The following is a 57671-nucleotide window of genomic DNA, read 5'->3' on the forward strand; positions in this document are numbered from 1 at the left end:
AATCAATAGAATGCAAATGTCAGATTGCGATGCGCCTGTTAGGGCGCGGCTGGTAAGAGAGCCTTATAGGCGCAGATGAAAAACCCCCGGCTATGCCGGGGGATACTTATTATTTAGTATTCTGATTTTAATATAAAGTGCTAGCACGGCATGGCAATTTGTGTATTTGCACTATTTTTAAAAAGTTAGGTTCAAGCAAAGAGGAAAGTCATCCCACAATATACGTCAGTATTAGCTGTTGTGGAGTTATAGGCTGCCGAGGCATGAGAACAAAATTTCCATTAAATTCTGAGCCAGCTTGATACTCATTAGATAATGTTTGCAGTAGCTTTATGTTAATAGTGTGATCATTACAATCAATAGACGTAATTTCAGCCGCATGAAAATCAAAAAAACGTTTTACATGGGGATAAAGCGCTTTAAACAAACTCTCTTTAATGGAAAACGCAAGGGTGAATGCCTGTTCAAATGGCAATGGGCATTCTGTCAGTAATGCTACTTCATTGGCATTGATGATGCTGGATGAAACACTTTCGACAGTCTCTGATTTAATCTCCTGTTCGATATCGATACCGATCATTTGGTACTTATCACAAGAAGCTGCGAATGCAATGGCGCAGTTGGTGGAATGAGAAATGGAGCCACAAATATTGTCAGGCCAGATTGGGGAACGATCTTGTGCATTGGTTACCTGAAAGCCGGAATAACCCAAATTGTTTAAAACTTGTTGAGTGCAGTAACGGGCAGCCAGATATTCCGCTCGCCGTTTATTGACAGCATTTTGTAACTTGGGTGGATAGATAATGCCGCATTCGCCGAATAATGTATAGCGATAGTAAGTTTGATCAAAAGAAGTCTTCATGACTTGAAGATCGGGATGTCCGGATAGTATGCCTGTTTGTATTTCGTTGAAAAATCTATCATTTATGGTAGTGATTTGGGTGGAGATAAAAGTAATTTTTTTCATCATCGGATTTTATTATTGGTTGCGATTATTGAATAGTGAATTATTCGAAAATAGTTATTGCCTGATTTTGCCATCTTATCCTCCGAAAGTTTAGTTCACTAATGTGGTGACTCTTTTTATACTCTTGCGTGTTATCAGTTAAAAAAAGAGGTTAATGTGGAAATATTAGTGACAGGTGGAATGGGTTATATCGGTAGCCATACGTGTGTCCAAATGCTTGCAGCAGGGATGACGCCGATCATCATCGATAATCTGTGCAATGCCAATCATGAAGTCTTGGCGCGCATTGAGGCATTGACTGGTGTACAGCCTCTGTTTTATGAAGGGGATATTCGTGATGAGTCATTCCTTGATGCCATTTTTGCCCGTCATCAAATTCAATCGGTGATTCACTTTGCCGGATTGAAAGCGGTTGGGGAATCTGTCGCTAAACCTATCGAATATTATGACAACAATGTCAATGGAACGCTGGTGCTGGTGCGCAGTATGCATAAAGCGGGTGTAAAAAGCATTATCTTTAGTTCATCCGCGACGGTATATGGTGATCCTGATGTCGTGCCGATTACCGAACAATCCACGGTAGGCAATACCACTAATCCTTATGGCACCAGTAAGTATATGGTCGAACGCTGCCTGTCTGATCTTCATCACGCAGAAAATGATTGGTCTGTGGTGTTGTTGCGTTATTTCAATCCAGTGGGTGCTCATCCTTCCGGCACGATGGGGGAAGATCCTCAGGGAATTCCTAATAATTTGATGCCTTATATTGCTCAGGTAGCGGTGGGTCGTCGGGAAAAGCTGTCTGTGTATGGCAATGATTATCCGACATCTGATGGCACCGGAGTGCGTGATTATATCCATGTTATGGATTTGGCTGATGGGCATATTGCGGCATTAAATGCCGTTGGCAAGAAATCTGGGCTGCATATTTACAATTTGGGCACCGGAAAAGGCACCAGCGTGCTGGAAATGGTGGCAGCGTTCAGTCATGCTTGTGGCAAGCCTGTTCCTTATGAGATTTGTCCACGTCGTCCGGGAGACATTGCGGAATGTTGGTCAAGCCCAGAGAAAGCTGAGCGAGAGCTGGGTTGGAAGGCAAGCCGTACTATTGTGGAAATGACCGCAGATGCTTGGCGTTGGCAGTCTCAAAATCCCAATGGCTATCAAGCGAAATAAGAAGCAAAAACAAGTGAAATATCTAACCCTAACAATGAAAGGAGTATAATCGTGAGTTCCAACCTGCAACAAGCATTACTCCAGCAACAGTGGACAGAAGTTGACGACTATCTAAAACAAGCACTATTACCCAAATCCCCGCATCTTGAACAATCACTTGAATACAATGCCGCTCAAGGATTGCCTGCTATTAATGTTTCTGCGCTTCAAGGGCAGTTTTTGATGATGATGGTACAAATTAGTGGCGCAAAACGTATTCTCGAAATTGGCACATTGGGGGGATATAGCACTCAATATATGGCAAATGGATTGCCTGATGATGGGCTGCTGTTCACATTAGAAAAAGATCCCAGTATAGCCAAAGTGGCTCAGTACAATATTGAAAAGGCACAGCTTGCCCACAAAATCAAAATTATCGAGGGAGATGCTGTCGAGACCTTGCCGACACTGAGTACTGAAGCTCCTTTTGATCTGATTTTTATTGATGCTGATAAACAAAATAGTACATTGTATCTGGATTGGGCTATCAAGCTGGGACATCCGGGAAGCGTTATCATCATGGATAATATGGTTCGTGAAGGTGCGATTTTACATGAGCAGCGGAACGAATCTGTTGAAGGTGTCCGTCAGGTACTTGATAAGATGCTCAACCGTTCAGAACTTACCGTCACTGCTTTACAAACTGTGGGGGAAAAAGGTTGGGATGGTTTTGCATTATTACGGATAAATACAGATAAAAAATTTATCCAATAATTTTTAATGGCAGGAAATAATAGGTTACAAAAAGGATGGTTTATTTTTGGTAAACCATCCTGAGATCAGTTAACTGTATTCAACACCGCTACCCAATATTATTACCTAATATTATGATGTTGGGGTTGCGGTCTTATTTTCAGAAGCAGGTTTCCGTGCTGACTGACATGCTTTTCGCTCACTGGGTTCGCGCTCTTTAATGATTTTTGCTGTTTCATCTACAGTGGGAAGAGGAAAGCCCATATCGTCATAGGCACCAAAACCAATCAAACGATAACCGCTTAGCGGAGAATTTACGGGGACACGAAATTCTTTCTTTTCCCCTGGCGCTAATGCTTCAAATGAGTGTACTGCCAATGTGCCTGGCTCACACTTATCATTAAGGGGTAAAACAGCCAGATAACCTCCCGCTACAGGTTGGTCACCTTTATTTTGCAGTGTGCCGCCCACAAAGAATTTGCCGTTGGCTCCCAACCCCATATGGAATAATAAATGCGCTTCCCCTTTTGCCCATAATGCTGGGGAAAACAGGCTGCTTGCTATTAATATTGCACTGTATGTATAACCACGCCATTTCATTTTCATGCTCCTGTTTACTGAGTTCCTAAATGAAATAGGTATTGCAGTAGTTGGGAAAAAAATCAAGTTAAGTAAGATAACTTGAGCAATGACTATTAACCCATCAATGACTTTTAATTCATCAGCGACTATTAATTCAACAATTCTTATAGATTGATACAAGAATCAATATCACCATATTTTGTCATTCTTTTGAACACATCCAAATCTAATCTGGCAATGTAGTTAATTAAATAGTGGCTACATAACGGCCCATCTGAAATATCTAGCTTGGTTTGAGGTTTAAACTCATTGATATAGTCCAACGAGGAGTATCCTAAAATCTCAGGAGGTAGATGAGGTATGACGTCATCTATATAGTTGAACACTGCGAAATTACTAAATTTTTGGGTGATGTGTTTGGAGAATTCCCTATTTCCAGGTCTTGGGCAGGCAAATAAACAGGCTGAGTGATTGGGCGCTATTGGGCCAATTTCATACATAAGATAGGACGCAATGGCTGATCCAAGGCTGTGACCGACTACAGTGAATTGACAATTTACCCCTATAAGTTGAGTAATCGCTTCAGCCAATTTGAGGTTGCTATAATCACGGTATGATTCAGGTTCAATGACAATCAGTTTCATTGAGTCATAGACACTAAAAAAACCCCGGCTTACTTCTATTTTGGGAAAACGAGTCCATGGTGAGGTGAAATCAATAAGGCCATCGTGGAGATCTTCTAAAAAAATTGAGGGATCTGTTCCGCGTATAGCAACAACATATTCCCCTGGGGAGTTGCTTTTTTCTGCCACATACCCATAACAGACATGATCGGGCCATACGATTTTTCGGGGGGTTACTGAGAAAGACAGATCATTTGCAAAGATATAGGCAATAACTTTCCATCCATCCTCTTCAATTCGCGGATCGACTGGGGGCGTTGGAATATTGTAATACTGTTCGTTCATTTTCGCTGCATATAACACGAATGCTGCAAAATTGGCGGCTTCTTTGTATGTATACATAGTTACCCCTTTTGTTTGTTCTTTGTTGGTGGGATGCTTGTTTTATGCAACTTAATTGTATGTCATTTTGTCGGATTTGCTGGCTTAAGAGGGAATATACAGGTTGAATGATTCTCTGCTTAGATATTAATGGCATTATTATTATAGGGAACTGAACTTCATATAATCCATGCTATTAGAATTTACTTGTTATTAAATGATGAGAGGTAATGACTTGAAGCCATATTGTATTTATCAATATCGAATTAGCTAATTCCCTTTTGTTATATATAGTTTTTATTTGTTCTTTCAAATTGATTGCTATACAGCGTTATTCTTTCCCAATCTGAAGGTTTTATTTGCAATTGAAGGTTTTATTTGCAAATTTTAACAGTTATCAAGAGGCAAATATGGCAGCACCACGTTCGGTTCTTGAACTTATAGGGAATACGCCGCTACTGGAGCTTACGCATCTGGATACAGGCCTATGCCAGCTGTTTATTAAGTTAGAGAATCAAAATCCGGGTGGTTCAATTAAAGATCGTGTTGCACTTTCAATGATTGAGCAGGCGGAAAAACAGGGGTTGTTGAAACCAAGGGGCACTATCATTGAAGCTACGGCAGGTAATACGGGCATAGGACTGGCATTGGTTGCCGCCATGAAAGGCTATAAATTGATTTTAGTTGTGCCTGATAAAATGAGCAGAGAGAAAATTTATCATCTGCGGGCGCTGGGGACAGATGTACGCCTGACACGCTCTGATGTTGGAAAAGGGCATCCTGAATATTATCAGGACTATGCTCTGCGTCTGTCGAAAGAAATCAACGGTGCTTATTATATTGATCAATTCAATAATCTTGCGAATTCAGCCGCCCATATTGCTAGCACGGGTCCGGAGATTTGGCAGCAGATGGAACAGGATGTTGATGCAGTGGTGGTTGGTGTCGGCTCTGGCGGGACGCTTGGTGGTCTGAGCCAGTATTTTAAGGATGTTTCCCCTCATACGGAATTTGTCCTCGCGGATCCTAAAGGTTCTATTCTGGCCGATTATGTTGAGCATGGTCACTATGACGAAGCTGGCAGTTGGTTTGTGGAGGGGATTGGAGAAGATTTTGTCCCGCCTCTTGGTGATTTTTCTCAGGTTCACCATGCTTATCGCATTACTGATGCAGAAGCGTTTGCCAGCGCCCGCAATTTGCTGCTGACAGAAGGCATCTTGGCTGGCTCTTCTTCGGGAACATTGCTGGCGGCGGCGCTACGCTATTGCCGTGCACAAAAAACACCGAAACGTGTGGTTACGTTAGCTTGTGACAGTGGCAACAAATATCTGTCGAAGATGTTTAATGATTACTGGTTATTGGAACAAGGGTTGCGTGCACAGTCGCACGAAAATGATTTGAGCGATTACATTACTTATCGCTATCGGGATGGCGCGACGGTTTCAGTTTCCCCACAAGATACCTTGCAGATAGCTTATGGTCGTATGCGTCTGTATGACATTTCACAGTTACCTGTGATCGAGAACGACCAAGTCGTAGGTATCATTGATGAGTGGGATCTTATGCATACTATCAAGGCTAACTCACGCAATTTCTCTTTACCTGTTACTGAAGCGATGACCAGTCAGGTTGATACACTTAATAAAAAAGCGCCATTGGAGCAGTTAACTGCCACTTTTGATGCTGGTCATGTGGCTCTGATTGTTGATGATGACAATCACTTCCTGGGCCTTGTTACTCGCACCGATGTGCTGAACGCATGGCGTCAACAACTCAATTGATCTCTTTCAGGAATAAATTAATGACTAATTTTGATAAGACTGGTTTTGATAAGACTGAGTTTGATAATACTAAGTTTGATAATACTAAGTTTAATAAGATTAAATTTGATACACAAAGCGTTCACGCAGGCTACGTACCTGATCATACTGGTGCAGTAATGCCCGCAATTTATGCCACATCAACTTACGCTCAACCTGCACCTGGTCAGCATACCGGATATGAGTATTCTCGTAGCGGCAACCCGACGCGTGATGCGTTGGAGCGTGCGATTGCTGAATTGGAAAACGGTACTCGTGGTTATGCTTTTGGTTCTGGTCTGGCTGCCAGTTCGACTATTCTGGAGCTACTTGATAAAGACAGTCATATTATTGCGGTAGATGATCTTTATGGCGGTACTTACCGCTTGCTGGAGAAAGTGCGCCGTCGGACTGCTGGTTTGACAGTCACTTATGTTGAGGCAGGGGACACAGTGGCATTGGAAGCGGCAATTCAACCCGACACTAAAATGATTTGGGTGGAGACTCCTACTAATCCATTGCTGAAATTGGCTGATTTAGCGGCGATTGCGCAGATTGCCAAGCGCCACAATATCATCAGTGTTGCAGATAACACTTTTGCTTCTCCTTATATTCAGCGCCCACTTGATTTGGGTTTTGATATTGTTGTGCACTCTGCAACTAAATATCTGAATGGTCATTCTGATGTTGTTGCTGGCCTTGCTGTGGTGGGAAATAATGCAGAGTTGGCGGAACAAGTGGCCTTCCTGCAAAATTCTATTGGTGGCATTCTTGACCCGTTCAGCAGTTTCCTTGTCCTGCGTGGTATTCGGACATTGGCACTACGCATGGAGCGCCATATTCACAATGCAGAGAAGATTGCGCATTGGCTCGAACAGCAGCCACAAATTGAGAAAGTGTATTATCCCGGCCTTGTTTCTCATCCTCAGCATGAGCTGGCAAAACGTCAGATGCGAGGTTTTGGTGGCATGATCTCCATCGTACTGAAAGGAGATGAAGATTATACGCATCGAGTCATTAAAGAACTGAAATTGTTTACACTGGCGGAAAGTTTAGGGGGTGTGGAGAGCTTGATTGGTCAGCCATTTACCATGACCCATGCTTCCATTCCACTGGAAAAACGTCTTGCGGCTGGGATTACCCCACAGTTGATCCGCATTTCCGTTGGTATTGAAAATGCAGATGATCTCATAGCTGACTTGTCTCAGTCATTTGAAAATGCAAGTTTTTAACAAAAAATAAGGCAAAAAAAAATAAAGTAACAAAAAATAAAGTAATAAAAACTGAGATAAACAAAAAGTTATGCCAAATGAAGAATATCGTTTGGCATTTTTTATAATCTCATTAATTTATATTGATTTATTTTTAATGTTTATTTTTATTGAATTTTTTATTTTTTCATCTGAAAATAAATATATTAAAAATGTAGGCTGCTTGGTTTTAAGGAAAATGAATGGAAGATTTAATTGATAGGTTTTTATTTTTAAATTAAGTTGTATCAATAATTGCTGATATCTCATTAAGAATGAGATATATTTTATCAAGAATGTATATACTCAATAAATTTCAAGTCGAGGTATATACCCAATGGATTTCAAGATGCATCGCAGCCAACAAAGAGGCAGCTTGAAAGACGAAGAGTATAGTTAACAAAGGATGATGTATTATGGCAATTCTAGATATACTCACAATTCCAGATGAAAGACTAAGACAAAAATGTGTTGATATCACTGATTTTGATAAAGTTCAAACGTTGATTGATGACATGCTGGAGACAATGTACAGCACTGATAATGGTATTGGTTTGGCTGCTCCACAGGTCGGGCGGAAAGAAGCGGTTTTACTCATTGATCTTTCTCCAAATCGTGATCAGCCAATGGTTTTGGTCAATCCTAAGATTGTTGAAAAAGAGCGTCGAGTAGTGAATCAGGAGGGCTGTCTATCGATTCCTGGGTATTACGCAGATGTTGAACGGTTTGAAAAAGTGAAGGTAGAAGCCTTTGATCGGTCCGGTAAATCCATTACGGTAGAAAGCGAGGATTTCCTGTCAATTGTTATGCAGCATGAAATTGATCATTTGCATGGCATTATTTTTATTGATTATCTATCCCCACTAAAAAGGCAAATGGCACTGAAAAAAGTGAAAAAGTATCTAAGTAATAGGAAAAAATAACGTATCAGGATAATAAGAATAAAATAAACTATTACTGGTGATATTATATCATTTTGCAATATTGTGGTTTTATATATTGCTATTATTTAATTTATTAATGATAAACATGTATAAAAAAGCTTAAAATCATGGCTCACAAGGCAGTTAACATATACCCAATGGATTTCAAGAGATTTGATGGTAATGATATAAGCAGAGGAACTATTGTGATTGGAAGAAGTGATATTGCGTATTATCAACAGCCTAATTTTTCCATTGATCTGAACCTGATAGATACAACTGATGCCAAGGTGGGTACTTACTTAATGATATTGGATGCAGAGGGAATTAGAGATGCTCAAGTTCTCTCAGTGAAAGGTGGCAGTAAAATGGAATATGTTAATATTCCTTCTACTGGCAGTAGTAACATGCTTGCATGTGCTATTTATATCAGAAACCGGATCAATAGCAGCTACCCGCTGGTTGGCACTATCTACCTTGGCTACAATCCGTCATCCGGTTGTGTTGATATTACTACAGTGAAAATATCCCCTGATTCTCAATTAGATCTAGATGTCGATAGGGTGGGCAACACTAAGTTTGATTTTAAATTGAAAGTAAAATAGAGCATTCAGGGTTTCTGCATCAGACTTTCGCATCAAAGTTTGTATAAAAATGAGTAAGGTGGTCATTTGGTGGGTCACCCACAAGCTATAAAAAGAAATGGCGGGCCAATAGCGGTGCTGTAAAGTTTTTCTTCAAATAAAAACCTCTGGGCAAAGTCATGATTGGCTGACCGTATTCACCTATGGCTTCTGTCATTGCTCGGCTATTGGCGGCTTTAGGACGCAACTGTAGCACTTCACCATGACGGGCTGTGATGCTCTTGACTTTTCCCAGTACAATAAGATCCATAAGTTCTTCCCAATCGTGTCGCAATAATTCTTCCTCAATGGCATTTGGACTCCAAAGTAACGGAGAGCCTACACGACGTTCGGAAAGTGGGATATTTCTTTCTCCCTCAACGGGTATCCACAGGACACGGGATAATTTACGCCTGACGTGACAATTTTCCCATGTAATGCCGCTGTTACCTGTTAAAGGCGCAACACAGACAAAGGTTGTTTCTAACGGGAAGCCTTTGCTATCCACAGGGATTGTTTTCAGCTCAATACCGATATGTTCAAAGTCTTGTTCGGGTTTACTGCCCGCACTCGCACCTAAATAATATTCAAGCAACATACCGACCCAACCTTTATCACGTTTTAAATTGGGGGGAATAGGGAGCTTGGCTAGCGCGGCAAGTTCCCCCATCGATAAGCCCGCCAGAGAATAGGCGCGATCGAATAGTTGTTGTTCATTTTCAGGTGGTGCCGGAGGTGTAAAGTACATGTTATAGAGTCTTTTTTGGTCAAAAAACGTCCGCGTGAATTATTGGAAATCATTATTAATTTATCATTAGCATGATTATTTTTATAATAGCATGATATAGAAGATTTTTTTATTTGTGTTCTCTGCATTAAAAATAAACTTATTATGATTGTTCACCTATTCCCAGTGATAATAAACAGGATCTTACACCATGTTATCCACAGAATTATGGGATAAGTGATAAAAAGTGAGATCACTGGTTTGATTTACAGCCCTAATGAATGAGGTTTTCTACAAAAATAGACGTTTTTTGTTTAACTAAAAGGCATATCCTGTGGATAAATTCATCAATGGTTGATATTTACCCAAAGTAAGAAGGAGCGTAAATTTTCATGTGTGAGATGCATTGTTAAAAGAGGAATAAAATGTATTAACACATTGAAAAATAATGGTTATTTATTTACGCCTATAGCGAGTGTAAAAATATGTAATAAAAGTATACCCGTCTTACCCCTCGCTTTTTCACATACATATCCACAGAAAAGGTGAATAAAATGGTTTGAGCCAGACAATAAATGTTTATAACTTTAGCTTTTTCTGTGAATTATCCTTCTGAAGGCGTAAACCATGCAGATTTAAAATCAAACCATCCAAAGGTATTCATTTTTTACGCCTCTCATACTGCGTTTGCCCTGTAGTTCGAGCCAGTGATGAAATAATGGATGTAGCCAGTGTTGATTAATAATGTTTTCACACCATTTTTCAACAGATAAATGGTTTTTTCTCCAGAAAGATACCTCTTTTGCTAAGTTATTGCCTAAACATTTTTTTAACAATGGCATTTCGTAGAGGCTAGCATGTTGTTCAGCAAAGAACGGACATGACGACGTGAACAATGCAGAATATCTGCTAATGACTGCAAGGTGGTTTCAGTCTTTTTGCCAGCCAGTAAGTTATCTTACCGGCTTTTTTAGTTGGCTTTTAGTTGGCAATGTAATGCAATGTAACGAGGGAAGGAATTGTCTGTGTTAGCGAAGAAATTCAGGCTGGTTCGCTATTATTCCCAGCCTCTTAAATTTCTTCGGTGATATAACGTGCAACGATATCGCCCATCTCATCGGTGCTGACGGCTTTACCATTACCTGCGAGATCAGCGGTGCGATAACCTTGCTCCAAAGCTCGATTAACCGCTTGTTCAATGGCATCTGCGGCATCAAGGTGCCCAAGGCTATAACGCAGCAACAATGCTGTGGATAATATTTGGGCAATTGGATTGGCGATGTTTTTGCCTGCAATGTCAGGAGCTGAACCGCCCGCAGGTTCATATAAGCCAAAGCCTTTTTCATTCAGGCTGGCAGAAGGCAGCATTCCCATTGAACCGGTGATCATGGCGCATTCATCGGATAAAATATCTCCAAAAATATTGGAGCATAATATAACGTCAAATTGCGCCGGATTTTTGATCAGCTGCATGGTGGCGTTATCGATATACATGTGCTCGATTTCAATATCCGGATAATTTTTTGCGATTTCACTGACAACTTCACGCCATAACACGGAGCTTTGCAAAACATTCGCTTTATCAATCGAAGTGACTTTATGGCGACGCTTGCGTGCGGACTGAAATGCAATATGGGCGATCCGTTCTATTTCGAAGCGGTGATAAATCTCAGTATCGAAAGCACGTTCATATTTCCCTTCACCTTCACGCCCTTTGGGTTGCCCAAAATAAATTCCGCCAGTCAGTTCACGGACGCATAGAATATCAAAGCCTTTGGCGGCAATATCATGGCGAAGTGGACAAAAAGATTCTAAGCCTGCATACAAGCGTGCCGGACGTAAGTTGCTGAATAATTTGAAATGCTTACGCAATGGCAATAATGCTCCTCGTTCTGGCTGTTTTGCAGGAGGAAGGTGTTCCCATTTTGGGCCACCTACGGAGCCAAATAGGATCGCGTCAGCTTTTTCGCAGCCAATAATAGTTTCTTGCGGCAAGGGCGTATCGTGACGATCAATAGCTATCCCTCCTGTATCATATTCGCTGGTTGTGATGCGGATATTGAAACGATGACGGATGGCATCCAACACTTTGTAGGCTTGCTTCATAACTTCAGGGCCAATGCCATCACCGGGCAAAACAGCAATATGATAGTGATTGGCTTCTTGCTTGCTTGGCGTTCCGTAATTTGAAATAGATTGATTTGAAATAGATTGGCTCGAAGGCATAATTATACAATTTCCTTTGTGTTGTGTTGGTTGTCGTCTTGGATACTGCTTTGGGAAATGCGTTGCTTTTCTTTTTCTACTTGTTCTGCCTGCCAGATGCTATTCAGGACGTGGATCATTGCTTTGGCAGAAGATTCAATGATGTCAGTTTCCAAACCCATCCCATGGAAACGGCGGCCAAAACACTCCACGATAATATCAACTTGCCCGAGGGCATCTTTGCCATGTCCTTTGCCGGATAATTGATAAGAAATTAATTCCAGTGGGTAGCCTGTGATGCGGTTAATGGCCTGATAGGTAGCATCAACTGTACCATTACCTGTAGAGGCTTCAGACTTGAGTTCATCTCCGCAAGCCAGACGAACGGTCGCTGTGGAGACTAAGTTAGTGCCTGACTGGATGCTGAAATAGTCCAGACGGTAATGTTCATGATCTTGCTGTTGTTGATTGATGAAAACCAAGGCTTCCAGATCGTAATCAAACACTTGTCCTTTTTTATCTGCCAATTTCAAGAATGCCTGATACAACGCATCCAGATCGTAGCCATTCTCTTGATAGCCCATTTCTGTCATGCGATGTTTCACGGCGGCACGTCCAGAACGCGAAGTCAGATTCAACTGAGTATCTTTCAGGCCGATAGATTCTGGTGTCATAATCTCGTAAGTTTCACGATTTTTCAGGACTCCATCCTGATGAATACCAGATGAGTGGGCAAACGCGTTGCTACCTACAACGGCTTTGTGGGCGGGAATCGGAGTATTGCAAATTTGACTCACCAACTGACTGGTACGGTAAATTTCTTTATGGTTGATATTGGTATGCACTCCCAGCATTTGCTGGCGTGTTTTGATCGTCATGATCACTTCTTCCAGCGAGCAATTGCCTGCACGTTCTCCCAACCCATTTATAGTGCCTTCTATCTGACGAGCACCTGCTTGAACTGCGGTGATGGAGTTAGCTACGGACATGCCTAAATCGTCGTGGCAGTGGACTGAAATAATGGCTTTATCAATATTGGGTACGCGATCAAACAATGTGCGTATAATGCCGCCAAATTGATAAGGTGTGGTGTAGCCAACCGTGTCTGGAATGTTGACTGTAGTTGCGCCAGCTTTGATGGCTTGCTCAACAATTTTGCACAGATTATCGATATTTGTACGACCTGCATCTTCACAGGAAAATTCGACATCATCGGTGTAGTTACGTGCTCGTTTGATGGAGCGAACTGCCATTTCAACAACATCATCAAAGGTTCTTTTTAATTTATGTTCGACGTGCAGATTTGAGGTAGCCAATACCATATGCAGGCGGAAGGCTTCAGCAACTTTCAGGGCTTCAGCGGCGACATCAATATCATTGTCAACGCAGCGGGATAAGGCACAAATACGACTATTCTTGATTTCACGGGCGATAGTTTGAACTGATTCAAAATCCCCCGGAGAAGAAACTGGAAAACCTGCTTCAATGATATCAACTCCCAGCCTTTCCAGTGCATAAGCAATTTGCAGTTTCTCTTTCACACTCAGGCTGGCTTGTAATGCCTGCTCTCCATCACGTAATGTGGTATCGAAGATAATAACTTGCTGGCTCATGTTGTGCTCCTGTCAGATAGACTAGTTAGGTGATCATGTTTTATTTTTGAGCGCCGAGCAGGTAAAAAAAACCCGCGCGGTGCGCGGGTTTTCATTTCTGATGAAGGTCAACTTAACTCTGTTTTTCATCCACCAGCATACCGCGCACATTAAAGGCGATAAGTAGTAGGCTTAGTAGAAGAATAGAGTGAGTCATGTGAGCTAACCTTTATAAATTTGTTAACTTAGTTTTAAGTTTCAATGTATTTATAGATACTTTATCTAAAAAACAATGTCAAGCAGTATAAGTATAAATTCAGAGTGAATCATGCTCGTTGTTGGTTGCTTATTGAGCGGTCATTGGACTTGGTGACTATTTTTTACATTTTTAGCGATGTTTTTATCTATTTTTCATATCTATATATGGAGTAAAATCCGGCTCTGATGGATGATAAACATGATATCTGTTATTTTATACAGTTAATTATATGTGATGTTTTATTAGACTGTTTTAATACGGATACATACTGACTGGTTCTAAGGAACAAGGAATGATAGATGTTAACCACAGTATTTTTTAGGTTAAGCAATCATAACCATATAGAATATTAATAAATTGTGTCTCGATATATTGGAAGAACTAATTTCTATTAAATACATCCGATCATTTTCTTGATAGAGAATATTAATAGAGATTTTTTATAAGTAGTTAGAATGCAGTAATTTTATTATGAGTTGTTTCTACTCTTCATTTTGTCATTATTGGCTGATCGTTTGTGATGTAAGTCGTTAGTGTAAGTTGAGTTATTCCTATTCATATATAACGCATTAATATTCATGCTTATAAAATATTACGGTTGCATAGATAAGAATGCATTGGTTATGCATATTTGATTTTTTACAAGGAAGATTCTCAATTTATTTTCCAACAAATTGGGGTAATTGATCTTATTAATTGGTAAGGCTGTTTATGATGTCTAAATGTTGCATTTAAAAACAGCCAATATTCCATTATTTAGTGAGATCACTGCTATAAGTTTAGTGGAGTGAAATAATGACTGAATACAACTCAGTAACTACAGGAAAAAAAGAGCCATGCGATGTTCAATTGCGTAGTGTAGATCTTAATTTGCTTACTGTTTTTGATGCTGTAATGCAAATGCAGAATATTACACGCGCAGCTCGGGCATTAGGCATGTCACAGCCGGCTGTCAGTAATGCGGTAGCGCGTTTGAAGACGATGTTTGATGACGAATTATTTGTTCGTTATGGTCGGGGTATTCAGCCAACGGCAAGGGCAAAACAGCTTTTTGGGCCTCTCAGACAGGCTCTTCAAATTGTCCATAATGAATTGCCCGGAGTGGGATTTGATCCCAATAATAGTACAAGAGTATTTAATCTCTCTATTTGTAGCCCTCTTGATATTCGTTTAGCTGCTCAGATTGTTGGGCAAATAAAAAAACATGCTTCTAATATCGAAGTTGTCATTAAAACACAAATCAGTAATGATATTGAGAAGCAATTAAAATATCAGGAAATAGAATTTGTTATCAGTTATACCCAATTAGAACGCCCTGATTTTCATAATTATCCTCTGTTTAATGATGAATTAGTGCTGGCCGTTTCTAAACATCATCCTAGAATTGACAAGCGAATTACTCAGCAACAATTGCAGGAAGAAAGACATGCTATTGTTGCGTTGGATAATACAGATTCATTCAGTAAGCCTTACTATGAAAGCAATGAATTATTGCGCTCTATTTCTTATCAGGGAACGGATTTAAATAGTGTTCTTAATATTGTCTCTCAGACTTATTTAGTTGCCATTGTGCCAAAATGGATGGTTGAACACTATTCTGAACAGTTAAATATTTGTTCAGTATCTTTGCCTAATGGTCGGATTTCTCGTCCTTGCTATTTAATATGGCATAGCTCAACCGATCGGGATAAAGGCCACCAGTGGATGAAATCACTGTTAAGTCACCTTGGTGAACAAGAATAAATCACATTAAAGCAGAACATATGAAATGAGAGCCTATCCCTTTAACAGAGTATCAGATAGTTGTCTATCGGATAGCTGCACACCGGGATAGGACTCTTGATTCGTAGGACTCTTGATTCTCGATAAATCCTGCAAACATTTTCCCATTCAAAGAAAGAAGATAACAAAAATACACTTCCCCCTTTTACTAGGAATAGGTAGACTGCGCGAAAATAGCTAACATCTGTAAGCTGAAAAGTAGGCAATACACTTACTGAAGACGCTGAATAAAAGACTTATACAGGAATAGATTGTGATAACAGATTCTCTGCATTCCTATCACTTGGTTAACCGATTGCAGCAGCAAGCCAATGAATATCCGGAAAAAATTGCATTTCGGCAATGGTCACCATCAGAACAGCTTGAAATGAATTGGCGGCAGGTTGAATGCACAACAAAATCCGTGGCAAGAGCACTACTGTCATTGGGAATAGAAGTGCAGGAGAAAGTTGGTATTTTTGCACAGAATTGTATTGCATGGTCATTGGCTGATTTAGCTATTCTTCAACTTCGGGCTGTAACAGTGCCGCTGTATGCGACGAGCACTTGTGATCAGGCTGCATTTATGCTCAATGATGCAGGAGCACAGGTGTTATTTGTTGGTGGACAGGAGCAATATGACATTGCGATGGCACTGATTGAACTGTGCCCCAAACTCGCTCATCTTATTGTTATGGATGAATCTGTGGATTTGCAAGGATGTCCGCAGGCATTGTATTTATCCGCTTTTATTGATAATGACTATTCACAATATCAGGCTGAACTTGATGGCCGTATTGCTGACCGGGATTTAAATGATCTCTTCACGTTAATCTACACCTCTGGTACAACGGGAGAGCCAAAGGGAGTGATGTTGGATTACCGTAATATCGCGTCACAGCTTTATCTGCATGACCAGAGATTAACATTGACTAACCAGGATGTATCGCTCTGCTTCCTTCCCCTATCCCATATCTTTGAACGGGCATGGAGTTATTATGTCATGCACACCGCTGCCCTGAATGTCTATTTAACTGATACAAATTTTGTGCGTGAAGCAATGTCTGATGTTTGCCCGACAGTCATGTGTTCTGTTCCCCGATTTTATGAAAAAATTCATAGCGCGATCTTGGACAAAGTTTCCCGTGCACCTTTTTGGCGCAGGATGATTTTTAATTGGGCATTGAAGCGGGGAGAAAGCCGTTGGATGCATCAGCAGAAGAATAAAAAAGGTTGTCCATTCACACGCTGTAGTTATCAATTGGCTGACAAATTGGTGTTGAACAAGCTCCGTAATCTTTTGGGGGGGCGGGTACGTTTCTTGCCAGTGGCGGGAGCACGCCTTGACGATAACATTACCCGTTTTTTCCTGTCCATCGGTCTGAATATCAAATATGGATACGGCATGACAGAAACCTGTGCCACGGTATCTTGCTGGGAAGAAAAAAATTATCTGTTGGGTTCAATTGGCACGCCATTGCCCGGTGTTGATGTCCGTATCAGCACGGAAGGGGAGATTCAAGTGCGTGGCCCTATTGTTATGAAAGGTTACTTCAACCGCCCAGAGGAAACTGTCCACGCCTTTACTGAGGATGGCTGGTTGCGGACAGGTGATGCAGGGGGACTGGACGATGACGGTAATTTGTTTATTACCGAACGCCTGAAAGATTTGATGAAAACGTCAACAGGCAAATACATTGCCCCACAAATGATTGAAGGGATGTTAGGACAGGATCGTTTCATTGAACATATTGCAGTCATTGCCGATGCCCGCCAATTCGTTTCTGCATTGATTGTTCCCAGCTATGAAGCGCTGGAGGAGTATGCAAAATCAATCAATCTCCATTATCGTGATCGTCTTGAGTTGTTGCGCGACCATCAGGTTGTAGAGCTGTTTGAACGGCGTTTGAAGGAAATGCAGAAAAATATTGTTAAATTCCATCAGGTCAAACGATTTATTCTTTTGCCGGAAGCCTTCTCGATGGAAAAGGGAGAATTAACGCCCACATTAAAATTGCGTCGCAAGATTATCTCTCAGCGTTATCAGAGCGAAATTGAATCCATGTATCGGGATTGAAAATAGGCAAAAATACGGCTATCCACCGGACAAATGTTTGCAGTATGTGAATTGATGTTTGCTAACGTTTATATCTAACGTTATTTTAGTTAAATTGGTGTTATTGAAGCTGGTGTTATTAAAACTGGCGTTAGCGAAGCTGATGTTATCGAATTTAGCGTTATCGAAATAGCATTAAACTCAATTCACTTATATAAATAAGAAATGGAATAAATAAGGTAATTTTTTCGTTACCTTATGAAATTCTGACGATTAACTTGCAAACATAGCTTGGAGGCAAACTCGATGGAGATGCTGTCAGGAGCCGAAATGGTTGTCAGATCGCTAATCGATCAGGGCGTTGAACACGTGTTCGGCTATCCGGGTGGGGCTGTACTGGATATCTATGATGCTCTGCATACGGTTGGAGGTATCGAGCATATTTTGGTTCGCCATGAACAGGGAGCTGTTCATATGGCGGATGGATATGCACGTTGTACGGGAAAAGTCGGGGTTGTTTTGGTGACATCCGGGCCAGGGGCAACGAATGCCATTACGGGAATAGCAACCGCATACATGGATTCAATTCCCATGGTGGTGTTATCTGGTCAGGTTGCCAGTTCCCTGATAGGTAATGATGCTTTTCAGGAGTGCGATATGGTGGGAATTTCCCGTCCCATCGTGAAGCATAGTTTCTTGGTGAAAAAAGCAGAAGACATCCCAAATACAATTAAAAAAGCTTTTTACTTAGCCGCAAGTGGCCGGCCAGGGCCTATTGTTATCGATTTTCCCAAAGATACTGTCAATCCTGCATTGAAATTCCCGTATGTGTACCCTGAAAAAATCAACATGCGTTCTTACAACCCTACTGTTCAGGGACATAAGAGACAAATTAAGCGGGCATTGAATACCCTGATGGAGGCAAAAAAGCCTGTGCTTTATGTCGGGGGTGGTGCCATAAATTCAGGATGTACGTCAGAATTGGCGAAACTGGTTGAGCGTTTTCACATTCCGGTCGTTAGTTCGTTGATGGGATTGGGGGCATTTCCTGCAACTCATCGTCAAAGTTTGGGAATGCTGGGGATGCACGGTACTTTCGAAGCTAACAAAGCGATGCATAATTCCGATGTGATTTTTGCTGTGGGTGTGCGTTTTGACGATCGAACAACCAATAATCTGGAAAAATATTGTCCGGAAGCGACTGTACTGCATATTGATATCGATCCAACCTCGATTTCGAAAACGGTGGCGGCAGATATCCCTATTGTCGGAGATGCTAAACAGGTGCTTGGTCAGATGCTGGAATTATTGGATTCCACGGAAGATACCCAAGATCCTGATGCTCTGAAAGATTGGTGGCTTTCCATTGAACAGTGGCGCAGCCGCAAGTGTCTGGATTACGATCAGACTACAGCGAAGATCAAGCCACAAGCCGTAATTAAAACCCTTTATCGTCTGACTAAAGGGGAAGCATATCTTGCGTCAGATGTTGGTCAGCATCAGATGTTTGCCGCTCTGCATTATCCATTTGATAAACCAAGACATTGGATTAATTCCGGTGGATTAGGAACTATGGGTTTTGGTTTGCCTGCCGCGCTTGGTGTGAAACTGGCAAAACCTGATGCCACAGTGGTATGCGTGACAGGAGATGGCAGTATCCAGATGAATATTCAAGAGCTGTCTACTGCCTTGCAATATGGCTTACCTGTTTTGGTGCTGAATTTAAACAACCGTTTCTTGGGCATGGTGAAACAATGGCAGGACATGATATATGCAGGTCGCCATTCTCAATCCTATATGGAATCCCTGCCTGATTTCGTCAAATTGGCGGAATCTTATGGTCATATTGGCATCGCCATCCAGACTTACGATGAGTTGGAGACAAAACTGGCTCAAGCCTTGTATGAAGTCACTGAAAATCAACGTCTGGTTTTCGTGGATGTTACCGTTGATGAAACAGAGCATGTTTATCCAATGCAGATCCGTGGAGGAGCAATGGATGAAATGTGGTTAAGCAAAACAGAGAGGACCTGATCATGCGCCGGATTTTGTCTGTATTACTTGAAAACGAATCGGGAGCGTTATCCCGCGTGGTTGGTTTGTTTTCTCAGCGGGGTTATAACATCGAAAGCTTGACGGTTGCTCCTACTGAAGATCCAACATTGTCACGCATGACTATTCAGACCAAAGGTGATGCCAAGGTATTGGAGCAAATTGAAAAGCAATTGCATAAGTTAGTAGATGTGCTGCGGGTCAACGAATTAACGGCCGGGCCTCATGTTGAGCGTGAGATCATATTGGTTAAATTACAAGCCAGTGGGTATGGCCGGGAGGAGATTAAACGCAGCACGGATATTTTTCGCGGACAGATTGTTGATGTGACTTCAACTCTCTATACCGTCCAATTAGTGGGGACGAGCGAAAAACTGGATGCTTTTCTTGATTCAGTCAGAGAGGTAGCGGAGATTGTGGAAGTGGTGCGTTCGGGTATCGTTGGTGTCTCTCGCGGAGAGAAAATTATGCGATGAAAAATCGCAATCTGCGGGTTAAAATACAGATATTCATGGGGCCCTACTGTAAAGTAGGGCTTTTCATAATATTACTGAGGGGTTAATGTGAAACTGGATGAGATCGCCCGCTTAGCAGGTGTTTCACGTACTACGGCCAGTTATGTCATCAATGGTAAAGCCAAACAGTATCGGGTCAGCGATAAAACAGTAGAAAAAGTGATGGCAGTGGTCAAGGAGCATAATTATCATCCCAATGCTGTTGCTGCTGGTCTTCGGGCGGGGCGTACCCGTTCAATTGGTTTAGTCATACCCGATTTGGAAAATACGAGCTACACGCGCATTGCCAATTATCTTGAACGTCAGGCACGGCAACGTGGCTATCAGTTATTGATCGCGTGTTCTGAAGATCAGACTGATAATGAAATACGCTGTGTTGAACATCTTTTGCAGCGTCAGGTTGATGCGATCATTGTTTCCACGGCCTTGCCGCCTGAGCATCCTTTCTACCAGCGTTGGGCAAATCGCTCATTACCAATCATTGCTCTTGACCGTGCTTTGGACAGTGAGCACTTTATCAGTGTGGTTGGGGATGATCTCGAAGATGCGAAGATGCTGGCACAGGAGTTGCAGCAATTTCCTGCTGAGTCAGTCCTCTATTTGGGAGCATTGCCTGAATTATCGGTCAGTTTCTTGCGTGAACAAGGTTTCCGCAAAGCATGGGAGCATGATCCACGGGAAGTAAACTATCTTTATGCCAATAGCTATGAGCGTGAAGCTGCGGCTGAAGTATTTGCATCATGGTTGGAAACGAATCCTGTTCCTCAGGCATTGTATACCACTTCATTTGCGTTGCTTCAGGGAGTCATGGATGCGCTTCTCAAGCGTAGTGGTCGCTTACCTAGTCAATTGGTTATCGCCACATTTGGCGATCATGAGTTGCTTGATTTCCTTGAATGTCCGGTATTGTCTGTGGCACAACGCCATCGTGATGTCGCTGAGCGTGCTCTTGAGCTGGTACTAGCCAGCTTGGATGAAAAACAACGTCCAACCCCCGGAATAACCAGAATGCGTCGTCATTTATGTCGTCGTGGTAAGCTGAGTCGGAAGGCCTAATTGAGTGCCCTCATTAAAGATGAGGGTGCTATTTACTTGCTGAAAATTCTCAAAATACACTTTTTTGGCTAATTTTGAGACTATTCTGACTAAAATTCTTCTAAACATCCTTTTATAACCTTTAAAATTGATAACGTATTATTCAAATCAATAAGATCAATAATTTCATATTGAAACATTATTATTTGTGAATATTACTTATTATTTATAAATGTCACTTATTATTGGGAGGTTGGCCTCTTATTTGTTTGATATATAATCATTTTACATTTTTAGATAAATACTGAATTTCAATATGTTATTATTTTTTTATACTATTGTAACTCAAATATATTGTTATTATTGATAGATTGTATGTGATTAACAATTGGACAACAATGAGATATGAGTTACATAAATTAATTTAAGTGGTAATTTTTTGCACTAAACGATATTTCTAATAAGGCTCTCAGTAGTTCTATTAAATTATTCAAAATTATCATAGTGTTATCTATTAATGTTATAGCTAAAAATTAAGAATCCTTCTTTTTCTGTTCCCAATCTTTCTGTAAATCTAGCTAAAGCGCACCGGCTCTGGCTTGACAAGGTTTTCATACCATCCGTAAACTCTTAATTGTGGTGATTTGTGGGATAATGTGGAGATTTGGGCCATCAAGGGGTAACCTGAGCATGTTTCGTGGAGCAACGCTGGTTAATCTCGATAATAAAGGGCGGCTCACTGTACCAGCCCGATATAGAGAAATGCTGAATGAGGAATCAACAGGTCAAATGGTTTGTACTATTGATCTCCATCAGCCGTGCTTGTTGCTTTATACATTACCCGAATGGGAAATCATCGAAGAAAAATTATCTCGCTTATCCAGCATGAACCCAGCTGAGCGTCGTGTTCAGCGTTTGTTATTGGGGCACGCCAGTGAATGTCAGATGGACAATGCAGGGCGTCTTTTATTAGCTAATACGTTGCGTCAGCACGCAGGGCTAATAAAAGAGGTCATGCTGGTTGGGCAATTTAATAAATTTGAATTGTGGGATGAGCAAGTTTGGTATCAACAGGTACAGAATGATATTGCGGCTGAACAATCCACACAAGAACCTCTATCAGCAAGGCTACAGGACTTATCACTATAAACATGGCAAATAGTCATTTTGAGCATACCAGTGTACTACTGGATGAAGCTGTCAATGGACTGAATATTCAAGAAGATGGAATTTATATAGATGGAACATTTGGGCGAGGGGGGCACTCTCGCCTGATTTTGTCGAAATTAGGGACTAATGGACGTTTAATTGCGATCGATCGTGACCCACAAGCCATTGAAGCGTCAAAGGCCATTGCTGACAAGCGTTTTTCTATCACACATGGGCCATTTTCTGAGTTGGCAACTTATATAGAAGATGCGGGTCTGGTTGGAAAAATTAATGGTGTATTGCTGGACTTAGGGGTTTCCTCCCCACAATTGGATGATCCTGAGCGTGGTTTTTCATTTATGCGTGATGGGCCATTGGATATGCGTATGGATCCCACCCGTGGGCTGTCCGCCGCAGAGTGGTTGATGAAGGCCGAAGCCGATGACATCGCATGGGTGTTGAAAACGTTTGGTGAAGAACGTTTTGCCAAGCGCATTGCAAGAGCCATTGTGGCACGCAATCAGGAACAACCAATTACGCGTACCCGCGAGCTGGCAGAGTTAATTGCTCAAGCAAGCCCAATTAAGGAAAAGCATAAGCATCCGGCAACACGCAGCTTTCAGGCTATCAGGATTTACATTAACAGTGAATTGGAAGAGATCGAACGTGCATTAGATGGTGCATTGCGCGTTCTGGCACCACAGGGGCGATTATCTGTCATCAGTTTCCATTCGTTGGAAGACCGCATAGTGAAACGTTTTATCCGACAAAACAGCCAAGGGCCACAGGTTCCAGTCGGTTTGCCTCTTACGGAAGCGCAGTTAAAAACGCTGGGGGGAAGAAGTCTGAAATCTATTGGCAAAATGAAACCCTCTGAGGGTGAAGTAGCCACAAATCCAAGAGCGCGAAGCTCTGTTTTGCGGTTTGCTGAGAAGACGGGGGAATAATGGCTAGTGAACGTCACGGGTTAGTCGGAGTTATTGGCAGGGATTTAATTTGCAATGCCAAGCTACCACTGATTTTGCTGGTGGCAGTTGTTGTTTCAGCCATCAGTGTTGTGACGGTCGTACATAAAACCCGCTTATTGACTGCGGAAAAAGAGCGTCAAGTGATCCAATTTTATGCTCTGGATAATGAGTGGCGTAATTTGCTCCTTGAAGAGAACGTTCTGGGTGAGCACCGTCGGGTTGAACAGAATGCGATTAAACAATTGCAGATGCAACACGTTGATCCAACCAAAGAAAATATAGTGATAACTGAATGACTCCAGTTGACAACCAAAAGGTAGGCGATGAAAGCTGTACGCTCTTTAAAGTCGAAAAAGCGAGAAGATAAAGCAAGTTTTGTAAGCTGGCGTTTTGCCTTGCTGTGCGGAGGCATTGGGTTTGCTTTAATCGGGCTTTTGATTCGTGCTGCCTATTTGCAGATCCTCAATCCTACGCGTTTGGTAAAGGAAGGTGATTCGCGTTCCCTACGCGTCGAATTTGTCCCGACTGCCCGTGGTATGATCAATGATCGCAATGGGAGTCCACTGGCTGTTAGTATTCCTGTTAATGCTATTTGGGCAGATCCCCAACAAGTACTTGAAAAAGGTGGCGTTACAGATGATATCCGCTGGCAGGCTTTGGCTAGTGAGCTTCACATCTCCCTTGAACAATTAAAAAGTAAAATTAATGGGTTTCCCAGAGGGCGCTTTGTTTACCTGGCCCGCCAAGTGACTACCTCTATCGGCAATTATATCGAGGAATTGAAGCTGCCCGGTATCTATTTGCGTCAAGAAAACCGCCGCTATTATCCGGCAGGATCAATGACTGCACATATCATTGGAGTGACTAACATTGATAGTGTAGGAATTGAAGGGATTGAAAAGAGCTTTAATAGCTGGCTGACAGGCATGCCGGGAAGCCGAACTGTTCGTAAAGACCGGATGGGGCGTGTTATTGAGGATATTTCATCTACGGATAGCAAGGCTGGTCACGATTTAACACTTAGCATAGATAGACGCCTTCAGACTCTGGTGTATCAAGAACTGACGAAAGCGGTTGAGTTGAACAAAGCAGAATCCGGTACAGCCGTATTGGTTGATGTCAATACAGGTGAAGTTCTGGCAATGGCAAATAGCCCATCTTATAACCCGAATAATTTTGTCGGGGCGTCGAAAGATGCGATGCGTAACCGCGCTATCACCGATACTTTTGAGCCTGGTTCCACGGTGAAACCGCTGGTGGTAATGAGTGCGCTGAATAATGGCATTGTCAAAGAAAATACAGTGTTAGATACCAGGCCATACCGATTAACGTATGGTTCGCGGGGGCATGAAATCAAAGACGTTGCTCCACGCCCTGAGTTAACTATCACCGGAATTTTACAAAAGTCGAGTAACGTTGGTGTTTCTAAACTGGCGTTAGCGATGCCTGCCTCAGAGGTGGTAGATGTTTATTCACGCTTTGGGATGGGAAAACCGACCAATTTGGGATTGGTCGGAGAAAGTAGTGGCTCATTCCCAATAAATAAACAACGGTGGTCAGATCTTGATAGGGCCACCTTTTCTTTCGGCTACGGGCTGACGGTAACACCATTACAGTTAGCGCGGGTCTATGCAACGATAGGAAGCTTGGGCATTTATCGCCCATTGTCAATTACCAAAGTTGATCCTCCCGTACAGGGCACCCGGGTATTTCCTGAAGATATTATGCGGACAGTGGTGCACATGATGGAGAGTGTGGCATTACCGGGAGGTGGTGGTGTACGGGCAGCGATAAAAGGCTATCGCATTGCCGTTAAAACTGGTACGGCAAGAAAAGTCGGGTCGGATGGCAAGTATCTCAATGATAAGCATATTTCTTATACCGCCGGGGTTGCACCTGCGAGTAATCCACGGTTTGCACTGGTTGTGATCATCAATGATCCACAAGCAGGTAAATATTACGGCGGTGCGGTTGCCGCACCTGTCTTCGGCGCGATCATGAGTGGTGTTCTGCATAAGATGAATGTTGAGCCAGATGCATTGCCTGTAGGTGATAAAAACGAATTTATGATTAATAAATAAAGAGGATAAAAGTGGCAGATCGTAATTTACGCGATTTATTGGCTCCATGGGGTGTTGATGCACCAGAGCTTCCGCTGCGCGAAATGACATTGGATAGCCGTAAGGCGGCTGCCGGAGATCTGTTTGTTGCCGTTCAAGGGCATCAGGCAGATGGTCGACAATATATTCCTCAAGCCATCGCTCAAGGTGTCTCTGCGGTAATTGCAGAAGCGAAGGGAAAAGCGGATAGCGGCACGATGCAGAAAATGCATGGTGTACCTGTTATCTATCTGGACGATTTAAATAATAAATTATCAAAATTGGCAGGTGAGTTTTACCAACATCCTGGCAATAAGCTGAAATTGGTCGGAGTGACTGGAACCAACGGAAAAACGACAACAACACAATTGTTGGCTCAATGGACTCAAGGGCTTGGAGAAACCAGCGCCGTGATGGGAACGGTGGGAAATGGTTTGTTGGGCATGATAGTACCCAGCGAAAATACGACAGGCTCTGCGGTTGATATCCAGCTTGATTTACAACAAATTGTTAATCAAAACGCCACTTTTGCTGCGATGGAAGTCTCTTCGCATGGTCTGATTCAGGGAAGAGTGGCTGCATTGCCATTTCAAGCCGCTGTTTTTACTAATTTAAGCCGAGATCACCTTGATTATCATGGTGATATGGAAAATTACGAAGATGCTAAATGGCTATTGTTCAGCAGCCATAATGTGAAGCAGAAAATCATCAATGCTGATGATGCGGTTGGGCAGAAGTGGTTGTCCCGTTTGCCGGATGCAGTGGCTGTTTCGATGGAAAATAACTTGCCGGAAAATTGGCAGGGGCGTTGGTTATCGGCCAGTGAAGTTCATTATCATGATAAAGGCGCCTCCATTGCATTTACTTCCAGTTGGGGGAACGGAACACTCAATAGTCCCCTGATGGGCTCGTTCAATGTCAGCAATTTACTGTTGGTGCTTGCTACTTTGTTGTCCCTGGAATATCCCCTGGAGAAATTGTTGTCGACGGCTTCGTGTCTGGAACCTGTTTGTGGGCGCATGGAAGTCTTTTCTGCTGCTGGTCGTCCGACGGTTGTCGTTGATTATGCCCATACTCCTGATGCTTTGGAAAAAGCATTGTCTGCGACACGTCTGCACTGCAAAGGGCAACTCTGGTGCGTATTTGGTTGTGGTGGTGATCGTGATAAAGGTAAGCGCCCATTAATGGGGGGCGTTGCAGAACAAGGCGCTGATCGTGTGATTGTCACTGATGACAATCCTCGCAGTGAAGAACCTCAGGCAATTGTGGCTGATATTCTGAAAGGATTCATCGATCCGGGACAGGCAATGGAAATTCATGGGCGTGTTGAGGCTGTCACCAGTGCCATTATGCAGGCCACTGAAGAAGATGTTGTTCTTGTGGCAGGTAAAGGCCATGAAGATTACCAACTGGTCGGCAATCGTCGTCTGGATTATTCAGATCGCCTGACCGTTGCGCGTTTGCTGGGGGTAATTGCATGATTCCCCTGACACTACAGAAATTGGTTCAGTTGACGGATGGCGAGTTATATCGCGTCACTGATCAGCAAGCTGAAACTCTGCAAATTAATACCGTGGAAACTGACAGCCGTCAGATCATGCATGGCAGTTTATTCATTGCCTTACAAGGGGAAAAATTTGACGCCCATGATTTCGCCGCTGAGGTAGTACAGCAAGGAGCCAGCGCGTTATTGGTCAGTCGTCGCCTTGATATTGACTGTCCTCAGGTCGTCGTCGAAGACACTCGTCTGGCGATGGGAAAACTGGCGGGTTGGGTTCGTCAGCAAAGTAAAGCAAGGATTGTGGCCTTGACCGGCTCATCGGGCAAAACATCTGTAAAAGAGATGACTGCGGCGATTTTGCGTCAGTGTGGAAACACCCTTTATACCGCAGGTAACTTCAACAATGACATTGGCGTGCCATTAACCCTGTTCAGGCTTACTGATGAACACCAGTTTGCTGTTATTGAACTGGGAGCCAACCATATCGGTGAAATTGCCTATGCCACTGAAATGACTCGTCCTGAAAGTGCATTAGTCAATAACCTCTTTTCTGCCCATCTGGAAGGATTTGGCTCTTTGGCTGGAGTTGCAAAGGCAAAAGGCGAGATCTTTGAAGGCCTTGCTCCGGCTGGAACTGCCATTATCAATCTGGATAGCAATGATTGGAACCATTGGCAGCACAGTATTAGTGATCAGCAAACGGTATGGCGTTTTTCTGTCTCATTAACGGCAGAGGCTGATTTTTACGCAACGAATATTTCAGAACAACTAGTGGCAACACATTTTTGTCTCCATAGCCCGATCGGGAGTGTTGAACTGACATTACCGTTACCGGGGAAACACAATATTGCCAATGCGTTGGCTGCCAGTGCGCTCGCAATTTCTGTTGGCGCATCGTTGGATGATATCCGCATTGGGTTATCGGAATTGAAAGCGGTTGCCGGACGTTTATTCCCTATCCTTCTGACTGAAGGAAAAGTGATATTGGATGACACTTATAACGCGAATCCCGGCTCTATGATTGCTGCGGCGAATGTTTTATCGCAGATGCCCGGTTATCGGGTCATGGTGGTTGGTGATATGGGCGAGTTGGGCGATCAGGCGATAGAGTGCCATCATGAGGTGGGCGAAGCAGTAGCATCCACAACTATAGACAAGGTACTCAGTGTCGGGAATCTCAGTGCCCATATTAGTAGCGCGAGTGGTCGGGGTAAGCATTTCATAAACAAGGCTGAATTAGTTGCAACGCTGCTTCCCTTATTGGAACAACATGAAATGATTTCCATATTAATTAAAGGTTCACGTAGTGCCGCAATGGAAGAGGTAGTGAACGTATTGAAGGAGAACTTCCAATGTTAGTTTGGCTAGCCGAATATTTGACCAATCATTATTACTCGGGTTTTCGCGTCTTCTCTTATCTTACGTTCAGAGCCATTGTCGGTTTGCTTACTGCATTACTCATATCACTATGGATGGGGCCAACTTTGATTGCTTATTTGCAAAAATTGCAAATAGGTCAAGTTGTACGTGATAACGGTCCAGAATCTCATTTTAGCAAGCGTGGGACACCAACGATGGGAGGATTACTGATTTTATTTTCCATCACGATCTCTGTGTTGCTATGGGCGAATCTGAATAATCCCTATGTCTGGTGTGTCTTGGTTGTTTTAGTGGGTTATGGTGTTGTGGGATTTGTGGATGACTATCGCAAAGTGGTTCGCAAAGATACCAAGGGGCTAATTGCTCGATGGAAATATTTCTGGCAGTCCGTTATTGCCTTGGGTGTAGCGTTTGCTATGTATAGCATCGGTAAAGATACACCTGCAACACAATTAGTGGTGCCGTTCTTCAAAGATGTCATGCCACAGCTGGGCTTGCTTTATATTTTGCTGACTTATTTCGTGATTGTAGGAACCAGTAATGCAGTGAACTTGACTGATGGACTGGATGGTCTTGCTATCATGCCAACAGTATTGGTCGCGGCGGGTTTAGGCCTGGTAGCTTGGGCGACTGGTAACACTAATTATTCTACTTACTTGAATATTCCTTATCTGATTAATGCATCTGATCTGGTGATTGTCTGTACTGCGATAGTTGGCGCAGGACTGGGTTTCTTGTGGTTCAACACTTATCCGGCGCAAGTATTTATGGGGGATGTTGGTTCATTGGCCTTGGGTGGAGCATTGGGAACTATTGCAGTATTACTGCGCCAAGAATTCTTGCTGGTGATCATGGGTGGAGTTTTCGTGGTGGAAACACTATCTGTCATTTTGCAGGTTGGCTCATTCAAACTGCGTGGACAACGTATTTTCCGCATGGCGCCGATTCACCATCACTATGAATTGAAAGGTTGGCCAGAACCACGCGTTATTGTGCGCTTTTGGATTATCTCCCTGATACTGGTGTTGATTGGTTTGGCAACCCTGAAGGTACGTTAATCATGACTGAATATGAGGGTAAAAAAGTCGTTATTGTTGGGTTAGGACTGACAGGTCTGTCCTGCATTGACTTTTTTATTACACGTGGTGTGACTCCGCGTGTGATGGATACTCGTATAATACCACCGGGCAGCGATAAGCTGCCTGATGAAGTTGAGTGTCACACAGGCAGCTTGAATAAACAGTGGCTGATGGATGCCGATTTAATCGTTGCCAGTCCGGGTATAGCACTGGCAACGCCCGAATTGCAGGCGGCGGCAGATGCTGGTGTTGAAATTATCGGAGATATTGAGCTGTTTTGCCGTGAAGCGACTGCGCCGATTGTTGCTATTACGGGTTCAAATGGTAAAAGCACCGTGACCACCTTGGTTGGAGTAATGGCAAAAGAAGCGGGATGGCTGGTTGGTGTAGGTGGCAACATTGGTGTCCCTGCTCTGGAATTGCTGAAACAGCCTTGCCAGCTTTATGTACTGGAGCTGTCCAGTTTCCAACTTGAAACGACTTATAGCTTAAAAGCAACGGCAGCGACCGTACTGAATGTTACAGAAGACCACATGGTTCGTTATCCGCAAGGATTGTCACAGTATCGTGCGGCGAAGTTGCGGATTTATAATCAGGCAAAAATTTGCGTAGTCAATGAACAAGATGCTCTAACACTACCAGAAACAGGCAAAGATAGCCGTTGTATCAGTTTTGGTGTGGATAGCGGTGATTATCAGCTTGATAATGAACATCAACAACTGCTGGTCAATCAACACCCAGTGTTGGCAATGCGTGAAATGCAATTGGCCGGGCAACATAACTACACTAATGGATTGGCTGCGTTAGCATTGGCGGATGCTGTAGGTATCCCTCGCGCAGCCAGCCTTCAGGCTCTACGTACGTATGCCGGGCTGGAGCACCGTTTTCAGGTGATTCATATGAGAAATGGTGTTCGTTGGGTGAATGATTCCAAGGCAACCAATGTTGGCAGCACCCAAGCGGCACTCAATGGATTGGAGCTGGCAGGCACACTCTATCTTTTAGTGGGGGGAGATGGAAAAGCGGCGGATTTTACCCCACTGAAACCCTATATATCGGGGAATAACATTCGTCTTTACTGTTTCGGTCGTGATGGAGGGCAGTTGGCACAATTGCGTCCTGAAATTTCAACACTGACAGAAACAATGGAACAGGCGATAAAAGAAATTGCATGCAAGTTGGTTTCTGGCGACATGGTATTACTGTCACCAGCTTGCGCGAGCTTCGATCAGTTCAACGGTTTTGAACATCGTGGTCATGAATTTGCTCGCTTGGCTGAGGAGTTAGGCTGATGACCATTCCAGGCCTTGGGAAATTTAAAACTTGGTTGACGGGAAATGTGGAGGCAGATGCCACAAATACCGTTATGTATGATCGTACTCTGGTCTGGATGGTATTAGGGTTGGCTATGATTGGTTTTATCATGGTAACGTCGGCATCAATGCCCGCTGGCCAGCGTCTTGCCGAAGATCCCCTTATTTTTGCACGACGGGATGGAATTTACTTGTCACTATGTTTTTTTCTGTCCCTTATTACGCTGCGCATTCCGATGGACTTCTGGCTACGTTATAGCAACGTCATGTTATTAGGCACGATCATAATGCTGCTTATGGTCTTGTTTGTGGGAAATTCAATCAATGGTGCATCACGCTGGGTAGCAATAGGCCCATTGCGTATTCAACCAGCAGAACTGTCAAAACTATCACTCTTTTGTTATCTCTCCAGCTATTTGGTTAGGAAAGTTGAGGAAGTAAGAAACAATTTTTGGGGATTTTGCAAGCCGATGGGTGTCATGATTGCATTGGCAATTTTGTTATTGGCACAGCCTGATTTGGGAACAGTGATTGTGTTATTTGTGACAACACTGGCACTGTTGTTTCTGGCGGGGGCTAAATTGTGGCAATTTCTTGCCATTATTGGCTGCGGAATATTTGCTGTGTGCGTATTGATTATTACTGAGCCTTATCGTATGCGCAGGGTAACCTCTTTCTTGAATCCGTGGGAAGATCCCTTTGGCAGCAGTTATCAGTTAGTCCAATCGTTAATGGCATTTGGCCGTGGAACTTTTTTTGGGCAAGGACTGGGAAATTCAATCCTGAAACTTGAATATCTGCCGGAATCCCATACTGACTTTATTGTCTCCGTTATAGCCGAAGAATTAGGCTATTTCGGGGTTGCTTTAGTGTTGGCAATGATATTTTTCGTCGCTTTTCGCGCAATGATGATCGGTCGCAGGGCGTTGCAGCTTAATCAGCGGTTCTCTGGTTTTCTGGCTTGCGCTATCGGCATATGGTTCAGTTTTCAGACATTCATCAACGTTGGCGTGGCGGCAGGTCTGCTGCCGACGAAGGGATTGACATTACCTTTAATCAGTTACGGTGGCTCCAGTTTGATAGTGATGTCAACAGCCACTGTTTTGTTATTGCGCATTGATTATGAAATACGTCTGGCAAAAGCGCAGGCGTTCGTAAGGAGTCCTAAATGAGTGGCAAAAACCAGCGTTTAATGGTGATGGCAGGTGGTACGGGAGGTCATGTATTCCCGGGGCTGGCAGTTGCTCACTATTTAAAAGAGCAAGGTTGGGATATTCGCTGGTTGGGAACTGCGGATCGCATGGAAGCCGATTTAGTTCCGAAACATGGCATTGATATCGAATTTATTCAGATTTCAGGCTTGCGGGGTAAGGGAATAAAAGCATTGCTTGCTGCCCCCATTCGAATTTTTAAGGCTATTCGACAGGCAAAAGCCATTATCCGCCGTTATCAGCCAGATGTCGTGCTGGGAATGGGAGGATATGTCTCAGGACCTGGTGGAATAGCGGCATGGTTATGCGGCATACCGGTTGTACTGCATGAGCAGAATGGTATAGCGGGATTAACTAATCGTTGGTTGGCCAAAATTGCCAAAACGGTTTTACAGGCATTCCCGGGGGCATTCCCTAAAGCGCCGGTTGTTGGTAATCCCGTGAGGGAAGATGTACTCGCATTGCCAGTACCTGCGCAGCGTTTGACCGGGCGTGAGGGGACTGTTCGGGTGCTTGTCGTTGGCGGTAGCCAGGGAGCAAGGATCTTGAACCAAACTATGCCAGAAGTAGCCGCTCGTTTGGGCGATAAAATCAGCCTATGGCATCAGGCCGGAAAAGGTGCTCAGGAAGAAACACAGAAAAAATATGAGAATTCAGTCAAATCTGAATTCAAAGTGACTGAATTTATTGACGATATGGCACAGGCTTATGCATGGGCCGATATTGTCGTATGCCGTTCTGGCGCACTTACGGTCAGTGAGGTTTCCGCCGCAGGCTTACCTGCGATTTTTGTTCCTTTCCAGCATAAAGATCGTCAGCAATATTGGAATGCTTTGCCTTTAGAAAAAGCGGGAGCAGCAAAGATACTTGAACAGCCCGAATTCACGGCTGATGCTGTCGTAGAGTTACTGACTCAGTGGCAACGCCCACAATTGCTGGAAATGGCAGAAAAAGCACGCTCAGTCGCTATCATCGATGCAACCGAACGTGTAGCAGCAGCGTTGATCGATGCTGTAAAGAATTATTCAGGCCGTTCCAAGTAGAACGGTGACGTAAACATAATGAGTGAAGATTAAAACGTGAATACACAACAGTTGGCGAAATTAAGAACTTCAGTGCCTGAAATGAGAAAAGTCAGGCATATCCACTTTGTTGGCATCGGTGGTGCTGGCATGGGTGGCATCGCCGAGGTGTTGGCTAATGAAGGTTATCAGATAAGTGGTTCTGATCTGGCACCCAATCCTGTCACACAACAACTGATTGCACTGGGTGCAACTATTTATTTTAATCACCGTCCGGAAAATGTGCGGGATGCCAGTGTAGTGGTGGCATCCACGGCTATATCAGCAGACAACCCGGAAATTGTGGCTGCTCGTGAAAGTCGAATTCCGGTAATCCGTCGTGCGGAAATGCTGGCAGAGCTTATGCGTTATCGCCACGGTATTGCTATTGCAGGAACGCATGGAAAAACCACGACGACGGCAATGATTGCTGGCATTTATGCGCAGGCGGGTCTTGATCCTACGTTTGTTAATGGCGGGTTGGTGAAAGCAGCAGGAACACATGCTCGTTTAGGTAGCAGCCGTTATCTGATCGCGGAAGCAGATGAAAGTGATGCATCATTCTTGCATTTGCAGCCTATGGTGGCGGTTGTCACTAATATTGAAGCCGACCACATGGATACCTATCAAGGGGATTTCGAAAACCTGAAACAAACATTCGTTAACTTCTTGCATAACCTGCCATTTTATGGCCGTGCTGTTATGTGTGTTGATGATCCTGTTGTGAAGGAATTGATTCCCCAGATTGGGCGTTATATCACGACCTACGGTTTCAGTGAGGAAGCGGACGTTCGTATTACCCATTATGAGCAGAAAGGTGCTCAGGGATTTTTCACCATCAGCCGATATGATTTGCCAGATCTGCATGTGGTGTTAAATGCCCCGGGACGCCACAATGCGCTGAATGCAACCGCTGCCGTCGCAGTGGCGACAGAAGAGGGTATTGATGATACCGCTATTCTTGCATCTCTGGCTGAGTTTCAGGGAACCGGACGCCGCTTTGATTTTCTGGGCGAGTTTTCTCTCAAGCATATCAATGGCAAAGAAGGTAGCGTGATGTTGGTCGATGACTATGGTCATCATCCGACAGAAGTTGACGCAACGATTAAAGCTGCACGAGCGGGTTGGGTGGATAAACGTATTGTGATGGTATTCCAGCCACATCGTTATACGCGAACCCGTGATTTATATGATGATTTTGCCAATGTTTTGAGTCAGGTAGACGTTCTATTGATGCTGGATGTGTATGCCGCAGGTGAAATACCAATCCCAGGAGCGGATAGCCGTTCTTTATGCCGTACTATCCGCAGTCGTGGCAAGTTGGAGCCAATTTTTGTATCAGAATCTGAACAAATTTCAACTATCCTGTCACAGGTTATAGAAAACAATGACTTAGTCTTGGTACAAGGTGCCGGTAATATCGGTAAAATAGCGCGCAATTTGGCTGAAACAAAATTGCAGTCATCTTTTAATGAGGGAGAGCATCATGGTTGATAAAGTCGCTGTTCTGTTAGGTGGAACTTCTGCTGAACGCGAAGTTTCATTGCAATCAGGGCATGCTGTTGTGGCAGGGCTGAAGGAAGCGGGTATTAATGCTTATTCAGTTGATACAAAAGACTTTGATGTGACTAAACTCAAAGAGGAAGGGTTCAGTAAAGTCTTTATCGCCCTGCATGGTCGTGGTGGTGAGGATGGTACGTTGCAAGGTTTACTGGAATTTTTGCAACTTCCTTATACCGGCAGCGGAGTGATGGCATCAGCATTGTCAATGGACAAATTGCGTACAAAACAACTATGGCAGGGAGCAAAACTACCTGTTCCCCCTTATGTCGTAATTAATTCTCAAAAATTTGAACAAGTTAATGATTTTCAACTCAAAGAGTATGTTCAAGAGCTAGGTCTACCATTAATGGTTAAACCGAATCTGGAAGGTTCCAGTGTAGGGATGACCAAGGTGAATGATTATTCCGAATTGCGTGGCGCATTGGCGCTGGCATTTAAATACGATACTGATGTGCTGGTTGAAAAATGGCTGTTTGGCCCTGAATACACTGTAGGGTTCTTGGGAGATGAAGCACTTCCTTCCATCCGTATTCAGGCTCCGGAAGTATTTTACGATTACAATGCAAAATATATTTCCAACCAAACGCAATATTTTTGTCCAAGCGGCTTGAGTGTGGAAAAAGAGCAAGAGTTGTCAGATATCGCATCAAAGGCGTATAAAGCGCTGGGATGTCGTGGTTGGGGGCGAGTTGATATCATGGATGACGGTAATGGGAACTTCTATTTGTTGGAGGTTAACACCTCCCCTGGCATGACGAGCCATAGTCTTGTACCAATTGCTGCGCGTCAGGCGGGACTCAATTTCTCTCAACTCGTAGCGAGAATTTTGGAGTTGGTTGATTAAAATGTCGCAGGCAGCCCGGAATATCCGGGAACGGGAGAACGAAGCTCAGGGAGCTCGTCCGAGTAACGGTTATTATCTGGTAGGAATTATCTTCTTCTTGATGGTGGTTGGCACCATCATATGGGGAGGTTGGATGACACTGGACTGGATGAAAGACGCTAGCCGATTACCGCTCTCGAAGCTGGTATTGACTGGTGAACGCCATTACACCACGAATGATGATGTAAGGCAGGCTATTTTGTCCCTGGGATCTCCCGGAACATTTATGACTCAGGATGTTAACGTCATTCAGGAAAATATTAAACACCTGCCATGGATTCGGCAGGTCACTGTGCGTAAACAATGGCCTGATGAACTTAAAATACATCTGGTAGAATATGTGCCTTATGCGCGCTGGAACGATACCAAACTGTTGGATGCTGAAGGTCGGGTATTCAGTTTGCCCATGGAACGCAATGCAAATAGGCAATATCCGATGTTGTATGGGCCTGAAGGCAAACAACAAGAAGTGTTGGATGGATATCATACAATGGCAAAGTTTCTTAAAGAACACCAGATAAAACTGAAAACAGTGATAATGACAGCGCGTAATTCCTGGCAGTTGATATTGGATAATAATATCCGCTTAGAGCTAGGAACTAAACATAAAATGGAGAGAATGAGCCGTTTTATTGAACTTTATCCTGTATTACTGAAAAACCCTGAAAAACGCTTGAGTTATATTGATTTACGCTATAACAGCGGTGCTGCGGTAGGTTGGGCTCCTTTATTAACTGATACGCCGGTTTCAATGAACGGGCAAAAAAATAAACAGTGACTGGTAATAATACAGAGACAGGCAGAATAACGATGATCAAATCAACGGACAGAAAATTGGTAGTTGGCCTTGAAATTGGTACAGCAAAGGTGTCTGCCCTGGTTGGTGAAATTCTGCCCGATGGTATGGTTAATATTATCGGAGTAGGAAATTGCCCATCCCGCGGCATGGACAAAGGCGGGGTCAACGATCTTGAATCGGTCGTCAAATGCGTACAGCGTGCCATTGATCAGGCTGAACTCATGGCGGATTGCCAGATTTCTTCAGTCTATCTGGCACTTTCTGGCAAGCATATCAGTTGCCAGAACGAGATTGGCATGGTGCCGGTTTCTGAAGAAGAAGTGACACAGGATGATGTGGACAGTGTTGTCCATACAGCTAAGTCGGTTCGTGTTCGTGATGAACACCGTATTTTGCATGTGATCCCACAGGAATACGCGATTGACTATCAGGAAGGAATAAAAAATCCGGTTGGGCTTTCTGGTGTGCGCATGCAAGCGAAAGTTCACTTGATTACCTGTCATAACGACATGGCGAAAAATATTGTAAAAGCTGTTGAACGTTGTGGGTTGAAAGTTGATCAACTTATTTTTGCAGGGCTGGCAGCAAGTTATGCTGTGTTAACGGAAGATGAACGTGAATTGGGGGTATGTGTCGTTGATATCGGTGGTGGGACGATGGATATCGCTATATATACTGGCGGCGCATTGCGTCATACCAAGGTTATTCCTTATGCAGGCAATGTGGTGACCAGTGATATCGCCTATGCATTTGGTACTCCCCCGAGTGATGCTGAAACCATCAAGGTTCGTCATGGCTGCGCATTAGGTTCGATAGTTAGCAAGGATGAGAGTGTAGAAGTCCCAAGTGTGGGAGGGCGTCCTCCTCGTAGCTTGCAACGTCAAACATTGGCTGAAGTGATCGAGCCCCGTTATACCGAACTGCTGAATTTAGTGAACGACGAAATTTTGCGATTGCAGGAACAATTGCGGCAGCAGGGAGTAAAACACCACCTGGCGGCAGGGATAGTTCTTACAGGGGGAGGAGCCCAGATTGATGGTCTGGCCGAGTGTGCTCAACGGGTATTCCATACCCAAGTTCGCATTGGCCGTCCCTTGAACATTACTGGGCTTACAGATTATGTGCAGGAGCCTTGCTACTCAACAGCAGTCGGGCTTCTGCATTACGGTAAAGAATCTCACCTTGGCGGTGATTCTGATGCCGATAAAAGAACGTCAGTGAGCGGCTGGTTTAAGAAAGTCAGCAACTGGCTGAAAAAAGAATTTTGATTTTTTATACAGAGGCTACGACAATGTCGTGGGCCTCGATATAAAGGCACAAAACGGAGAGAAATTATGTTTGAACCACTGGAATTAACCAACGACGCGGTGATTAAAGTCATCGGCGTCGGCGGCGGCGGCGGTAATGCTGTGGAGCATATGGTGCGTGAGCGCATTGAAGGCGTTGACTTCTTTGCGGTTAACACAGATGCTCAGGCGTTGCGTAAGACGGCGGTTGGTCAGACTATCCAGATTGGCAACGGTATTACGAAAGGATTAGGCGCTGGTGCAAACCCTGAGGTTGGTCGTACTGCTGCGGAAGAAGACCGTGAATCACTGCGTACCGCACTGGAAGGTGCAGACATGGTGTTCATTGCCGCTGGTATGGGCGGTGGAACAGGAACAGGGGCAGCACCTGTTGTAGCTGAAATTGCTAAAGAACTTGGCATTTTGACCGTTGCAGTCGTCACTAAGCCATTTAATTTCGAAGGCAAAAAACGCATGGCCTTCGCGGAGCAAGGGATCACTGAACTGTCCAAGCATGTGGATTCATTGATCACTATTCCAAATGACAAATTATTGAAAGTTCTGGGACGAGGAATTTCCCTGTTGGATGCATTCGGTGCAGCCAATGATGTCCTGAAAGGGGCGGTTCAGGGTATTGCAGAACTGATTACTCGCCCAGGCCTGATGAACGTTGACTTCGCTGACGTTCGTACCGTGATGTCAGAAATGGGTTACGCCATGATGGGCTCAGGTATCGCGCAGGGCGAAGATCGTGCGGAAGAAGCAGCAGAAATGGCTATCTCCAGCCCATTACTGGAAGATATTGATCTTTCTGGTGCACGCGGCGTTCTGGTTAACATTACAGCGGGCTTTGACCTGCGTTTGGATGAATTTGAAACAGTTGGTAACACAATCCGTGCATTTGCTTCTGATAATGCAACTGTGGTTATCGGTACGTCATTGGATCCAGACATGAATGATGAGCTGCGTGTTACTGTTGTGGCAACAGGCATTGGAATGGACAAACGTCCAGAAATCACCCTGGTGACCAACAACAAGGCTCCTCAGGCCAATACGATGGAGCACCGTTACCAGCAGATGTCTGGCGGAATCTCTTCATTATCTGATGAGAATAAAACAGCGGCAAAAGTTGTAAATGACCAAAATGCACATACGAGCAAAGAGCCTGATTATCTGGACATTCCTGCATTTTTGCGTAAGCAGGCTGATTAATCGCTAAAAAATTGGTTTCTCCGCTTTTTGTGCTAAACTATCCTGCCAGTCATACATTATAGTGATTGGCGGGATAAGTAACATTGCGAGATATAAACGATGATCAAACAAAGGACATTAAAACGTATTGTTCAAGCGACCGGCGTCGGTTTGCACACCGGGAAGAAAGTCACGCTGATAATGCGTCCAGCGCCGGCTAATACCGGGGTCATCTATCGTCGTACTGACTTGAATCCTCCGGTTGATTTTCCGGCAGATGCCAAATCTGTGCGTGATACTATGCTCTGTACTTGTCTGGTGAATGAGCATAATGTGCGTATTTCAACAGTTGAGCATTTGAATGCAGCGCTGGCTGGCTTAGGAATCGACAATATTGTTATTGAAGTCGATGCCCCCGAAGTCCCGATTATGGATGGCAGCGCCAGCCCATTTGTTTTCCTGTTATTGGATGCGGGCATTGAAGAGCTGAACGTAGCGAAGAAATTCGTACGAATGAAAGAAAGCGTTCGTGTAGAAGACGGTGATAAATGGGCTGAATTGTCACCATATCATGGCTTCAGTCTGGATTTTACCATCGACTTTAATCATCCAGCGATTGATGCCAGTTCACAGCGCTATAGTCTGGATTTTTCTGCGGATTCATTTGTTCGCCAGATTAGTCGGGCGCGTACTTTTGGATTTATGCGCGATATTGAGTACTTGCAGTCTCAAGGGTTATGCCTTGGCGGCAGCTTTGATTGTGCAATTGTGGTTGATGACTACCGCGTACTCAATGAAGATGGCTTGCGTTTTGATGATGAATTCGTCCGCCATAAGATGTTGGACGCCATCGGTGATATGTTCATGTGTGGCTATAATATCATTGGTGCCTTTACAGCATTCAAATCAGGCCATGCACTGAATAACAAATTGCTGCAAGCTGTTTTAGCGAAGGAAAGTGCTTGGGAATTTGTCACATTTGAAGATGAAGCTGAAATGCCATTGGCTTTCCGCGCTCCATCATTAGTGTTGGCATAACAGGTGTTAGCATAATGGCTAACGCGTGTATTGATACATGTATTTTGATAAAGAGTGTTGAGCGCATTCCTATGATGCACCCGCGGGTTGTATTGTCTGTTATGCTACTTTCGCTGATGTTCTTCATTCAGCGCTAGCGCTTCTTTTTGGCTGTACTGGTACTCTCTCCGGCCAGCGCAGCCAACCGTTCCAATTTCCTTTTCAATTTTTCAGGACTGTTTTCAGCCAACATCATTAATGTTTTTGCACTTTCATGGGTTAATTGGCGCTTTGGTAATTCCTGATTATCATTACTGAATGCTTTTGTTGACGATTTTGAGAATCCTTGTTCATTATTATCACACTTAACCATTAATGATGGATTAATCCTGATGTCGATTGAGGATAAAGATGGTAGAATTTCGCTTCTCAATGTAGACAGCAAACAGGGAATTTCATAACGAAGCCGGGTCATCCAACTGGCATTTCCCGCTTCCAGTACCAGAATTTGTTTGCGATAATTGGCGACCCTGCACCACGGGTGCAGTTGTGCAGGAAGCAAACTGAGAACTGTACGGTTGAGTTTCAATAATGCGATGGCATGTTGTTGAATAACTTGAAGTGGGCTTTTTCCGACAGTTGCCGCATCTTCAAACAGCGTATCCAGGGATTGTGGGCGGCTATCTCGCATAATAGAAGCAGTTCCAGTATTTATTAATGAAGGGTTAATGAGTATTTTAAATCTTTGGCGACAATTTGGTAGGCGTTATTTTTGGTCTCACCTTTTACTGGGCATGGTTGCTACAGGAATTGGTGTCCCTACTGTTTTTGCTGGAGTGGCAGAAAGCCTAACCCATACAAATACTTCCTCTACCCAAGGAAGCAGTAATCAAGCACTTTCCTCTTTTGAACACTTATTTAAATTACACTTGCTCCAATTAAAAAGTGTCCAGCGTCAGCCTTTTAATTATTTAAATTATTGGCAGCAACATGCCGTTCGTAATGTGATCCGTCAACTTTCTTTTGCTTTTTCTGTTACAGAGCTAGTCAGATGCGAAGTAGCAAAAGAAAGTACTCGGGTTTCCTCTCCATCCATGCAACAACTTATGCTGGATACATTGCATGCCATGCTGACACAAGCACCAACGCCATTTGAAGGAGTTACCTCAGATGTTGCGATGGTGAATTTTGTACTTCCTGATACCCATACTCCAGCTCTTTGGGTAGCAAAAGTGCAGGGAATTAGGGCAGGGCCAACACCCAATCATCTATTTTTGCTTTAATGCGGCTGTTTTATTTCATCCTAATTTTAATAAGACAGTTTTTAATAAATAAATGATTTATACCCAATGGATTTCAAGATGCGTCGCGGCGGCCAGGGAGCGAATCCCCGGAAGCATAGATAACTATGTGACTGGGGTGAGTGCAGCCAACAAAGAGGCAACTTGAAAGACGAAAGGTATATTGGCTACAACAATAGCCTTATCTGAGATGCACTAATTATGCTGATTAAATTACTGACAAAAATTTTTGGTAGTCGTAATGACCGTACCTTGCGCCGTTTGCACAAAGTGGTTGATGTCATCAACCAAATGGAATCGGATTTTGAAAAACTTTCTGATGAAGAACTGAAAGCGAAAACCAGTCAGTTCCGTGCTCGCTTAAAAGAAGGTGAACCTCTGGAAAAAATTATGCCAGAAGCCTTTGCTACTGTGCGTGAAGCCAGTAAACGTGTGTTTGGCATGCGTCACTTTGATGTGCAGCTACTGGGTGGGATGGTATTGAATGAGCGTTGCATCGCGGAGATGCGCACCGGTGAAGGTAAGACGCTGACAGCAACATTACCTGCTTATCTTAACGCCTTAAGTGGTAAAGGTGTTCACGTTGTTACCGTGAACGATTACTTGGCACAGCGTGATGCTGAAAATAACCGTCCATTGTTTGAGTTTCTTGGCCTGAGTGTTGGCATTAACTTACCGGGCATGCCAGCATCGGCAAAACGTGAAGCCTATGCTACGGATATCACTTACGGTACCAACAATGAGTTTGGTTTCGACTATCTGCGTGACAATATGGCATTTAGTCCAGAAGAGCGTGTTCAACGCAAATTGCATTATGCATTGGTGGATGAGGTGGACTCCATTCTGATCGATGAAGCCCGTACTCCATTGATTATTTCAGGGCCTGCGGAAGACAGCTCTGAGCTTTATATCAAAGTGGACAAACTGATCCCGAAACTAATTCGTCAGGAAAAAGAGGATTCAGATTCATTCCAGGGAGAAGGCCATTTTTCTGTTGATGAAAAAACACGCCAAGTCAACCTGACAGAGCGTGGCTTGGTGCTGATTGAAGAGTTATTGGTGGATGCTAAATTGATGGATGAAGGCGAATCCTTGTATTCACCGACCAATATCATGCTGATGCACCATGTGACAGCCGCTTTGCGCGCTCATGCTCTGTTTACCCGTGATGTTGATTATATCGTTAAAGACGGTGAGGTTATCATCGTTGATGAACATACAGGGCGTACCATGCAAGGGCGTCGTTGGTCTGATGGCTTGCACCAAGCTGTGGAAGCTAAAGAAAGTGTCGAAATTCAGAATGAAAACCAGACGCTGGCTTCAATCACATTCCAGAACTATTTCCGTATATACGAAAAACTGGCAGGGATGACAGGAACAGCCGATACGGAAGCCTTTGAATTCAGTTCCATTTATAAACTGGATACCATTGTTGTTCCAACCAATCGCCCAATGATCCGTAAGGATTTGTCAGATCTGGTCTACATGACAGAAGCAGAAAAAATTGATGCAATCATTGAAGATATCAAAGATCGGACAAACAGCGGTCAGCCTGTTTTGGTGGGAACGATTTCGATTGAAAAATCGGAACTCATTTCTAAGGCATTAACTAAAGCTGGCATTGTACATAACGTATTGAACGCAAAATTCCATGCAATGGAAGCTGACATTGTTGCACAGGCTGGTCAGGCTAGTACGGTAACTATTGCAACCAACATGGCAGGACGTGGTACAGATATCGTGTTGGGAGGAAGCTGGCAGGCGGAAATTGCTAAATTGGTAGATCCAACCGAAGCACAAATCGAGAAAATTAAGGCAGAATGGCAAGAGCGCCATGATGCAGTATTGGCAGCGGGTGGATTACATATTATCGGTACAGAGCGTCATGAATCACGCCGTATTGATAACCAGTTACGTGGTCGTGCAGGACGTCAGGGTGATGCGGGTTCTTCGCGCTTCTATCTCTCAATGGAAGACTCCTTGATGCGTATTTTTGCTTCTGATCGTGTGACGGGCATGATGCGTAAACTTGGCATGCAGCCGGGTGAAGCGATTGAACACCCATGGGTGACTAAAGCTATTGCTAATGCTCAGCGTAAAGTTGAGAGCCGTAACTTTGATATCCGTAAACAATTGCTGGAATATGATGATGTCGCGAATGATCAGCGCCGTGCAATTTATGCTCAGCGTAACGATTTGCTTGATGTGAGTGATGTCAGCGAAACCATCACCAGCATCCGTGAAGATGTCTTCAAAATAACAATTGATGCTTACATTCCACCGCAATCACTGGAAGAAATGTGGGATATTGACGGCTTGCAGGAACGTTTAGTCAACGATTTCGATTTGGATCTGCCGATTAAAGAGTGGTTGGACAAAGAGCCTGAATTACACGAAGAAATGTTGCGTGAACGTATTCTTGAGAAAGCGATCGAAGTTTATAAGCAGAAAGAAGAAATCGTCAGTACAGAAATGATGCGTAACTTTGAAAAAGGCATCATGTTGCAAACTTTGGATACATTATGGAAAGAGCATTTGGCTGCGATGGATTATCTGCGTCAGGGGATTCACCTGCGTGGTTATGCACAGAAAGATCCAAAACAGGAATACAAACGTGAATCCTTCTCCATGTTTTCCAACATGCTGGAATCACTGAAATATGAAGTGATCAGCACTTTGAGCAAAGTGCAGGTTAGAATGCCAGAAGAAGTTGAAGCGCTTGAACAGCAGCGTCGTGAAGAAGCTGAGCGTTTGGCAAGACAACAACATTTGAGCCATGAAGTTGAGCAAGGTGCGTTGATGTCAGAAGCTGAGGCTCAAATGGCAACGGGAGAGCGCAAAGTCGGACGTAATGATCCTTGCCCATGTGGTTCTGGCAAAAAATTTAAGCATTGCCACGGTAGTTTATAAGTAATGTTAATCGTGCTAATGGAATTGACTAATTCAGTTGCCGTTAGCACGAATTGATTTAACAAAAACCCTTAAATCTTATTCTGCAAGAACACTCTTCAATAAAACTTGCTTAAGGAATAGATCTGAGGGTTTTGTCATATAAAGGCTTAGATTACGGCAATTCTCTGCTATTCAATACTAATTCCTGCATATTACCTACATTTTTGATAAATTGATCGTCGTGAGAAATTAGCACCATAGCACCCGTATAATCATGTAGTGCTTTTTGAAGCAGTTCACGTGACTCAATATCCAGATGATTGTCTGGTTCATCCAATAACAGTAGGGCAGGCGCATATGGCCCACAAAACAGGCAAGTTAATGCGACTTTCAGTTGTTCTCCCCCACTTAGATAGCCAACAGGCTTTAAGGCTTCATCGCCTCGAATACGCAACTGTGCCAATCGAGTACGGTAACGATCTTCAGTCCAGCCTGGTGACTGCAATTGAAAGTTATGCAATGCAGATTGGTTTTTATCAAGGAAAGAAAAATGCTGATCCATCAGGCGATGTGAAGGTGTTACCTGGCAAATACCTTGCTTGGGTATGAGAGAACCCGTCATTACTTTTAGTAGGGTGGATTTTCCACTGCCATTTTTACCCATGATAACGAGACGATCACTGTTATTGAGAGTCAAGCTGATTGGGGAATCTGAACCAAAAGGTAAAATGATATCTTGTAAGTAAAGTAGAGGAGCAGTAGCCGTTTGTGGGATTGCAACTACAATTGATAATGGATCAATAATTTCCAGTTTCGCTCTGGCATCTGTAGCGAGTGATGAACTCCTTTGAATTCGTTCTTTGTGTTGTATTGCTTGCCGTGACAGCGTGGCTTCTGAGCGTCCAAGTTGACGATCAAGGAGGATTTGGGCTTGATTGGCATTTTCTCGTTTTTGCTTGCCTTGACTTTGCCTTTTACTGGTTTTTTCACGGTCTTTTTGCTTATCACGCAAAACTTGTTTCAGATTTTTTTGAGTTTGATCCACTTCGCGTTGAATACCGAGCCTTAGTTGTTCCTTACTTTCCAGCCAAGTTTCCCATCCACCAATACTACGAAATAATCCCAATCCACCCAGTTCATAAATAATTGATACATATTGTAAAAGTTGGGTATCATGGGTTACCAGCAAAACTCCCCCATCGAAAGTTCCCAGCCATTGAGACAACCAAAGACGCCCTTGCCGATCAAGGTGATTGCTTGGCTCATCCAGAATCATAAAACCAGCACCTTGCCGTTTTAGTGTTAATAGCCTGATCCGTGTTTGCTCACCACCACTGAGGGAATCAAAAGACTGATTTAATATATTTGGATTGAGTTCACCTTCCGCAAGCAGAGATTCAGTCTGAAATTGCCAATCCCAATTACCTTCCATAGCATCAAAATCTGCTTCATCACCAATCCCTGCCAGGACGCGTTCATTGACTCTCATAATTTTGGTTAATCCCAGTATATCCGCGACATTACCGGCAAAAGATGTCAAACCTTGTGATAAATAACCCACATCACAAAAATGCTTTACACTGCCTTCTGTGGGAAGAACCTGCTGTGCCAATATTGATGCCAGCCAAGATTTACCAATACCATTCCGTCCAATTAACGCATGTTGTTCTGCATTCAAAAACATATCAATACCAGAAAACAGGGATATTGCTTCACCAGAAAATTGATAGGCGATTTGCCTTGCTTCGATCAATGATTGAACATCATTTTGCATAAACTGTGCTTCCTTAATCTTTAAAATAGTTGTTTCAATCTATTTGTAAGTTAATTTCTTACACTGTTTGCAGTCTGTTTTTACATAATATGTTTTTATATAGAGAGGTAATTGATAATAAAAAGCGGTAAAAACGATTACACTTTGAATGAAATACAAGTTTGCGATTTAAACTAATTTTAATGTAGTCTGCAAGAGATAGTCACTAAGGTTAATAAACAGCAAGAAAAATGATTATGGAAAAAAAATATCTGCATATTGCAGCAGGCATCATTAAAAATAGCAATGATGAAATTTTTATCACTCAGCGCAGCGCTGATTCGCATATGGGCGGCTTTTGGGAGTTCCCCGGAGGAAAACTTGAGCAGGGAGAAACATCTGAACAAGCATTGATTAGAGAATTAAAGGAAGAGGTTGGAATTACGGTAACTCACTGTGAATTAATTGATACCATCACACATGATTTTCCTGATAGAAGTATTATTCTTGACTTTTTTTTGGTTGATGAATGGAAAGATGAGCCATTTGGTAAAGAAGGACAACCTTCACGTTGGGTTTTGCAATCAGAATTAATTGCTGATGAATTTCCTCCAGCCAATCGCAGTGTTGTGGGTTTTTTAACCAAAAATGGCACTTATTAAAGAATTGTTAATAAATCAGGACATTTTAAGATAGCTATTTTGAGAACATTATTATTTGAGTGCTTTTTGGGGTTTATTGGTTTTCAATTAACTCGTTAAATAGACAGCGGCGCTGAATAAAATAGGCGCCGCTATGACATACGTTATGTGATATTTATGATGTTACTTATACTGCTCAGGTTCTTCGCTCCAGTTATCATTTTCTGAACTGTCGTTTTGACTTGGTATCCTTTTGTCCTCGCTGGCCCATTCACCCAAATCGATTAATTGGCAACGTTTACTGCAAAATGGGCGATAAGGGCTAATTTCTCCCCATATTACTGTGTTGCCACACGTTGGACATTCGACAGTCAATACTTCAGACATATTACTTTCTCCTGCTTAATTTGAAGGCCATACCCTCCATTTTTCACGCCGCGCTTTACTTGAAATTTATTGGGCATATGTTAGCAGCACGCTAATTCAAATGACAAATGAGTAGGTATAACACCATGTTCATTATCCATTGGTAAGAAACGGATGGCGAAGCGCGTTTTATAGCCAGAGACTTGTGGGTAAACCAAGGAATTTGGCATAACGTCCAATTTTAATCTCAGCAAATCGGCTTCATCTGCGTTCCCTTGATAAAATCCATTATGGCTGGATTTAGGAGTGAAAATGGCAGAGTGGCGTACGAGACCCAGAATGCTTTCCAAGGCTTGTTGTAATGGTCGAAGGCTATCTAGCCAGATTGTGACGGATTCATCCCTGACAGATTGTGGTAAATGCAGCCACAGATGCAATGTTGGCAAGTCAAAGCTACAACACCCTCCGGGGATATTGAGCCGTTGACGTACCATGCTGATAATACGATCTTCTTTAATATGTTGGCTAAGCCGAGGAGCTTGGTTCAAGGCAATACTGCGTTCTTTAAGTTGCTCTGACAAACTATGGATCATAGCTGTATCGGCATTCGGAGCACCGAGCCATTGTTTTAATTTTGCTTGCTGGCGATCTAGCTCTTTCAATAGTTCAGAGCGGACTTCACCGCGTTCTAGAATCTCAATTAATTCGGCAATTGTACGGAAAAACGAGAGGCTACTCGCTTGAGAATCCAGATGACGTTGTTTTTCCAACTGTTGCAGTGAAGACTCAATCCTCAACCATGAACGCATTTTTTCGTTGAGTGGATGTTCAAAAATAATAGTAGAGGTTGCTTCACTCATTACGGTTTTCCTGTCTGACTGATTCTGCTTGTTTTAAATACTGTTGATGTAATTCAACCACACGAGAGGTAATATCCTGTTCGCTGTTGTGGTTAACAATGACATCATCTGCCTTTTCCAGTCTGCCCTGACGGCTGGCTTGTGCAGCCAGAATATTTTCTACTTGCTCACGGCTCACTCCATCACGAACCATTGTTCGGCTAATTTGTATTTCAGCTGGGATATCAACAACTAAAATACGATCTGCCAAATGCATTAAATTATTTTCAATTAGCAGAGGAACTACCCAAATGGCATAGGGAGTAGTCACTTGGTTTAATTGCCGCTGTGTTTCTACTTGGATCAATGGATGCAAAAGTGCATTGAGCCACTTTTTCTCTTCTGGGGCCGCAAAAATTTTTTGGCGCAGCATTGCGCGGTTAAGGCTGCCATCGGGCAATAATATATCGGCCCCAAAATGCTCTGTAATTGCTTGTAATGCGGTAGTACCAGGAGCTACTACTTCTCTGGCGATAATATCTGCATCAACAATCGGGACACCAAGGGATGAAAACACATTAGAGATAGTCGTTTTACCGCTACCAATTCCACCTGTAAGCGCAACAATATAAGTCATTCTATCCCTTTAAATATATCTGATAGCATAATTAAATTGTAACTCAAGGGAAGCTGATGAGCTATAAACAAACACATCAATTCCTGATATTGCGGCCTTGAGAAAAGGTAACGAAATATGTAAGTATATTGTTATGTTAATTATATTGTTACGTTAATATTGTACCTAATTGAAAAATAGGCAAATACATAGCCAGCAATAATAAACCGACGATCAATGCCATTATCAGCATCAACAAAGGCTCCAATAATTGAACCAAACTATCAGCAAGATTGATTGACTTTTCTTGATACCATTCTGCAAGATTGAATAAAAATAATTCTAACTCTCCTGACTCTTCACCTATTATGACAAATTGTTGACATAGAGAAGGGAAATGTGGCGTTTGTTTTAATGCATCACTCATTGGAATACCTTGTTGAATTTGCCTGTACAGGCTTTTTACTCCAGCGATAAAAACAGGGTGTTGGGTTGCACTCAGTGCACATTCAAGCCCTGTCATTAGTGTCAATCCAGCTTTTTGTGTCATGAACAGGATATGAAATATTTGATTAGTCTGTTGGTAAATGGTGAGTTGTTTAAAAATAGGGAGCCTCATAAAGAACATTTTTTCCTTTGCTTTAAAAATTGGAAAACGATGTCGTAACCATAGATAACTAATTAACAATATAAATATTATTATCATTAATAATACGCCATGATGGATCAATAAATCAGAACCTGATAGAACCCATTGTGTTAGCAGAGGCAAGCTGGCATTTAACGAGGAGTAAACTTGCCGAAATTCTGGTAGAACAAAAATCAACATTAGAGTAATAACTAAAAAGCTTACAAAAGCGACAATTAAGGGATAGTGATAAGCTTTCTGAACTTTCTTCCTCAACTTATTTTGCTGTTCCAACCGATTAATGATTAATTGGCAGCAGTTTTCAAGCTGACCGGTTTGTTCTCCTACTGCGATCATTTGACAGAATAGGGGGGAAAATAGTTTAGGATAATGCTTAAGTGTTGTTGAGAATGATTCCCCCTGACGAATTTTCTGAATCATATCGGTTAGTACACATCGCCAGAGAGCATGTTTACACTCTTGCAATAGGATGGTAAGCCCCCTGAGAAGAGGAATACCTGATGCCAGTAATGTGCTTAACTGATGAATAAAATGCAGGCGATATGCAATTTCCTTTTCGCTGTAATAAATAATTTTTTTGCATTTAATGGCATAGGGTTGAAGATCGAGATGGCTGAGATATTGGAATATACTCTTTTTGCTGCGACCAATGCTCTCTCCTTTTATAGCATTTCCTTTTTTATTAATGGCTTGCCATTGGTAAATATATTCTATTTTCATACTGTTTCATGGCCTGTAATCTGATAAATCTCTTCAAGGGTGGTTATTCCTTTTTCCACCAATGCAAGCCCTGCTAAAAAAAGAGTTGAATCCTGCTGTGAGGCAAGTAAATGTGAGAAGTTGGTGTTGGAATGCTCTGACAGGGCTTGCTGAAGTTCGGCCTTTATTTCGAGAAATTCATAGATGGCGATTCTGCCATAATAGCCAGAAAAGCAGTGATCACAACCCATTGCGTTCCATTTTTTTATAGAAAGCGATTGTTTTATAGCACTGGATTTTACGGCAGTACATTTGGAGGATACGGAAATATTTTCTAAATTATTCGCAATATCAGAATTAGTAATATTAGGTAGCACTGTGGGAATGCTGTCTTGTTGTCGGCAATGGGGGCAGAGCTTACGAACTAATCGCTGTGCAATAATCAATTTCACACATGAAGCTATGGTATAGCCAGAAATTCCCAGATTTTGTAGGCGAGATAATGTATCAATAGTTGAATTGGTATGCAATGTTGATAAAACCAAGTGACCAGTTTGCGCTGCTTTCATTGATATTTCGGCAGTTTCATTGTCACGGATTTCACCAACCATAATGATATCGGGATCTTGCCGTAGTAACGCCCTAAGGACTTTGGCGAAATCGAGACCAATCTTGTTATTAACAGGCGTTTGATTAATGCCATTTAAAGGGATTTCAACAGGATCTTCGACACTACAGATATTCTTTTTAGCTTGGTTTAAATATTGCAGGCAACTGTACAGTGTGACGGTTTTTCCACTGCCAGTTGGGCCTGTTACTAAAATCATCCCTTGTGGCAAATGTAGCTTCTGTTTTAAAAGTTGGAATTGTGATTCAGGCAGACCCAATTGTTCCAACGATAATTGGTGTATGGTATTTAAAATACGCAGGACTATTTTTTCTCCATGCAAAGTAGGTAATGTTGATATACGTATCGCATAACTGTTTTTGTTGTCATTCCAATCAAATTGCCCATCTTGCGGCTGACGTTTTTCAGCGATGTTGAGCTTTGCCATGATCTTTAAGCGGGCAGGAATACCTGTATTCATTTGAGGAGGTGGTGTTTGCATGGTATGCAATGCACCATCAACTCGGATACGTATTTGATAGCCACGTTGAGAAGGTTCAAAATGAATATCTGAAGCTCTTTTCTGTATTGAAGTTAATATTGTCTGATTAATTAGTTGAATAACAGGTGTATCTATTTCTTCATCATGGAGATCGTTTGCTTGTATTGCATCATGATGACGAGCATAGCTGCTATTAAGACGATCTATACGGTACGGTTCCTCTTCATTATTTTCTGAACAGTAATTTTCTACAGATATTAATGAGCTTTCTTGTGTCAGCATGGATTCTATTTTTGCTTGAGGCCAAATATCTATATTAACGATTAAACCTGAAATAAATCTCAGTGCAGCTATGAAATCCTCATTAGGGGATTGACTACAGGCGATTGTGATCGTATAGGAATCTTTTTTTATAATAATCGCGTGATGTCGTTGACACAGTTCCTTTATTTCTTTTTCCATCAAAAGATACTCCTTACTTATCATTATCTCTATTCCTTTAATATTGCATTGATTTGATTATCTTCTTTTTTGAAAGACAATGTATTTTCTCTTTATAATTGTTTTTTTACTTTTCTAGCTGCATATCTTGATTAATTTTCTTCTTTTATCTTGTATTTAAAACCTGTCAGGAATGAAAGGAGATGTTTAAAACTTTAAGGTTTCCTGACATTTTAGTTTTAACGATTCATCTTTAGATTCACAAATCGTTTTCCACTGAGTAAGGCCACTCTTAGTATCTCGAATGGGTTTTAGAGTGGCATGAAGTCCACTGAGATTTTGTTGGCCCAATATGCTTATTTCCCCTTCTGTTACTGAGATAGTATTGATATAGCGGCTATTGTGGCCTGATGGGATGGAAGGATGACCAGAGTGGCAATCTTTGTAATTTTCAGATTCAAAGCGACAAAGTTCCACACCGGATTTATAGGGCACAATAGCTTGTAGCATATCGGTTAACGCTGCTTTTTGGATATATCCCTGATAACTGGGAATAGCAATTGCGCCAAGAATAGACACGATAGCCATAACAACCATCACTTCAATTAATGTAAATCCTTGTTGTTTCATTTTTCCTCCTTTGTGCGTATTTAGACAGCTTATTATGTTCAATAGCGGATAGATGCCGGTGCCAATAAGCATGAAGAAAAAGAAGAAAAATAAAATATCGTTAGTAAACTTTATGAAGTTGGCTCGAAAAAATAACTTTATATTACATTTTTTTGCAAAAATTTTTCGAGTCTGCTCGTAAATAAAAAAACGTCAGGAATATTGGCGAATGGAAGGTGTTAACATGCCCACCTGTTACACTTTAGACGTAAGCATGACGCTTAGCGAAGGTTCTTGATGTTATTAAATATTAAGGGGGAGTAAAAGAGTGAAACTGTATGAAGGGTGGATTGATGGCGCGCGAAAGGTTATTTCACCACATTGTGATTTGCGCCCAGAGGGAGAGACACCATCATTACTGGTCATTCATAACATCAGCTTACCTCCCGGCAAGTTTGGAGGCCCTTATATTGATCAATTATTTATGGGAACACTAGATCCGAAAGACGATCCTTTTTTTGATGAGATCAAACATTTGTGTGTTTCTGCTCACTGCTTAATCCGGCGTGATGGAGAAATTGTGCAATATATCCCTTTCAATAAAAGAGCTTGGCATGCTGGTGTTTCCTGCTACTGTGACCGTGATAAATGCAATGATTTTTCGATAGGCATTGAACTGGAAGGCACAGATTATGAGGAATTTACTGAAATTCAGTATACCAAGTTAGCAGAAGTTACTGAGCTGCTTATTGGTCAATATCCTGATATTCGTGACAATATTACAGGGCACAGCGATATCGCTCCGGGTAGGAAAACTGATCCCGGGCCTTATTTTTATTGGGAACACTATCGTAAATTATTGAAGGAGTGAGTTGAATGACTCTCTTTATTCTATTGTTAATACTGGCATGGGAACGTGTTTTTAAGATGGGAGATCACTGGCAGTTGGAACGCTACTTAGCTCCATTTTTTGCCAGAGTAAAATCACATTCACTGTGGAGTAGTTTGGGGATGACCTTTCTGGTTGCCCTATTAACTTGGGTGTTTATTGCTATTTCCAGCTCTGTGGCTTTTGGTATTCCCGCGATTGTGCTGAGTATCATAATCAGTCTGCTATGTATTGGTGCAGGTGGGTTGCGTCATGATTATCGTGGGTATCTTCAGGCCGTGCGTCAAGATGATCCTGAGCAGCAGAATAAATATCTTGCTCGCTTGACGATGATTCAGGGAGCATTGCCTGATACCACAAAAGAAGAGCGGTTGCGTGAGATACAGAATTCATTGATTTGGATAAACTTCCGTTATTATCTCGCCCCTATTTTTTGGTTGGCTGTATTGGGTAAATTTGGGCCTGCCATTTTGATGGGATATGGTTGTCTCAGAGCTTACCAAGGTTGGTTGGCACAACACGCAACGGCAGTGCAGAGAGCACAATCGGGAGTAGATAGAATATTGCATTGGCTGGATTGGCTCCCTACACGTTTGGCTGGTATTGCCTATGCTTTGCTGGGGCATGGCGAGAAAGCCTTACCAGCTTGGATTGCGTCACTTACTGATTTTCGGTCATCTCAATACAAAGTGATCAGTCAATTGGCGCAATTTGCATTAAGTAAAGAGCCTCAACTGAATCCTATAGAAACGCCTGTTGTTGCTGTAACGTTGGCAAAAAAGGCGACTTTTACTATTGTGATTATTGTTGCATTGTTGACGATTTACGGAGCATTGGTTTAACAATAGAGGGATAGGGGATTGGTGTTAGCAATCATCTGTCCTGATCTTTTAAACCAAAGATTCGTTGCCTTATCGTCGTGATCTACTGGATCATAGGTCAGTTTGACGAAAGATACCTGCCATAGCGACAAGGATGGGGTTGGCGGGAATTTTATAGGTAGCTATCTAGGTTCTCTGCGATTTTTGAGTGCCTATTTTGAGTCGCCAGGTTGGATGATTTATAGACTTCACTCGGGAAGCTTTGTTTGCTATTTTTTAATTTAAATTCCATTTAATTGATTGTTTATTCACATTGCAGAAGTGTTGCGATAAATTTTGCCTATTTATGCATTTCATAAATGTTAAATCCAATCAATTTTTCCCTTCTTAAAATCCCTTTTAGTTATAATTTTCTAATAAAATTTAAAATAATTTGTTAAAATTTGCAGCTTTTTATGATTTAGCTCAAGGTCTTTATAGACAGCTAGTGAATACTTTGTTACTTTAAGACCCTGTATTCTAAATTGGTATTACCAATTTACTTTAGCCCGTTAGCTAGGGTTTAGTTACTAATGTTTAGTCACTAAGGCTTAGTTGAATTGGGCATAGCCCGAAGCAACATTTACTTATTGAATGGCTTACAGCAGATATGGCCTATAGCAAAATTCGCCAACCAAAGTTATCAGATGTGATTGAGCAGCGTCTTGAACAGCTCATTCTCGAAGGCTCGCTACGCCCGGGAGAAAAGCTGCTGCCTGAGCGTGAGCTGGCAAAGCAGTTTGAAGTATCACGTCCTTCGTTGCGCGAAGCCATTCAAAAACTGGAAGCCAAAGGCTTTCTTTTCCGTCGTCAAGGTGGAGGAACTTTCATACAGAATAATCTGTGGCAAAGTTTCAGCGACCCGCTTGCCCAACTTATTGCAGAGAATCAAGAATCCCAGTTCGATCTCCTTGAAGCGCGCCATGCTTTAGAAGGGATCGCTGCTTACTATGCAGCCCTGAGGGGAACTGATGAGGATTTCAAACGCATTGAGCAAAGCCATTTTGCCATTCAAGAAGCACAACAAAGTGGCGATGTAAATGCAGAATCTGAAGCTGTCCTGCAATATCAGCTTGTTGTCACGGAAGCTGCCCATAATGTGGTATTGCTACATTTGTTGCGCTGTATGATCCCGATGTTAGAACAAAATATCAGGCGCAATTTTGAAGTTATCTATACCCGTAAAGAAATGTTGGCAGCCGTTAGTGACCATAGAGCTGAGATTTTTCGCTCTATCATGGCGAGGGAACCGGAAAAAGCCCGTGAGGCTTCCCATCGCCATTTGGCCTTTATTGAAGAAGTTTTATTGGATCTGACTCGTGAATATACTCGTCGTGAGCGTTCATTGAGGCGGCTCCAGCAACATCAGGAATAAGAGCCTGTCCTTTGGGGCGTCATAGACAAATCAAATTCCCAAATGGGGTGGGTTCTAAACTTGGCTGTACAGATCCTGACTGCTGCGTTTGTACAGTTCCTCAACTCTTTATCCAAGAGTTTTAGCGGCAACATATAGCAGGGCCTATCTTCCGGTCATAACAGGCAGTTTAGTCAAAGGGTATGACCAGAAGATAGGCTCCAACAATCATTAGAAATAGATAACAGATAAGGAATACACCATGTCAGATATTTTGAAAAATGACGTGGATCCGATCGAAACTCGCGATTGGTTACAGGCGATCGAATCGGTCATCCGTGAAGAAGGTGTTGAGCGTGCTCAGTTCCTGATTGATCAGGTTTTGAGTGAAGCTCGTAAAGGTGGCATTAACGTTGCTGCAGGTATTGCAAGCCGTGATTACATCAACACTATTCCTGTTGAGGATGAGCCTGCTTACCCCGGCAACCTGAATTTGGAGCGTCGTATCCGCTCTGCTATTCGCTGGAATGCAGTGATGACCGTTCTGCGTGCATCCAAAAAAGATCTGGAACTGGGTGGCCACATGGCTTCATTCCAGTCTTCCGCTACTGTTTATGACGTTTGTTTTAACCACTTCTTCCGTGCTCGCAGCGAAAATGATGGCGGTGACTTGGTATACTTCCAGGGCCACATTTCTCCGGGCGTTTATGCACGTGCATTCCTTGAAGGTCGTCTGACTGAAGAACAGATGAATAATTTCCGTCAGGAAATCGGTGGTAATGGCCTGTCTTCTTACCCGCATCCAAAACTGATGCCTGATTTCTGGCAGTTCCCAACTGTTTCAATGGGTCTGGGACCAATCTCCGCTATTTATCAGGCTAAGTTCCTGAAATATCTGGAGCATCGTGGTCTAAAAAATACCTCTGAACAAACCGTTTATGCTTTCTTGGGTGACGGTGAAATGGATGAACCAGAATCTAAAGGTGCGATCACTATCGCAACCCGTGAAAAACTGGATAATTTGGTATTTATCATCAACTGTAACTTGCAGCGTCTGGATGGCCCAGTAACCGGTAACGGCAAAATCGTTAACGAACTGGAAGGCATCTTCGACGGCGCTGGCTGGCAGGTACTGAAAGTCCTGTGGGGTGAGCGTTGGGACGAACTGCTGCGTAAAGACACCAGCGGTAAACTGGTTCAATTGATGAACGAAACGCTGGACGGCGACTATCAGACATTTAAGTCCAAAGATGGCGCTTATGTTCGTGAACACTTCTTCGGTCGTTACCCAGAAACTGCTGCATTAGTCAAAGACATGACTGATGATGAAATTTGGGCTCTGAACCGTGGTGGTCATGATCCGAAGAAAGTTTACGCTGCACTGAAAAAAGCGCAGGAAACTACGGGTAAACCAACTGTAATCTTGGCTCAGACCATCAAAGGTTACGGTATGGGTGATACCGCTGAAGGTAAAAATATTGCTCACCAGGTCAAGAAAATGAACATGGAAGGCGTTCGTCAATTCCGTGATCGTTTCAATGTACCTGTATCTGATGAGCAGATCGAAAGCCTGCCATACGTGACTTTCGACAAAGACTCTGAAGAATCCAAATACCTGCATGAGCGTCGTAATGCACTGGGTGGTTACCTGCCAAGCCGTCGCGTTAACTTCGACGACAAACTGGAAATCCCAGCTCTGGAAGACTTCAGCTCTCTGCTGGAAGAACAATCCAAAGAAATTTCTACCACTATCGCTTTCGTTCGTGCATTGAATGTCATGCTGAAGAACAAGTCGATCAAAGATCGTCTGGTTCCAATCATTGCTGACGAAGCACGTACTTTCGGTATGGAAGGTCTGTTCCGTCAAATCGGTATCTACAGCCCGAATGGTCAGCAGTATACTCCGCAGGATCGCGAGCAGGTTGCATACTATAAAGAAGATTCTAAAGGCCAGATCCTGCAAGAAGGTATTAACGAACTGGGTGCTGCTTCATCTTGGCTGGCTGCTGCAACGTCTTACAGCACCAACAACCTGCCAATGATCCCATTCTATATCTACTACTCCATGTTCGGATTCCAGCGTATCGGTGATCTGTGCTGGGCAGCGGGTGACCAGCAAGCTCGCGGCTTCTTGGTTGGTGGTACTTCTGGTCGTACAACTCTGAACGGTGAAGGTTTGCAGCACGAAGATGGCCATAGCCATATTCAGTCTCTGACTATTCCTAACTGTATCTCTTATGATCCAGCATTCGCTTATGAAGTTGCTGTTATCATGCATGATGGTTTGGAGCGTATGTATGGTGAGAAACAAGAAAACATCTACTACTACATCACCACACTGAACGAAAACTATCACATGCCAGCAATGCCTGAAGGCGTTGAAGAAGGTATCCGTAAAGGTATCTACAAGCTGGAAGTCTTGGAAGGCGCGAAAGGTAAAGTTCAGTTGCTGGGTTCAGGTTCTATCCTGCGTCATGTTCGTGAAGCAGCGAAGATCTTGTCTGCTGAATACGGCATCGGTTCCGATGTATACAGCGTAACTTCCTTCACTGAACTGGCTCGTGATGGTCAGGATTGTGAACGTTGGAACATGCTGCATCCATTAGAAGAACCTCGTGTTCCTTATATTGCTCAGATCATGAATGAAACGCCAGCAGTTGCTTCTACTGACTACATGAAACTGTTTGCAGAACAAGTACGTAACTTCGTTCCTGCAAGCGACTATCGTGTATTGGGTACTGACGGTTTCGGTCGTTCTGACAGCCGTGAAAACCTGCGTCACCACTTCGAAGTTGATGCTTCTTATGTGGTTGTGGCGGCTCTGGGTGAATTGGCTAAACGTGGCGAAGTTGATGTAAAAGCCGTTGAAGAAGCTATTAAGAAATATAACATCAA

48 protein-coding genes and 2 pseudogenes (1 of these 50 running past the window's edge) are annotated in these 57671 nt (G+C 42.9%); 34 read left to right on the forward strand and 16 right to left on the reverse strand.

What is annotated here, in order from left to right; all coding sequences use genetic code 11:
• Nucleotides 1–208: 208 nt before the first annotated feature.
• Complete coding sequence (locus PSI23_RS01760) at nt 209–970, reverse strand: 4'-phosphopantetheinyl transferase family protein (protein ID WP_273553451.1); 762 nt, start codon at nt 968–970, stop codon at nt 209–211.
• 153 nt (nt 971–1123) lie between these two features.
• Between PSI23_RS01760 and galE the strand changes: the two genes are divergently transcribed.
• Together galE and PSI23_RS01770 are read left to right on the forward strand one after the other, a co-directional pair.
• The gene (gene galE / locus PSI23_RS01765) at nt 1124–2143 is read left to right on the forward strand and encodes a UDP-glucose 4-epimerase GalE (protein WP_273553452.1); all 1020 of its coding nucleotides are present in this window, start codon (nt 1124–1126) and stop codon (nt 2141–2143) included.
• Between the two features lie 48 nt (nt 2144–2191).
• Entirely contained in the window at nt 2192–2896 is a 705-nt protein-coding gene (locus PSI23_RS01770) for an O-methyltransferase (protein WP_273553598.1), read from the forward strand.
• 111 nt (nt 2897–3007) lie between these two features.
• Here the strand turns inward: PSI23_RS01770 and PSI23_RS01775 are convergent, their stop codons facing one another.
• Both PSI23_RS01775 and PSI23_RS01780 read right to left on the reverse strand, forming a co-directional pair.
• Entirely contained in the window at nt 3008–3475 is a 468-nt protein-coding gene (locus tag PSI23_RS01775; protein ID WP_273553453.1) for a membrane-associated Zn-dependent protease 1, read from the reverse strand.
• Between the two features lie 146 nt (nt 3476–3621).
• On the reverse strand, nt 3622–4482 hold the full coding sequence (locus PSI23_RS01780) for a lipase family protein (RefSeq protein ID WP_273553454.1): 861 nt from the start codon (nt 4480–4482) through the stop codon (nt 3622–3624).
• A 389-nt stretch (nt 4483–4871) separates the two neighbouring features.
• On the opposite strand from PSI23_RS01780, the gene PSI23_RS01785 reads away from it, so the two are divergent.
• The 4 genes from PSI23_RS01785 (at nt 4872) to PSI23_RS01800 (ending at nt 9038) form a co-directional block, all read left to right on the forward strand.
• Complete coding sequence (locus tag PSI23_RS01785; RefSeq protein ID WP_273553455.1) at nt 4872–6242, forward strand: pyridoxal-phosphate dependent enzyme; 1371 nt, start codon at nt 4872–4874, stop codon at nt 6240–6242.
• A 20-nt stretch (nt 6243–6262) separates the two neighbouring features.
• Nucleotides 6263–7492: a trans-sulfuration enzyme family protein gene (locus PSI23_RS01790; RefSeq protein ID WP_273553456.1), complete on the forward strand. Its 1230-nt coding sequence runs from the start codon at nt 6263–6265 to the stop codon at nt 7490–7492.
• Between the two features lie 434 nt (nt 7493–7926).
• A complete protein-coding gene (gene def / locus PSI23_RS01795; protein WP_273553457.1) occupies nt 7927–8433 on the forward strand; it encodes a peptide deformylase in 507 nt (168 codons plus the stop codon).
• Nucleotides 8434–8639: 206 nt separating this feature from the next.
• Nucleotides 8640–9038 (forward strand): hypothetical protein, encoded by a 399-nt coding sequence (locus PSI23_RS01800; protein ID WP_273553458.1) that lies wholly within the window; start codon nt 8640–8642, stop codon nt 9036–9038.
• Nucleotides 9039–9123: 85 nt separating this feature from the next.
• Here the strand turns inward: PSI23_RS01800 and mutH are convergent, their stop codons facing one another.
• The 4 genes from mutH to leuA form a co-directional block, all read right to left on the reverse strand.
• A complete protein-coding gene (gene mutH / locus PSI23_RS01805; RefSeq protein WP_273553459.1) occupies nt 9124–9804 on the reverse strand; it encodes a DNA mismatch repair endonuclease MutH in 681 nt (226 codons plus the stop codon).
• Nucleotides 9805–10612: 808 nt separating this feature from the next.
• A complete protein-coding gene (locus PSI23_RS23015) occupies nt 10613–10705 on the reverse strand; it encodes an SgrR family transcriptional regulator (protein ID WP_373567271.1) in 93 nt (30 codons plus the stop codon).
• Nucleotides 10706–10854: 149 nt separating this feature from the next.
• Entirely contained in the window at nt 10855–12009 is a 1155-nt protein-coding gene (gene leuB, locus PSI23_RS01815) for a 3-isopropylmalate dehydrogenase (RefSeq protein ID WP_273553460.1), read from the reverse strand.
• Between the two features lie 2 nt (nt 12010–12011).
• Nucleotides 12012–13601 (reverse strand): 2-isopropylmalate synthase, encoded by a 1590-nt coding sequence (gene leuA, locus PSI23_RS01820; protein WP_273553461.1) that lies wholly within the window; start codon nt 13599–13601, stop codon nt 12012–12014.
• Between the two features lie 1033 nt (nt 13602–14634).
• Here leuA and leuO point away from each other — a divergent pair.
• Both leuO and PSI23_RS01830 read left to right on the forward strand, forming a co-directional pair.
• A complete protein-coding gene (leuO, locus tag PSI23_RS01825) occupies nt 14635–15582 on the forward strand; it encodes a transcriptional regulator LeuO (protein ID WP_273553462.1) in 948 nt (315 codons plus the stop codon).
• A gap of 295 nt (nt 15583–15877) precedes the next feature.
• On the forward strand, nt 15878–17677 hold the full coding sequence (locus PSI23_RS01830; protein ID WP_373567274.1) for an AMP-dependent synthetase/ligase: 1800 nt from the start codon (nt 15878–15880) through the stop codon (nt 17675–17677).
• 18 nt (nt 17678–17695) lie between these two features.
• Here PSI23_RS01830 and PSI23_RS23040 read toward each other — a convergent pair.
• Nucleotides 17696–17839 (reverse strand): annotated as a pseudogene (locus PSI23_RS23040) (pentapeptide repeat-containing protein); the annotation flags it as partial.
• A 123-nt stretch (nt 17840–17962) separates the two neighbouring features.
• Here PSI23_RS23040 and ilvI point away from each other — a divergent pair.
• The 19 genes and pseudogenes from ilvI (at nt 17963) to lpxC (ending at nt 39779) form a co-directional block, all read left to right on the forward strand.
• A complete protein-coding gene (ilvI, locus tag PSI23_RS01835; protein WP_273553464.1) occupies nt 17963–19690 on the forward strand; it encodes an acetolactate synthase 3 large subunit in 1728 nt (575 codons plus the stop codon).
• Nucleotides 19691–19692: 2 nt separating this feature from the next.
• Complete coding sequence (ilvN, locus tag PSI23_RS01840) at nt 19693–20184, forward strand: acetolactate synthase small subunit (RefSeq protein WP_273553465.1); 492 nt, start codon at nt 19693–19695, stop codon at nt 20182–20184.
• An 87-nt stretch (nt 20185–20271) separates the two neighbouring features.
• Complete coding sequence (cra, locus tag PSI23_RS01845; RefSeq protein ID WP_273553466.1) at nt 20272–21279, forward strand: catabolite repressor/activator; 1008 nt, start codon at nt 20272–20274, stop codon at nt 21277–21279.
• A gap of 669 nt (nt 21280–21948) precedes the next feature.
• Nucleotides 21949–22407 carry a division/cell wall cluster transcriptional repressor MraZ gene (gene mraZ / locus PSI23_RS01850; protein ID WP_273553467.1) on the forward strand — a complete coding sequence of 153 codons (459 nt, stop codon included), beginning with the start codon at nt 21949–21951 and terminating at the stop codon, nt 22405–22407.
• A 2-nt stretch (nt 22408–22409) separates the two neighbouring features.
• On the forward strand, nt 22410–23354 hold the full coding sequence (gene rsmH / locus PSI23_RS01855; RefSeq protein WP_273553468.1) for a 16S rRNA (cytosine(1402)-N(4))-methyltransferase RsmH: 945 nt from the start codon (nt 22410–22412) through the stop codon (nt 23352–23354).
• Entirely contained in the window at nt 23351–23671 is a 321-nt protein-coding gene (ftsL, locus tag PSI23_RS01860) for a cell division protein FtsL (RefSeq protein ID WP_273553599.1), read from the forward strand. Before rsmH ends, ftsL begins: the two co-directional genes overlap by 4 nt.
• Before the next feature lie 27 nt (nt 23672–23698).
• Nucleotides 23699–25481: pseudogene (gene ftsI / locus PSI23_RS01865) on the forward strand (peptidoglycan DD-transpeptidase PBP3).
• Entirely contained in the window at nt 25468–26955 is a 1488-nt protein-coding gene (gene murE / locus PSI23_RS01870) for a UDP-N-acetylmuramoyl-L-alanyl-D-glutamate--2,6-diaminopimelate ligase (RefSeq protein WP_273553469.1), read from the forward strand. Before ftsI ends, murE begins: the two are co-directional and overlap by 14 nt.
• The gene (gene murF / locus PSI23_RS01875; RefSeq protein ID WP_273553470.1) at nt 26952–28334 is read left to right on the forward strand and encodes a UDP-N-acetylmuramoyl-tripeptide--D-alanyl-D-alanine ligase; all 1383 of its coding nucleotides are present in this window, start codon (nt 26952–26954) and stop codon (nt 28332–28334) included. Before murE ends, murF begins: the two co-directional genes overlap by 4 nt.
• On the forward strand, nt 28328–29413 hold the full coding sequence (mraY, locus tag PSI23_RS01880; RefSeq protein ID WP_273553471.1) for a phospho-N-acetylmuramoyl-pentapeptide-transferase: 1086 nt from the start codon (nt 28328–28330) through the stop codon (nt 29411–29413). The genes murF and mraY overlap by 7 nt, the downstream gene beginning before the upstream one ends.
• 2 nt (nt 29414–29415) lie before the next feature.
• The gene (murD, locus tag PSI23_RS01885; RefSeq protein ID WP_273553600.1) at nt 29416–30726 is read left to right on the forward strand and encodes a UDP-N-acetylmuramoyl-L-alanine--D-glutamate ligase; all 1311 of its coding nucleotides are present in this window, start codon (nt 29416–29418) and stop codon (nt 30724–30726) included.
• A complete protein-coding gene (ftsW, locus tag PSI23_RS01890) occupies nt 30726–31919 on the forward strand; it encodes a cell division protein FtsW (protein WP_273553472.1) in 1194 nt (397 codons plus the stop codon). The genes murD and ftsW overlap by 1 nt, the downstream gene beginning before the upstream one ends.
• Nucleotides 31916–33001, forward strand: coding sequence for an undecaprenyldiphospho-muramoylpentapeptide beta-N-acetylglucosaminyltransferase (murG, locus tag PSI23_RS01895; protein WP_273553473.1), 1086 nt, complete (start codon nt 31916–31918; stop codon nt 32999–33001). The genes ftsW and murG overlap by 4 nt, the downstream gene beginning before the upstream one ends.
• Nucleotides 33002–33037: 36 nt before the next feature.
• Entirely contained in the window at nt 33038–34513 is a 1476-nt protein-coding gene (murC, locus tag PSI23_RS01900) for a UDP-N-acetylmuramate--L-alanine ligase (protein WP_273553474.1), read from the forward strand.
• A complete protein-coding gene (locus PSI23_RS01905) occupies nt 34506–35426 on the forward strand; it encodes a D-alanine--D-alanine ligase (protein ID WP_273553475.1) in 921 nt (306 codons plus the stop codon). The genes murC and PSI23_RS01905 overlap by 8 nt, the downstream gene beginning before the upstream one ends.
• A 1-nt stretch (nt 35427) precedes the next feature.
• A complete protein-coding gene (ftsQ, locus tag PSI23_RS01910; RefSeq protein ID WP_273553476.1) occupies nt 35428–36243 on the forward strand; it encodes a cell division protein FtsQ in 816 nt (271 codons plus the stop codon).
• 32 nt (nt 36244–36275) lie between these two features.
• On the forward strand, nt 36276–37532 hold the full coding sequence (gene ftsA, locus PSI23_RS01915; protein ID WP_273553477.1) for a cell division protein FtsA: 1257 nt from the start codon (nt 36276–36278) through the stop codon (nt 37530–37532).
• A gap of 66 nt (nt 37533–37598) precedes the next feature.
• Nucleotides 37599–38762, forward strand: a complete 1164-nt coding sequence (gene ftsZ, locus PSI23_RS01920) for a cell division protein FtsZ (protein WP_092519547.1) — start codon at nt 37599–37601, stop codon at nt 38760–38762.
• A 99-nt stretch (nt 38763–38861) separates the two neighbouring features.
• Nucleotides 38862–39779, forward strand: coding sequence for a UDP-3-O-acyl-N-acetylglucosamine deacetylase (gene lpxC / locus PSI23_RS01925; RefSeq protein WP_273553478.1), 918 nt, complete (start codon nt 38862–38864; stop codon nt 39777–39779).
• Between the two features lie 133 nt (nt 39780–39912).
• Here the strand turns inward: lpxC and PSI23_RS01930 are convergent, their stop codons facing one another.
• Nucleotides 39913–40449 (reverse strand): DUF721 domain-containing protein, encoded by a 537-nt coding sequence (locus PSI23_RS01930; RefSeq protein WP_273553479.1) that lies wholly within the window; start codon nt 40447–40449, stop codon nt 39913–39915.
• Between the two features lie 37 nt (nt 40450–40486).
• Between PSI23_RS01930 and secM the strand changes: the two genes are divergently transcribed.
• Both secM and secA read left to right on the forward strand, forming a co-directional pair.
• Nucleotides 40487–41041 (forward strand): secA translation cis-regulator SecM, encoded by a 555-nt coding sequence (secM, locus tag PSI23_RS01935; RefSeq protein WP_273553480.1) that lies wholly within the window; start codon nt 40487–40489, stop codon nt 41039–41041.
• Nucleotides 41042–41260: 219 nt separating this feature from the next.
• Nucleotides 41261–43969 (forward strand): preprotein translocase subunit SecA, encoded by a 2709-nt coding sequence (gene secA, locus PSI23_RS01940; RefSeq protein WP_273553481.1) that lies wholly within the window; start codon nt 41261–41263, stop codon nt 43967–43969.
• A gap of 154 nt (nt 43970–44123) precedes the next feature.
• Here the strand turns inward: secA and PSI23_RS01945 are convergent, their stop codons facing one another.
• The gene (locus tag PSI23_RS01945; RefSeq protein WP_273553482.1) at nt 44124–45725 is read right to left on the reverse strand and encodes an ATP-binding cassette domain-containing protein; all 1602 of its coding nucleotides are present in this window, start codon (nt 45723–45725) and stop codon (nt 44124–44126) included.
• 236 nt (nt 45726–45961) lie between these two features.
• On the opposite strand from PSI23_RS01945, the gene mutT reads away from it, so the two are divergent.
• The gene (mutT, locus tag PSI23_RS01950; protein WP_273553483.1) at nt 45962–46366 is read left to right on the forward strand and encodes an 8-oxo-dGTP diphosphatase MutT; all 405 of its coding nucleotides are present in this window, start codon (nt 45962–45964) and stop codon (nt 46364–46366) included.
• 162 nt (nt 46367–46528) lie between these two features.
• Here mutT and yacG read toward each other — a convergent pair whose 3' ends face one another.
• From yacG to ppdD, 6 genes are all read right to left on the reverse strand, one after another.
• Nucleotides 46529–46732, reverse strand: coding sequence for a DNA gyrase inhibitor YacG (gene yacG / locus PSI23_RS01955; RefSeq protein ID WP_273553484.1), 204 nt, complete (start codon nt 46730–46732; stop codon nt 46529–46531).
• 80 nt (nt 46733–46812) lie between these two features.
• Nucleotides 46813–47571, reverse strand: a complete 759-nt coding sequence (zapD, locus tag PSI23_RS01960) for a cell division protein ZapD (protein WP_273553485.1) — start codon at nt 47569–47571, stop codon at nt 46813–46815.
• Nucleotides 47564–48187 (reverse strand): dephospho-CoA kinase, encoded by a 624-nt coding sequence (gene coaE, locus PSI23_RS01965; RefSeq protein ID WP_273553486.1) that lies wholly within the window; start codon nt 48185–48187, stop codon nt 47564–47566. The genes zapD and coaE overlap by 8 nt, the downstream gene beginning before the upstream one ends.
• Before the next feature lie 148 nt (nt 48188–48335).
• Nucleotides 48336–49535 carry a protein transport protein HofC gene (hofC, locus tag PSI23_RS01970; protein WP_273553487.1) on the reverse strand — a complete coding sequence of 400 codons (1200 nt, stop codon included), beginning with the start codon at nt 49533–49535 and terminating at the stop codon, nt 48336–48338.
• Nucleotides 49532–51109: a type II secretion system protein GspE gene (gspE, locus tag PSI23_RS01975; RefSeq protein WP_273553488.1), complete on the reverse strand. Its 1578-nt coding sequence runs from the start codon at nt 51107–51109 to the stop codon at nt 49532–49534. The genes hofC and gspE overlap by 4 nt, the downstream gene beginning before the upstream one ends.
• A 162-nt stretch (nt 51110–51271) precedes the next feature.
• Complete coding sequence (gene ppdD / locus PSI23_RS01980; protein WP_273553489.1) at nt 51272–51694, reverse strand: prepilin peptidase-dependent pilin; 423 nt, start codon at nt 51692–51694, stop codon at nt 51272–51274.
• A gap of 307 nt (nt 51695–52001) precedes the next feature.
• Here ppdD and ampD point away from each other — a divergent pair, with 307 nt between their 5' ends.
• From ampD to aceE, 4 genes are all read left to right on the forward strand, one after another.
• Nucleotides 52002–52544, forward strand: a complete 543-nt coding sequence (ampD, locus tag PSI23_RS01985; RefSeq protein WP_273553490.1) for a 1,6-anhydro-N-acetylmuramyl-L-alanine amidase AmpD — start codon at nt 52002–52004, stop codon at nt 52542–52544.
• A 5-nt stretch (nt 52545–52549) separates the two neighbouring features.
• Nucleotides 52550–53404, forward strand: a complete 855-nt coding sequence (ampE, locus tag PSI23_RS01990; protein ID WP_273553491.1) for a beta-lactamase regulator AmpE — start codon at nt 52550–52552, stop codon at nt 53402–53404.
• Nucleotides 53405–54032: 628 nt separating this feature from the next.
• On the forward strand, nt 54033–54797 hold the full coding sequence (gene pdhR / locus PSI23_RS01995; protein WP_273553492.1) for a pyruvate dehydrogenase complex transcriptional repressor PdhR: 765 nt from the start codon (nt 54033–54035) through the stop codon (nt 54795–54797).
• A 241-nt stretch (nt 54798–55038) separates the two neighbouring features.
• A protein-coding gene (aceE, locus tag PSI23_RS02000; protein ID WP_273553493.1) for a pyruvate dehydrogenase (acetyl-transferring), homodimeric type crosses the window boundary here: on the forward strand, nt 55039–57671 show its 5' portion. Its footprint extends 31 nt past the window's final position; 2633 of the gene's 2664 nt are visible here — the first part of the coding sequence; it begins with the start codon at nt 55039–55041; its stop codon lies off the right edge, out of view.

The sequence above is a fragment of the Xenorhabdus yunnanensis genome (genome assembly GCF_028598805.1).
Taxonomy (GTDB): domain Bacteria; phylum Pseudomonadota; class Gammaproteobacteria; order Enterobacterales; family Enterobacteriaceae; genus Xenorhabdus; species Xenorhabdus yunnanensis.

What these genes read in the sequence shown, in the direction of transcription:
- murF (WP_273553470.1), top strand. Translation starts at nt 26,952, where the DNA reads ATGATTCCCCTGACACTACAGAAATTGGTTCAGTTGACGGATGGCGAG.
- coaE (WP_273553486.1), bottom strand. Translation starts at nt 48,187, where the DNA reads ATGACTTATATTGTTGCGCTTACAGGTGGAATTGGTAGCGGTAAAACG.
- ilvI (WP_273553464.1), top strand. Translation starts at nt 17,963, where the DNA reads ATGGAGATGCTGTCAGGAGCCGAAATGGTTGTCAGATCGCTAATCGAT.
- ilvN (WP_273553465.1), top strand. Translation starts at nt 19,693, where the DNA reads ATGCGCCGGATTTTGTCTGTATTACTTGAAAACGAATCGGGAGCGTTA.
- PSI23_RS01775 (WP_273553453.1), bottom strand. Translation starts at nt 3,475, where the DNA reads ATGAAATGGCGTGGTTATACATACAGTGCAATATTAATAGCAAGCAGC.
- secA (WP_273553481.1), top strand. Translation starts at nt 41,261, where the DNA reads ATGCTGATTAAATTACTGACAAAAATTTTTGGTAGTCGTAATGACCGT.
- PSI23_RS01760 (WP_273553451.1), bottom strand. Translation starts at nt 970, where the DNA reads ATGATGAAAAAAATTACTTTTATCTCCACCCAAATCACTACCATAAAT.
- PSI23_RS01780 (WP_273553454.1), bottom strand. Translation starts at nt 4,482, where the DNA reads ATGTATACATACAAAGAAGCCGCCAATTTTGCAGCATTCGTGTTATAT.
- murD (WP_273553600.1), top strand. Translation starts at nt 29,416, where the DNA reads ATGACTGAATATGAGGGTAAAAAAGTCGTTATTGTTGGGTTAGGACTG.
- yacG (WP_273553484.1), bottom strand. Translation starts at nt 46,732, where the DNA reads ATGTCTGAAGTATTGACTGTCGAATGTCCAACGTGTGGCAACACAGTA.
- ftsW (WP_273553472.1), top strand. Translation starts at nt 30,726, where the DNA reads ATGACCATTCCAGGCCTTGGGAAATTTAAAACTTGGTTGACGGGAAAT.
- ampE (WP_273553491.1), top strand. Translation starts at nt 52,550, where the DNA reads ATGACTCTCTTTATTCTATTGTTAATACTGGCATGGGAACGTGTTTTT.
- ppdD (WP_273553489.1), bottom strand. Translation starts at nt 51,694, where the DNA reads ATGAAACAACAAGGATTTACATTAATTGAAGTGATGGTTGTTATGGCT.
- secM (WP_273553480.1), top strand. Translation starts at nt 40,487, where the DNA reads ATGAGTATTTTAAATCTTTGGCGACAATTTGGTAGGCGTTATTTTTGG.
- leuB (WP_273553460.1), bottom strand. Translation starts at nt 12,009, where the DNA reads ATGCCTTCGAGCCAATCTATTTCAAATCAATCTATTTCAAATTACGGA.
- PSI23_RS01790 (WP_273553456.1), top strand. Translation starts at nt 6,263, where the DNA reads ATGACTAATTTTGATAAGACTGGTTTTGATAAGACTGAGTTTGATAAT.
- ftsQ (WP_273553476.1), top strand. Translation starts at nt 35,428, where the DNA reads ATGTCGCAGGCAGCCCGGAATATCCGGGAACGGGAGAACGAAGCTCAG.
- mutT (WP_273553483.1), top strand. Translation starts at nt 45,962, where the DNA reads ATGGAAAAAAAATATCTGCATATTGCAGCAGGCATCATTAAAAATAGC.
- PSI23_RS01785 (WP_273553455.1), top strand. Translation starts at nt 4,872, where the DNA reads ATGGCAGCACCACGTTCGGTTCTTGAACTTATAGGGAATACGCCGCTA.
- ftsZ (WP_092519547.1), top strand. Translation starts at nt 37,599, where the DNA reads ATGTTTGAACCACTGGAATTAACCAACGACGCGGTGATTAAAGTCATC.
- mutH (WP_273553459.1), bottom strand. Translation starts at nt 9,804, where the DNA reads ATGTACTTTACACCTCCGGCACCACCTGAAAATGAACAACAACTATTC.
- PSI23_RS01905 (WP_273553475.1), top strand. Translation starts at nt 34,506, where the DNA reads ATGGTTGATAAAGTCGCTGTTCTGTTAGGTGGAACTTCTGCTGAACGC.
- lpxC (WP_273553478.1), top strand. Translation starts at nt 38,862, where the DNA reads ATGATCAAACAAAGGACATTAAAACGTATTGTTCAAGCGACCGGCGTC.
- def (WP_273553457.1), top strand. Translation starts at nt 7,927, where the DNA reads ATGGCAATTCTAGATATACTCACAATTCCAGATGAAAGACTAAGACAA.
- ftsA (WP_273553477.1), top strand. Translation starts at nt 36,276, where the DNA reads ATGATCAAATCAACGGACAGAAAATTGGTAGTTGGCCTTGAAATTGGT.
- hofC (WP_273553487.1), bottom strand. Translation starts at nt 49,535, where the DNA reads ATGAAAATAGAATATATTTACCAATGGCAAGCCATTAATAAAAAAGGA.
- pdhR (WP_273553492.1), top strand. Translation starts at nt 54,033, where the DNA reads ATGGCCTATAGCAAAATTCGCCAACCAAAGTTATCAGATGTGATTGAG.
- mraZ (WP_273553467.1), top strand. Translation starts at nt 21,949, where the DNA reads ATGTTTCGTGGAGCAACGCTGGTTAATCTCGATAATAAAGGGCGGCTC.
- leuO (WP_273553462.1), top strand. Translation starts at nt 14,635, where the DNA reads ATGACTGAATACAACTCAGTAACTACAGGAAAAAAAGAGCCATGCGAT.
- rsmH (WP_273553468.1), top strand. Translation starts at nt 22,410, where the DNA reads ATGGCAAATAGTCATTTTGAGCATACCAGTGTACTACTGGATGAAGCT.
- PSI23_RS01945 (WP_273553482.1), bottom strand. Translation starts at nt 45,725, where the DNA reads ATGCAAAATGATGTTCAATCATTGATCGAAGCAAGGCAAATCGCCTAT.
- leuA (WP_273553461.1), bottom strand. Translation starts at nt 13,601, where the DNA reads ATGAGCCAGCAAGTTATTATCTTCGATACCACATTACGTGATGGAGAG.
- zapD (WP_273553485.1), bottom strand. Translation starts at nt 47,571, where the DNA reads ATGAGTGAAGCAACCTCTACTATTATTTTTGAACATCCACTCAACGAA.
- gspE (WP_273553488.1), bottom strand. Translation starts at nt 51,109, where the DNA reads ATGATAAGTAAGGAGTATCTTTTGATGGAAAAAGAAATAAAGGAACTG.
- PSI23_RS01930 (WP_273553479.1), bottom strand. Translation starts at nt 40,449, where the DNA reads ATGCGAGATAGCCGCCCACAATCCCTGGATACGCTGTTTGAAGATGCG.
- murG (WP_273553473.1), top strand. Translation starts at nt 31,916, where the DNA reads ATGAGTGGCAAAAACCAGCGTTTAATGGTGATGGCAGGTGGTACGGGA.
- mraY (WP_273553471.1), top strand. Translation starts at nt 28,328, where the DNA reads ATGTTAGTTTGGCTAGCCGAATATTTGACCAATCATTATTACTCGGGT.